58 protein-coding genes and 3 pseudogenes (2 of these 61 only partly in view) are annotated in these 54301 nt (G+C 73.4%); 31 read left to right on the top strand and 30 right to left on the bottom strand.

What is annotated here, in order from left to right; all coding sequences use genetic code 11:
* On the bottom strand, positions 1-625 hold the 5' portion of the coding sequence (locus ACTMS9_RS24435) for a LysR family transcriptional regulator (protein ID WP_441148180.1). The gene continues 356 nt to the left of window position 1, outside the view; only the first 625 of its 981 coding nucleotides appear in the window; it begins with the start codon at positions 623-625; its stop codon lies off the left edge, out of view.
* A 66-nt stretch (positions 626-691) separates the two neighbouring features.
* Positions 692-1309: a hemerythrin domain-containing protein gene (locus ACTMS9_RS24440; protein ID WP_441166114.1), complete on the bottom strand. Its 618-nt coding sequence runs from the start codon at positions 1307-1309 to the stop codon at positions 692-694.
* A gap of 190 nt (positions 1310-1499) precedes the next feature.
* Between ACTMS9_RS24440 and ACTMS9_RS24445 the strand changes: the two genes are divergently transcribed.
* Together ACTMS9_RS24445 and ACTMS9_RS24450 are read left to right on the top strand one after the other, a co-directional pair.
* Positions 1500-2828: a M20/M25/M40 family metallo-hydrolase gene (locus tag ACTMS9_RS24445; RefSeq protein ID WP_357913710.1), complete on the top strand. Its 1329-nt coding sequence runs from the start codon at positions 1500-1502 to the stop codon at positions 2826-2828.
* A gap of 49 nt (positions 2829-2877) precedes the next feature.
* The gene (locus ACTMS9_RS24450) at positions 2878-3537 is read left to right on the top strand and encodes a hypothetical protein (protein ID WP_210779807.1); all 660 of its coding nucleotides are present in this window, start codon (positions 2878-2880) and stop codon (positions 3535-3537) included.
* Positions 3538-3631: 94 nt separating this feature from the next.
* On the opposite strand, the gene ACTMS9_RS24455 is transcribed toward ACTMS9_RS24450, so the two are convergent.
* On the bottom strand, positions 3632-3823 hold the full coding sequence (locus ACTMS9_RS24455; protein ID WP_053655860.1) for a DUF5703 family protein: 192 nt from the start codon (positions 3821-3823) through the stop codon (positions 3632-3634).
* A gap of 402 nt (positions 3824-4225) precedes the next feature.
* Between ACTMS9_RS24455 and ACTMS9_RS24460 the strand changes: the two genes are divergently transcribed.
* Positions 4226-4969 carry a hypothetical protein gene (locus ACTMS9_RS24460; RefSeq protein ID WP_441166115.1) on the top strand — a complete coding sequence of 248 codons (744 nt, stop codon included), beginning with the start codon at positions 4226-4228 and terminating at the stop codon, positions 4967-4969.
* On the opposite strand, the gene ACTMS9_RS24465 is transcribed toward ACTMS9_RS24460, so the two are convergent.
* The 3 genes from ACTMS9_RS24465 to ACTMS9_RS24475 form a co-directional block, all read right to left on the bottom strand.
* On the bottom strand, positions 4947-5324 hold the full coding sequence (locus ACTMS9_RS24465) for a zinc ribbon domain-containing protein (RefSeq protein WP_441166155.1): 378 nt from the start codon (positions 5322-5324) through the stop codon (positions 4947-4949). The genes ACTMS9_RS24460 and ACTMS9_RS24465 overlap by 23 nt on opposite strands.
* Positions 5325-5456: 132 nt before the next feature.
* Positions 5457-6458: an SseB family protein gene (locus ACTMS9_RS24470; protein ID WP_441166116.1), complete on the bottom strand. Its 1002-nt coding sequence runs from the start codon at positions 6456-6458 to the stop codon at positions 5457-5459.
* A complete protein-coding gene (locus ACTMS9_RS24475) occupies positions 6455-6874 on the bottom strand; it encodes a YbaB/EbfC family nucleoid-associated protein (protein ID WP_210779819.1) in 420 nt (139 codons plus the stop codon). The genes ACTMS9_RS24470 and ACTMS9_RS24475 overlap by 4 nt, the downstream gene beginning before the upstream one ends.
* Before the next feature lie 100 nt (positions 6875-6974).
* Between ACTMS9_RS24475 and ACTMS9_RS24480 the strand changes: the two genes are divergently transcribed.
* From ACTMS9_RS24480 to ACTMS9_RS24490, 3 genes are read left to right on the top strand one after another with little or no spacing between them, the layout of a single operon-like run.
* Positions 6975-7307 carry a hypothetical protein gene (locus ACTMS9_RS24480; RefSeq protein ID WP_441166117.1) on the top strand — a complete coding sequence of 111 codons (333 nt, stop codon included), beginning with the start codon at positions 6975-6977 and terminating at the stop codon, positions 7305-7307.
* On the top strand, positions 7304-8368 hold the full coding sequence (locus ACTMS9_RS24485; protein ID WP_357913703.1) for a WXG100 family type VII secretion target: 1065 nt from the start codon (positions 7304-7306) through the stop codon (positions 8366-8368). The genes ACTMS9_RS24480 and ACTMS9_RS24485 overlap by 4 nt, the downstream gene beginning before the upstream one ends.
* Before the next feature lie 22 nt (positions 8369-8390).
* A complete protein-coding gene (locus tag ACTMS9_RS24490; RefSeq protein WP_441166118.1) occupies positions 8391-9308 on the top strand; it encodes a hypothetical protein in 918 nt (305 codons plus the stop codon).
* Between the two features lie 53 nt (positions 9309-9361).
* Here the strand turns inward: ACTMS9_RS24490 and ACTMS9_RS24495 are convergent, their stop codons facing one another.
* Entirely contained in the window at positions 9362-10333 is a 972-nt protein-coding gene (locus ACTMS9_RS24495) for an aldo/keto reductase (RefSeq protein WP_441148174.1), read from the bottom strand.
* Between the two features lie 199 nt (positions 10334-10532).
* Here ACTMS9_RS24495 and ACTMS9_RS24500 point away from each other — a divergent pair, with 199 nt between their 5' ends.
* From ACTMS9_RS24500 to mshC, 6 genes are all read left to right on the top strand, one after another.
* Entirely contained in the window at positions 10533-11585 is a 1053-nt protein-coding gene (locus tag ACTMS9_RS24500; RefSeq protein WP_357614443.1) for an LLM class F420-dependent oxidoreductase, read from the top strand.
* Complete coding sequence (locus tag ACTMS9_RS24505; RefSeq protein WP_179804601.1) at positions 11582-12418, top strand: undecaprenyl-diphosphate phosphatase; 837 nt, start codon at positions 11582-11584, stop codon at positions 12416-12418. Before ACTMS9_RS24500 ends, ACTMS9_RS24505 begins: the two co-directional genes overlap by 4 nt.
* Positions 12419-12506: 88 nt before the next feature.
* The gene (locus ACTMS9_RS24510; RefSeq protein ID WP_441166119.1) at positions 12507-13211 is read left to right on the top strand and encodes an MSMEG_4193 family putative phosphomutase; all 705 of its coding nucleotides are present in this window, start codon (positions 12507-12509) and stop codon (positions 13209-13211) included.
* 111 nt (positions 13212-13322) lie between these two features.
* Positions 13323-13904 carry a DUF3090 domain-containing protein gene (locus ACTMS9_RS24515; protein WP_088962352.1) on the top strand — a complete coding sequence of 194 codons (582 nt, stop codon included), beginning with the start codon at positions 13323-13325 and terminating at the stop codon, positions 13902-13904.
* Positions 13901-14719: an SCO1664 family protein gene (locus tag ACTMS9_RS24520; protein WP_441148172.1), complete on the top strand. Its 819-nt coding sequence runs from the start codon at positions 13901-13903 to the stop codon at positions 14717-14719. Before ACTMS9_RS24515 ends, ACTMS9_RS24520 begins: the two co-directional genes overlap by 4 nt.
* Positions 14720-14786: 67 nt before the next feature.
* Positions 14787-16025: a cysteine--1-D-myo-inosityl 2-amino-2-deoxy-alpha-D-glucopyranoside ligase gene (gene mshC / locus ACTMS9_RS24525; protein WP_441166120.1), complete on the top strand. Its 1239-nt coding sequence runs from the start codon at positions 14787-14789 to the stop codon at positions 16023-16025.
* A gap of 152 nt (positions 16026-16177) precedes the next feature.
* Here mshC and ACTMS9_RS24530 read toward each other — a convergent pair whose 3' ends face one another.
* Positions 16178-16969 carry a GntR family transcriptional regulator gene (locus tag ACTMS9_RS24530; protein ID WP_441166121.1) on the bottom strand — a complete coding sequence of 264 codons (792 nt, stop codon included), beginning with the start codon at positions 16967-16969 and terminating at the stop codon, positions 16178-16180.
* A 125-nt stretch (positions 16970-17094) separates the two neighbouring features.
* Positions 17095-17964 (bottom strand): PAC2 family protein, encoded by an 870-nt coding sequence (locus tag ACTMS9_RS24535; protein WP_441148170.1) that lies wholly within the window; start codon positions 17962-17964, stop codon positions 17095-17097.
* Positions 17965-18224: 260 nt separating this feature from the next.
* Between ACTMS9_RS24535 and metH the strand changes: the two genes are divergently transcribed.
* On the top strand, positions 18225-21740 hold the full coding sequence (gene metH, locus ACTMS9_RS24540; protein WP_441166122.1) for a methionine synthase: 3516 nt from the start codon (positions 18225-18227) through the stop codon (positions 21738-21740).
* A 78-nt stretch (positions 21741-21818) separates the two neighbouring features.
* On the opposite strand, the gene ACTMS9_RS24545 is transcribed toward metH, so the two are convergent.
* Complete coding sequence (locus tag ACTMS9_RS24545; protein WP_441166123.1) at positions 21819-22616, bottom strand: alpha/beta hydrolase; 798 nt, start codon at positions 22614-22616, stop codon at positions 21819-21821.
* 101 nt (positions 22617-22717) lie between these two features.
* On the opposite strand from ACTMS9_RS24545, the gene ACTMS9_RS24550 reads away from it, so the two are divergent.
* A complete protein-coding gene (locus tag ACTMS9_RS24550) occupies positions 22718-23329 on the top strand; it encodes a TetR/AcrR family transcriptional regulator (RefSeq protein WP_441148165.1) in 612 nt (203 codons plus the stop codon).
* A gap of 98 nt (positions 23330-23427) precedes the next feature.
* Here ACTMS9_RS24550 and ACTMS9_RS24555 read toward each other — a convergent pair whose 3' ends face one another.
* Positions 23428-23913 carry a carboxymuconolactone decarboxylase family protein gene (locus tag ACTMS9_RS24555; RefSeq protein WP_441166124.1) on the bottom strand — a complete coding sequence of 162 codons (486 nt, stop codon included), beginning with the start codon at positions 23911-23913 and terminating at the stop codon, positions 23428-23430.
* Between the two features lie 171 nt (positions 23914-24084).
* Here ACTMS9_RS24555 and ACTMS9_RS24560 point away from each other — a divergent pair, with 171 nt between their 5' ends.
* On the top strand, positions 24085-25020 hold the full coding sequence (locus tag ACTMS9_RS24560) for an RNA polymerase sigma-70 factor (protein WP_441148163.1): 936 nt from the start codon (positions 24085-24087) through the stop codon (positions 25018-25020).
* Between the two features lie 33 nt (positions 25021-25053).
* On the opposite strand, the gene ACTMS9_RS24565 is transcribed toward ACTMS9_RS24560, so the two are convergent.
* The 5 genes from ACTMS9_RS24565 to ACTMS9_RS24585 form a co-directional block, all read right to left on the bottom strand.
* The gene (locus ACTMS9_RS24565; RefSeq protein WP_441148162.1) at positions 25054-25695 is read right to left on the bottom strand and encodes a GNAT family N-acetyltransferase; all 642 of its coding nucleotides are present in this window, start codon (positions 25693-25695) and stop codon (positions 25054-25056) included.
* Positions 25696-25838: 143 nt separating this feature from the next.
* Entirely contained in the window at positions 25839-27047 is a 1209-nt protein-coding gene (locus tag ACTMS9_RS24570; RefSeq protein WP_441166125.1) for a low temperature requirement protein A, read from the bottom strand.
* Positions 27048-27415: 368 nt separating this feature from the next.
* Positions 27416-27919: an O-acetyl-ADP-ribose deacetylase gene (locus ACTMS9_RS24575; protein WP_441148160.1), complete on the bottom strand. Its 504-nt coding sequence runs from the start codon at positions 27917-27919 to the stop codon at positions 27416-27418.
* A gap of 54 nt (positions 27920-27973) precedes the next feature.
* On the bottom strand, positions 27974-28267 hold the full coding sequence (locus tag ACTMS9_RS24580; protein ID WP_441148159.1) for a hypothetical protein: 294 nt from the start codon (positions 28265-28267) through the stop codon (positions 27974-27976).
* Between the two features lie 49 nt (positions 28268-28316).
* Positions 28317-29057, bottom strand: a complete 741-nt coding sequence (locus tag ACTMS9_RS24585) for a class I SAM-dependent DNA methyltransferase (RefSeq protein WP_441166126.1) — start codon at positions 29055-29057, stop codon at positions 28317-28319.
* Positions 29058-29210: 153 nt separating this feature from the next.
* Here ACTMS9_RS24585 and ACTMS9_RS24590 point away from each other — a divergent pair, with 153 nt between their 5' ends.
* On the top strand, positions 29211-29789 hold the full coding sequence (locus tag ACTMS9_RS24590; protein ID WP_441148157.1) for a dienelactone hydrolase family protein: 579 nt from the start codon (positions 29211-29213) through the stop codon (positions 29787-29789).
* A gap of 157 nt (positions 29790-29946) precedes the next feature.
* Here ACTMS9_RS24590 and ACTMS9_RS24595 read toward each other — a convergent pair whose 3' ends face one another.
* Positions 29947-31320, bottom strand: a complete 1374-nt coding sequence (locus ACTMS9_RS24595) for a glycosyl hydrolase family 18 protein (RefSeq protein ID WP_441166127.1) — start codon at positions 31318-31320, stop codon at positions 29947-29949.
* Between the two features lie 270 nt (positions 31321-31590).
* A complete protein-coding gene (locus ACTMS9_RS24600; protein WP_441166128.1) occupies positions 31591-32673 on the bottom strand; it encodes a sigma-70 family RNA polymerase sigma factor in 1083 nt (360 codons plus the stop codon).
* Between the two features lie 71 nt (positions 32674-32744).
* On the opposite strand from ACTMS9_RS24600, the gene ACTMS9_RS24605 reads away from it, so the two are divergent.
* The 4 genes and pseudogenes from ACTMS9_RS24605 (at position 32745) to ACTMS9_RS24620 (ending at position 36735) form a co-directional block, all read left to right on the top strand.
* Positions 32745-33578, top strand: coding sequence for an alpha/beta fold hydrolase (locus ACTMS9_RS24605; protein ID WP_441166129.1), 834 nt, complete (start codon positions 32745-32747; stop codon positions 33576-33578).
* Positions 33579-34166: 588 nt separating this feature from the next.
* Positions 34167-35114, top strand: a pseudogene (locus ACTMS9_RS24610) (RNA-guided endonuclease InsQ/TnpB family protein); the annotation flags it as partial.
* Between the two features lie 197 nt (positions 35115-35311).
* Positions 35312-35452: a hypothetical protein gene (locus ACTMS9_RS24615; protein ID WP_441166130.1), complete on the top strand. Its 141-nt coding sequence runs from the start codon at positions 35312-35314 to the stop codon at positions 35450-35452.
* Between the two features lie 119 nt (positions 35453-35571).
* Entirely contained in the window at positions 35572-36735 is a 1164-nt protein-coding gene (locus ACTMS9_RS24620; RefSeq protein ID WP_441166131.1) for a hypothetical protein, read from the top strand.
* Positions 36736-36742: 7 nt separating this feature from the next.
* On the opposite strand, the gene ACTMS9_RS24625 is transcribed toward ACTMS9_RS24620, so the two are convergent.
* The 4 genes and pseudogenes from ACTMS9_RS24625 to ACTMS9_RS24640 all read right to left on the bottom strand — a co-directional run bounded on the left by ACTMS9_RS24625 (position 36743) and on the right by ACTMS9_RS24640 (position 39451).
* On the bottom strand, positions 36743-37984 hold the full coding sequence (locus ACTMS9_RS24625; protein WP_441148149.1) for an RNA polymerase sigma factor: 1242 nt from the start codon (positions 37982-37984) through the stop codon (positions 36743-36745).
* Positions 37984-38379 (bottom strand): YciI family protein, encoded by a 396-nt coding sequence (locus ACTMS9_RS24630; RefSeq protein WP_441148360.1) that lies wholly within the window; start codon positions 38377-38379, stop codon positions 37984-37986. Before ACTMS9_RS24630 ends, ACTMS9_RS24625 begins: the two co-directional genes overlap by 1 nt.
* 90 nt (positions 38380-38469) lie before the next feature.
* Positions 38470-38661, bottom strand: coding sequence for a DUF397 domain-containing protein (locus tag ACTMS9_RS24635; protein ID WP_441148148.1), 192 nt, complete (start codon positions 38659-38661; stop codon positions 38470-38472).
* Positions 38652-39451, bottom strand: a pseudogene (locus tag ACTMS9_RS24640) (helix-turn-helix domain-containing protein). Before ACTMS9_RS24640 ends, ACTMS9_RS24635 begins: the two are co-directional and overlap by 10 nt.
* Positions 39452-39857: 406 nt before the next feature.
* On the opposite strand from ACTMS9_RS24640, the gene ACTMS9_RS24645 reads away from it, so the two are divergent.
* Entirely contained in the window at positions 39858-40076 is a 219-nt protein-coding gene (locus ACTMS9_RS24645) for a hypothetical protein (RefSeq protein WP_441148147.1), read from the top strand.
* Positions 40073-40321 (top strand): flavin reductase, encoded by a 249-nt coding sequence (locus ACTMS9_RS24650; protein ID WP_441148146.1) that lies wholly within the window; start codon positions 40073-40075, stop codon positions 40319-40321. Before ACTMS9_RS24645 ends, ACTMS9_RS24650 begins: the two co-directional genes overlap by 4 nt.
* 10 nt (positions 40322-40331) lie before the next feature.
* Here the strand turns inward: ACTMS9_RS24650 and ACTMS9_RS24655 are convergent, their stop codons facing one another.
* A complete protein-coding gene (locus ACTMS9_RS24655; RefSeq protein ID WP_441148145.1) occupies positions 40332-40559 on the bottom strand; it encodes a hypothetical protein in 228 nt (75 codons plus the stop codon).
* A 32-nt stretch (positions 40560-40591) separates the two neighbouring features.
* Positions 40592-41137, bottom strand: coding sequence for a class I SAM-dependent methyltransferase (locus ACTMS9_RS24660; protein WP_441148144.1), 546 nt, complete (start codon positions 41135-41137; stop codon positions 40592-40594).
* A 38-nt stretch (positions 41138-41175) separates the two neighbouring features.
* Here ACTMS9_RS24660 and ACTMS9_RS24665 point away from each other — a divergent pair, with 38 nt between their 5' ends.
* The 5 genes from ACTMS9_RS24665 (at position 41176) to ACTMS9_RS24685 (ending at position 43858) form a co-directional block, all read left to right on the top strand.
* The gene (locus ACTMS9_RS24665) at positions 41176-41379 is read left to right on the top strand and encodes a hypothetical protein (RefSeq protein ID WP_441166132.1); all 204 of its coding nucleotides are present in this window, start codon (positions 41176-41178) and stop codon (positions 41377-41379) included.
* A gap of 104 nt (positions 41380-41483) precedes the next feature.
* Positions 41484-41690 carry a hypothetical protein gene (locus ACTMS9_RS24670; RefSeq protein WP_441148142.1) on the top strand — a complete coding sequence of 69 codons (207 nt, stop codon included), beginning with the start codon at positions 41484-41486 and terminating at the stop codon, positions 41688-41690.
* A 19-nt stretch (positions 41691-41709) separates the two neighbouring features.
* Positions 41710-42225, top strand: a complete 516-nt coding sequence (locus tag ACTMS9_RS24675) for a hypothetical protein (RefSeq protein ID WP_441166133.1) — start codon at positions 41710-41712, stop codon at positions 42223-42225.
* A gap of 42 nt (positions 42226-42267) precedes the next feature.
* On the top strand, positions 42268-43086 hold the full coding sequence (locus ACTMS9_RS24680) for a neutral zinc metallopeptidase (RefSeq protein WP_441166134.1): 819 nt from the start codon (positions 42268-42270) through the stop codon (positions 43084-43086).
* Positions 43087-43210: 124 nt separating this feature from the next.
* On the top strand, positions 43211-43858 hold the full coding sequence (locus tag ACTMS9_RS24685; RefSeq protein WP_441148140.1) for an HAD family hydrolase: 648 nt from the start codon (positions 43211-43213) through the stop codon (positions 43856-43858).
* A gap of 57 nt (positions 43859-43915) precedes the next feature.
* Here ACTMS9_RS24685 and ACTMS9_RS24690 read toward each other — a convergent pair whose 3' ends face one another.
* The 3 genes and pseudogenes from ACTMS9_RS24690 to ACTMS9_RS24700 all read right to left on the bottom strand — a co-directional run.
* On the bottom strand, positions 43916-46465 hold the full coding sequence (locus ACTMS9_RS24690) for an ABC transporter permease (protein WP_441148139.1): 2550 nt from the start codon (positions 46463-46465) through the stop codon (positions 43916-43918).
* On the bottom strand, positions 46465-47232 hold the full coding sequence (locus tag ACTMS9_RS24695) for an ABC transporter ATP-binding protein (RefSeq protein WP_441148138.1): 768 nt from the start codon (positions 47230-47232) through the stop codon (positions 46465-46467). The genes ACTMS9_RS24690 and ACTMS9_RS24695 overlap by 1 nt, the downstream gene beginning before the upstream one ends.
* A gap of 492 nt (positions 47233-47724) precedes the next feature.
* A pseudogene (locus ACTMS9_RS24700) lies at positions 47725-47982 on the bottom strand (glycogen debranching N-terminal domain-containing protein); the annotation flags it as partial.
* On the opposite strand from ACTMS9_RS24700, the gene ACTMS9_RS24705 reads away from it, so the two are divergent.
* Positions 47867-48271, top strand: a complete 405-nt coding sequence (locus ACTMS9_RS24705) for a hypothetical protein (RefSeq protein ID WP_441166156.1) — start codon at positions 47867-47869, stop codon at positions 48269-48271. The pseudogene ACTMS9_RS24700 and the gene ACTMS9_RS24705 overlap by 116 nt on opposite strands.
* Positions 48272-48278: 7 nt before the next feature.
* Here ACTMS9_RS24705 and ACTMS9_RS24710 read toward each other — a convergent pair whose 3' ends face one another.
* The 3 genes from ACTMS9_RS24710 to ACTMS9_RS24720 form a co-directional block, all read right to left on the bottom strand.
* A complete protein-coding gene (locus ACTMS9_RS24710; protein ID WP_441149404.1) occupies positions 48279-48965 on the bottom strand; it encodes a response regulator in 687 nt (228 codons plus the stop codon).
* A 107-nt stretch (positions 48966-49072) separates the two neighbouring features.
* On the bottom strand, positions 49073-50263 hold the full coding sequence (locus ACTMS9_RS24715; RefSeq protein WP_441149403.1) for a sensor histidine kinase: 1191 nt from the start codon (positions 50261-50263) through the stop codon (positions 49073-49075).
* 222 nt (positions 50264-50485) lie between these two features.
* Entirely contained in the window at positions 50486-51400 is a 915-nt protein-coding gene (locus ACTMS9_RS24720; RefSeq protein ID WP_357619223.1) for a RecB family exonuclease, read from the bottom strand.
* Positions 51401-51481: 81 nt separating this feature from the next.
* On the opposite strand from ACTMS9_RS24720, the gene ACTMS9_RS24725 reads away from it, so the two are divergent.
* The 3 genes from ACTMS9_RS24725 to ACTMS9_RS24735 all read left to right on the top strand — a co-directional run.
* A complete protein-coding gene (locus tag ACTMS9_RS24725) occupies positions 51482-52636 on the top strand; it encodes a site-2 protease family protein (protein WP_441166135.1) in 1155 nt (384 codons plus the stop codon).
* A 65-nt stretch (positions 52637-52701) separates the two neighbouring features.
* Positions 52702-53655 carry a tRNA (adenine-N1)-methyltransferase gene (locus ACTMS9_RS24730; protein WP_247657956.1) on the top strand — a complete coding sequence of 318 codons (954 nt, stop codon included), beginning with the start codon at positions 52702-52704 and terminating at the stop codon, positions 53653-53655.
* An 81-nt stretch (positions 53656-53736) separates the two neighbouring features.
* On the top strand, positions 53737-54301 hold the 5' portion of the coding sequence (locus tag ACTMS9_RS24735) for a hypothetical protein (RefSeq protein ID WP_210776257.1). The gene runs 8 nt beyond the window's last position; only the first 565 of its 573 coding nucleotides appear in the window; the start codon lies at positions 53737-53739; the stop codon falls past the right edge of the window.

Genomic DNA, 54301 nt, shown 5'->3' on the forward strand with positions numbered 1-54301 from the left:
CGCCGAAGCAGCCCTCGCCCGGCGCGGCGACCCACTGTTCGCGGCGCAGCTCGGCCAGGTCGATCTCCTCCCGGCCGGCCATCGGGTGGCTGGCCGGCAGCAGCACCAGCACCGGGTCGACCGCCACCTCCCGCCAGCAGAGCCCGAACTCCGGGGACGGCGTGGCGTCGCCGCAGACCCCGGTGAGCGCGAAGTCGAGCCGCCCGCCGGCCACCAGCCCGGCCAGCTCCGCGGCCGACCAGGAGGCGTACGTGGTGATCTGCGCCTGCGGCTGCTCGGCCACCAGCCGGTGCACCAGCCGGCCGAGGATCGGGCTGTTCACCCCGCCGAAGCGGTACCGGCCCAGGCTGTCGTCCGCCCCGGCCAGCCGGGCCGCCTCGTCCTGGAGCCCCTTCATCGCCGGCAGCAGCACCCGGGCCCGGGCCAGCACCAGCTCGCCCAGCGCGGTGGGCCGGGCGCCGCGCCGGTCGCGTTCGAACAGCGGGCCGCCGAGGGTGCGCTCGATGCGCTGGAGCTGCGCCGTCAGGGCCGGCTGGGCCAGGCCCAGGGTGGACGCGGCCTTGGTCACGCTCCCCGTCTCGGCGATCGCGCAGACGACCCGCAGGTGTCGCAGCTCCAGATTCATAACGTGACGGTAGGACCACGGCAGGGCGGGCGGAAGGGGCTGGGCGGATCGGCGTCGGACGATGGATCAGTCGCGCCCGTCCCGCTTCAGGTCGGCCAGGTACGTCCGCCGCCCGGTGACCGCGTCGCGCACCTTGTCCACCACGCCCAGCGCCGGCTCGACCACCCGGTTCCACGGCGGGGTGGCCGGCGTACCGGGGTGCGGGCGGGTGGGGGCCGCCTCCTCGGCGATCTCCCACCGGTTGCCCAGCCGGATCAGCTCCGCGTCGGTGGCCACCTCGCGCAGCGGGGTGATCAGCGCCGACACCGCCTCGACGTGCCGGCGGACCCGCGCGGCGACGTCCGCCAGCGCCGGGTCGTCCGGCCCGCCGAGCGACTTGAGCGCGGCCAGCAGCGCCGCGTGGGCCGCCAGTTCCCGGTCGACCCGCTCGGCGCTCTCGGGCAGCGCCGCCCGCGCGGCGGGCAGCAGGTACTGCTCCTCGGCGGAGAGGTGCCGCGAGATCGCCGCGGTCAGCACCTCGGCCACCTCGCGGCGCCGCTCGGGGCTCAGCCGCTGGTCGGTCACCTGGTCGGCCAGGCCGAGCAGTTGCCGGTGCTCGGTGTCGGCGATGTCGGCCATGCTGCGCCCGCCGGGCCGGTAGGCGTCGTCGGCGGTGGGCGGCAGGGGCGGCAGCGGGACGGTCATGAGGCCCTCCTCGACGGGCGGCCGGAGCCTGGGGACGGCCGGCGCGACGGGCGGTGCGGGGTCGCCGACTGCGGTACCCGTACCGCAAGATCGTGAAACGGGGACGGCCCGGGAGTGCCGCGCGGACCCCGACGCGCGCGAGCGCCGGCCGGGCCGCCGCGACAGCTGGCCCGACTGGTAGAAAGAGGCGATGACGAGCGACCCCGCCTCCGCCCGACCCGACCCCACCGACGAGGTCGTGGAACTCTGCCGCGACCTGCTGCGCATCGACACCACCAACACCGGTGACAACGCCACCAGCGCGGGGGAGCGGCTGGCCGCGGAGTACGTCGCGGAGAAGCTGGCCGAGGTCGGCGTCGAGTCGCAGATCCACGAGTCGGCGCCCGGCCGGGCCAACCTCGTCGCCCGGATCCCCGGCACCGACCCGGGCCGGGACGCCCTGCTGGTGCACGGCCACCTGGACGTGGTGCCCGCGGACGCCGACGAGTGGTCGGTGCACCCGTTCTCCGGGGAGATCCGCGACGGCTACCTGTGGGGCCGGGGCGCGATCGACATGAAGGACTTCGACGCCATGGTGCTGGCCGTGGTGCGGCACTGGCAGCGCACCGGCGTGCGCCCGCCGCGCGACATCGTGCTGGCCTACACCGCCGACGAGGAGGCGGGCAGCGACTACGGCGCGCACTTCCTGGTGCAGCGGCACCGGGAGCTCTTCGACGGCTGCACCGAGGCGATCGGCGAGGTCGGTGGCTTCTCCTACGCCATCGACGACGCGTCCCGGCTCTATCTGATCGAGACGGCGGAGAAGGGGCTGGACTGGCTGCGGCTGCACGCCAAGGGCCGGCCCGGGCACGGCTCGTTCATCCACGACGACAACGCGGTCACCGCGCTCGCCGAGGCGGTCGCCCGGGTCGGGCGGCACCGCTTCCCGGTCACCGTCACCCCGACCGTGCGGGCCTTCCTCGAAGAGGTCTCCGACGTGCTCGGCGTCGAGCTGGACCCGGACGACCCGGAGGCGGCGATCGCCAAGCTCGGCCCGATCGCCAACATCATCGGGGCGACCATCCGCAGTACCGCCAACCCGACCCGGCTGGCCGCCGGCTACAAGGACAACGTCATCCCCGGTCGGGCCACCGCCACCATCGACTGCCGCAGCCTGCCCGGGCAGTCGGAGATGCTGGAGCGTCAGCTGCGCGAGCTGGTCGGACCGGACATCGACATCGAGTACATCCAGCGCCAGCCGGCCCTGGAGACCACCTTCGACGGTGACCTGGTCGAGGCGATGTCGGCGGCGCTGCGCGCGGAGGACCCGGGCGCCCGCCCGGTGCCGTACATGCTCTCCGGCGGCACCGACGCCAAGGCGTTCTCCCAGCTCGGCATCCGCTGCTTCGGGTTCGCGCCGCTGCGACTGCCGGCCGACCTCAACTTCTCCGCCCTGTTCCACGGCATCGACGAGCGGGTACCGGTCGACGGACTACAGTTCGGCGTGCGGGTCCTCGACCGGTTCCTGCGCACCTGCTGACCGGGTCCGTCGCCGGACCGCATCCTCCCCATCGCGAAGGGACTCCCTCATGACCGACCAGCACGGTGAGCTGGACGCTGCTCTGGAGCGCGTGATCGACGCCGCCCGAGCCCACCTGACGGCCGTGCGCGCCGCCCAGGGCCGGATCGACGACGACGGCGTCTGGCAGGCGTACGTGGCGTTGAACAACGCCTCGTACGCCTACGACGAGCAGCTGCTCGACGCGTTCGGCGAGGTCACCCCGTGGGACGTCGAGTCGATCGACCCCGACGAGGCCGACGAGCGGTTCGGCGGCGCCGAGGGTGTCGAGGCCAGCGACCCGCACCCGGCGGTGATCTCGGTGCGGCAGCGCCGCGACTACCGGGTGCCGAGCGTGTCCGCGCTGATCCGGGTCGCCGAGGCGGCCCGCCGTGAGGGCACGCCGGAGGAGGACGAGCCGGCGCCCGTCGAGGGGGTCGGCGAGGCGGTGCTGGAGCTGCTGCAGAGCGGGGACGGCTCGCTGAGCGCGCTGGACGTGCCGGAGCTGGAACCGCTCGACGGCGTGGTGATGGTCAGCGAGGTGGGCACCCCGGTCGACCTGGAGTCCTTCGACGACGACGACCCGGTGGGCCCGTTCCAGCCGGCCGCCGACGACCGTCTCGTCGGGCGGCTCGACGAGCACCCGTTCCTCGACGAGGACGAGCACGACCACGCCGGGCACGGCCACTAGGCCCTGGGCCGCGACGCCCCCGGGGCCCGACCGTGCGGTCCGGCCCCGGGCGCGTGGGCAGCCGACCCGGGTACGCCGGGCGGCGTGCCCGCCGTCAGTAGGACAGACCCGGCTGCGGCTGGTTGACCCGCCGACGGCGCAGCACGACCTGCCGCGTGCCGTCCCGGAACAGCCGCACCCGGGCCAACTCCCAACCGGAGAACTCCGCCTGGATCGCCAGCTGCGCCGCGGCGGTCAACCGGTCGACGTTCGGCGGCAGCCGCAGCGGCGCGTATTCGTAGTCCATGGACCTATGCTGCCCAGCCCGCAGGCCGTTCGCCACCCCCTCCCGCGTGACCCGCGCCGCTGGCCGGCCGCCCCGGCACCGCCACGGCCCCGGACGGCACCGCTCGCCCGGTTTCCCCAGCTATGCGTGCGGCGTCCCTCGGGGTACCCGCCCGCGCCGCCGCACCCCTGTGGTGCGTTTCGTGGCGACCATCCGGCTCGAGCCGGGCACCTGGTCGCAGGAAAACGCGACGGCCCTGACGGCGGGCCCGACGAGCCCGCCGTGGTGGGTCGAGGCCGCCCGGTGGCGGCGTCGTGGTCCAGCGTCGCAGCGGTGCCGTGCCGGCGAACGGCGCGGCCGGCCGCCGCCGGCCGGTACCGACGGGGGGTCTTCGCCCCGCCGCGCCCCGCGTACCATGCGCCGGTGCCGCTCACCATGATCGTGACCCCACCCCGCACTGGCCGCGCCGCTCCGCTGCTCGCGCAAGTCGTCGCCGGGCTGGTGGCTACGTTGCTCCTCGCCGGCTGCGGCCTCGTCGTCCGGCCCCGCCCCGCCGCCGCGCTGCGGTTCGAGTTCGCCCCCACCACCGGGGACGGGTACATGAACCAGGTGCTCACGATCGTCAACGAGGGCACCCAGGTGCTCGCGCCGACGCTGGAGTTCACCGCGCTGGACGCCGCCGGGCGCGAGCTGCCCAGCGTGCGGGTCGCCACGGTCTTCGGCAGCGACCGGGGCCGGCTGGTCGTCCCGCCAGGCGCCGGCGTCGACGTGCTGACCTTCACCGGTGCCGGAGCCCGGGCGGCCGAGGACGTGACCGTCTCGGTGCGCACCGCGGAGCCGGTGGACGCCCCGGCCGTCGACGTCGAACCGGTGGTGACCCCGGTGGACGACGGCGGCCGCGTGCTGGACCGCAACAGCCGGTTCACGGCCGTGTCGGTGCGCAACGACGACAGCGAGCAGATGAGTGTCCGGCTCGTGTACATCATCTGGACCGACCCGCCGGCCGACCAGCGGCAGCAGGCCGAGCGGGTGGTGCCGGTCGGCGACCTGATCGTCCTACCGCCCAAGCACACCACCCTGGTGCCGGTGACCGGGGAGGCGCGGGCCGCCGTGGCGGATGCGGCGGGCCGTGTCCCGACCAGCATCAAGGCGTACCTGTCCCGTTGACGTTCTCCCCGCCCTGAAGGACGGGGGGTCCCTTCGTGCTGCGCGTGGAACAGCGCGCAGCGGGCGGGTGGATTCCTGCTTCCTCGCGCGGTGCCGGCACGGGTGCCGGGCTTACCTGCGCTCCACAGGCGTTCAGGCTCTCGGCGCGTCCCGCCGCGAGCACGTTGATGGCCGCGTTGACGTCCCGGTCGTGGACCGCTCCGCGGGGGCAGGTCCACGACCGGATGTTCAGCGGTTTGGGTCCGTCGAGCCGGCTGCACACCGAGCACGTCTGCGACGTGGGCGCGAACCGGTCGATCTTTGCGAAGGTGCGCCCGTGTTTCAGCACGGGCCATGACCGGGCTCGGCCGGCCACGGCGGGAGCGCCGCCGGTCGGGGTGCCGACGGTGGGGTCACCCCGGTCGGGCGCCGACGACGCGACCAACGCGAGCGGCCGGTAAGGCGACCGCGCCGATCCGGCGTGACCCAGGTGCGGCGGGGACGCCGGTCAGCGGGAGGTGGTGCCCGGTTCCTCCACGGTGGCCGGAGCGAGGGGTCCCGGCGGATCGGTCGGGTCGTTCGCGGCGAGCAGCGCGGCCAGCGCCGGGGCGGTCAGCGTCAGGCCGTGGGCGGCGCCCGGGTCGACGGCGAGGCCCCAGCCCGGGTCCGGCCAGTCCGCCAGCAGGTCGGCGGCGGACAGCGCGACGAACGGCACCCCGACCCCGGCGAAGGCGGTCAGCGCGTCCGCCGAGGTGAAGACCGGCAGCAGCGGCCCGCGGTCCGCCCCGACGACGACCGTCCACGGAAAGTCCCGGTCGGGCGACGGTTCGCCGGCCAGCGGTACGCAGACCGGGCCGGCGGCGAGCACCCCCAGGTAGCGGGGCAGGTCGTGCGCGGCCGCCGCCCGGGCGAGCAGTTCGGCCGGCTCCGGCTCGGCCGGGCGCGACCCGCCGTCGTCCGCGACCGTATCCCCGGGGGAGACGGCGTCGGCGGCCGACGCGTCGGCCCCGGCGCCGCCCTCGAGCGGCGAGGGAACGCCGGCGCCGGCCTCGATCGGCACGGCGACGCCGACGGCCGCTGGCACGGCGACGCCGACGCCGGCCGGTGCGGGCGCGCCGACACCGGACCCGGCTCTGTCGGTCACCTCGACGCGGGTTGCCGTCGGCGGTTCCGCCCCGCCGTCGAGCGGGAGCACCCGACAGGAGAGCGCGGCCGGGTCGGCGGTCAGCGCGACGGCGGCGGTCCGGGCGGCGAAGCCGCTCCACCAGTGCAGGCCCTCGGCGGTACGCGGGGTGGCGTACCACCAGTCGCCGTCGTCGCCGGGCCGCCAGCCCAGCTCGGCCAGCCGCTGCCCCTCGTACCCGGGGCAGTGGCCCTCGACGGTGTCGCGGCGCACGGACAGCCGGATCCGGCGCGATCCGGCGCTGAGTTCCAGGTCGGTGTCCCGGTCGCAGGCGACGAGCGTGCGGTGCAGCCGGGCCACGATCTCCGGCCAGCCGGTCGCGGTCACGCCGGCGGCCTCGGCAGCCGGGCGTCCAGGGCGCCGAGTCGGGCGACGGCCTCCTCCAGACGGCCCAACGCCGCGAAGTCGCCCGGCTTGCCGAACAGCTCGGTCAGGCCCGCCCCGAGCGTCGCGTCGAGACCCTCGGTGCGCTCGTCGAGCTGGGCGGTCGCCGCCGCCCGGGCCCGCCGGTACGCCTCCAGCACCATCCTCGCCAGGTCGGCGCTGCCGGAGCGCAGCGCCGCCGGCTCGAAGGTCAGGTCGGTGAGCCCTCCGGTGGCGTCCACGGTGGCCGACACCAGGCCCGTGTCGTCGGTGGCGGTGCCGTCGACGTCGTCGAGGCCGGCGTGCAGCCCGGCGAAACGGCGTTCGATGTCGGCGAGCCGGCCGGCGAGCGCGTCCAGACCGGACAGCGGATCAGTCATGCGGGCTTCCTCCCCCTTGGTTCCTCCTCGGGCCGGGGTGGCGGCCGGAGGCCGGGGAATCGTATCTTCGACCCGCGTCGGATGCGGGGGAGGAACGGCGATGGCAGCTGACATCGAAGTGGACGTGACGGCCGTGAAACGGCTGGAGGCGGCCGCCACCGGAGTGGCCAACGCGCTGGGCGCGCTGGAGAGCCGGGTGGTGGCCGCGGGTGACCTGCCCGACGGCGCCTTCGGTCACCTGCCGTTCGCCAGCGACATGCTGCGCGCCAAGTACGCCGAGCAGGTCGCCGACGGCACGACGCTGTTCCGGGCCGGTCAGGACGCGTTCACCCGCGTCGGGGCGGCGCTGGGATCCACCGTCGAGTCGTACGAGCGCAACGAGCAGGACATCGACTCCGGCTTCCGGGCGATGCGCGAGGGGATGGGCCGGTGAGCGGACCCGCCGGTAGCGCCGTCCAGCTCTGGAACGGCATCGACAACGCGCTGTCCGGTGTGGAGGACGTGGTCGACAGCGTCTGCCGCACCCTCGCCTGGCCGCTCATCCAGCTGGTCGACATGGTCGACGGCGAGCCGGAGGCGCTGCGCGCCCGGGCCGGTGACTGGGACGCCCTCGCCGCCCAGGTGCGCGAGCTGGCGCTGAGCCACCGCGGCGTGCGCGAGGCCGAGCAGCCCGGCTGGCGGTCGCCGGCGGGGGAGGCGTACGGCAAGCGCCTCGCCGAGGTCGAGCAGCAGCTGCTGGACGTGGCGGGGCAGTTCACCGCCACCGCCGAGTACCTGCGCGGGGTCGCCGAGGCCCTGCAGATCGTGCACGAGGTGCTGGTCGACCTCTGCGTCGAGTTCGTCAACTGGATGCTGGTCACCCTGGTGACCGCCCTGCTCATGGCGCCGTTCACCGCCGGGGCGTCGTGGGCGGCCGGCCTGGCGGTCACCGTGACCCGCGGCATGATCGTGCTCACCCGGTCGCTGAAGATCATCCGTCCGCTCGCCACCCACCTGCAGAAGGTCATCCGGCTGCTCCAGCGGGTCATGCTCTACCTGCGCAAGCTGCGCAACCACCTGGACAAGCTGGTGGACAAGCAGAAGGCGCTGCGGATGGGGCAGAAGGCGATCGACAAGCGGCGCGCCGCCGGCAAGGCCGACAAGTGGTTCCACAAGATCACCGACCCGGCGCAGGGCACCTTCAAGCTCGGCAAGTCCGGGTCGCCGTTCGACATGGGGATGCTGGAGCGGGCCGGCGCCCTGCGCGCGCACGGCCTGGCCGACGGCGGCCGGATGATCGCCCAGAACTGGGCCACCAACCTGCCCTGGAACGTGCCGAACTCGGTCGTGCACGGGGCGGTGTGGGGCGGCACCGCCCTGGTCAGTGGCCTGTCGGTACCCGGCTCCGACCTGGTCAAGGACGAGATCGGCGACGTGGTGCAGGGCGGCGCCGACTGGATCGACCAGAATGTCTTCGGGCAGCCACCCGCCGAGCAGCAGCCGGCGGGCCGCTGACCGGCGACGGAGGAGGTACGGCGTGACGGGTGCGTGGGGACGGCTCGGGCGGCTCGGCGACGCGGTGCGCGACGGCGCGCGGGTGGCCCGCGACCGGGCCCGCGCGCTGCGGGACGAGTTCCGCACCTCCGACGAGCCGGAGCGGGCCCTGGTCGCCCCCCTGGTGACCGGGCAGGAGCTGCGCTACGTCGGCCTGGCCCCGGTGCGGGCGCACGAGACGCACCGCGCCGGCAGCCAGTTCGTCGACCACGTCGGCACCGAGGTCGCCGAGGCGCTCGATCCTCGGGCGCTGTTCGGGCTGCTGAACATCGTCAACCCGGTGGCCTGGGTGGAGGCGGTGCTGACCCCGGTCCGGATCGTGGCCGGGGTGCTGCTGCTGCCCGGCAAGGCGGCCGCGCTCGCGGCGGGGCTGCCCGAGGCGGCCGGTCGGGAGGTGGCCGTCGAGCCCACCCCGGCGGTTCCGCAACCCCGGCCGGTGCTGCCGCTCACCGCTGAGCAGGAGGCGTTCCGGGCGCTGTTCCGGCTCAGCCAGCACCGCCCGCTCGCCGACCAGCTCGCCGAGATCGCCTACCGCCGCCGGTACGTCTTCAGCGGCGACCTGGCCACCCTCGCCGGCAGCCTGCTGCTGTTCCTGGAGCGCTACACCGGCACCCCGCTCGCGGTCACCGACACCCACCTGCACCTGCTGCGGATGGGGCGCCGCCCGGACGAGGGCCGGCCGGACCGGCGCGAGCCGCGGCTGCTGTGGAGCGTGGAGCGGCGGCGGATCACCCGGATCGACTGCGAACACGGGTCGGCGCGGCTGATGCAGTTCCCGGCGACTCTGCACTTCGACGACGGCTCGTGGATCCGGATCGTCAACCCGGCCACCCGCGACGACCAGGCCCGCTTCCTGGCGGCCGTCCGGGAGATCCCCGGCGACCGGCCCACCCTCGACTGATCGGCCCACCGGCGCGCACCGGCCGGCCTGCCCGCCGGCCCCGGACCGGTGCCTCAGCCGTCGCGTTCCGGGTAGCCCACCGGCACCGCCGAGACGTCGTCCAGCGCCGTGGTGATCTCCGCCGGCAGGGTCATCCGCTCCACCTGGAGCGCGCCGAGGAGCTGCCCCACCGTCCGGGCGCCCAGGATCGGCGCGGTGACGCCCGGCCGGTCCCGGATCCAGGCCAGCGCCACCTCCGTCGGCGACACGCCCAGCCCGCCGGCGGCGGTGGCCACCGCCTCCACGATGCTGGAGCAGCGCGGCTCCAGGTAGGTGGCGACGAACCGTTCGAAGTGCGGCGAGGCGGCCCGCGAGTCGGCCGGCCGGCCGTGCCGGTACTTGCCGGTGAGCACCCCACGGCCCAGCGGGGACCAGGGCAGCACGCCCAGCCCGAGCGCGCCGCAGGCCGGCAGCACCTCCCGTTCGACGCCCCGCTCCAGCAGCGAGTACTCCACCTGCGCGGCGATCACCGGGGCGCGCCCCGGCCAGGCCGCCTGCCACGCGGCGGCGCGGGCGGTCTGCCAGCCGGAGAAGTTCGACACGCCGACGTAGCGGACCCGGCCGCTGGCGACCGCGTGGTCCAGCGCCGCCAGGGTCTCCTCCAGCGGCGTGTCCGGGTCGTACCCGTGGACCTGCCACAGGTCGACGTGGTCGGTGCCCAGGCGGCGCAGCGAGGCGTCCAGGGTGCGCAGCAGGTGCCCGCGCGAGCCGTCCCGGCGCCGGCCGCTGCCCGGCCGCAGCCCCGCCTTGGTGGCGATGAGCAGCTCGTCCCGGGGGACCAGGGCGCCCAGCAGCGAGCCGAGCACCGACTCCGCGTCACCGTCGCCGAAGACATCCGCGGTGTCGACGAGGTTGCCGCCCGCGTCGAGGTAACTCTTCAGCTGGGCGGCCGCGTCGTCGGCGTCGGTGTCCCGGCCCCACGTCATGGTGCCGAGCGCGAGCCGGGAAACCGCCAGCCCGCTTCGGCCGAGCGGTCGCTGTTGCATGGGTGAACCTTATTTCGAACCTGGCGTCACGGATATCCTCGCTCCCGTCATCTCTGCCCGCCACGTCGCCGATCCGACCGTGGCCGGGCCCCGCGCTGGTCGCCGGGCACCCCGGCGGGCCCGGGTGAGCCGGTGATCGGGTCCACCGCCGCCATTGCGTACCCTGGTGCGACCTGTGGTGCGGATGGGGGAGGATCCAGTGCGACTCGGGCTCAGCCTCGGATACCAGACGGCGTGGAGCACGCCCGCCGACCACCTGGCACTTGCCCAGGAGGCGGACCGGCTCGGTTACTCGGTGGTGTGGGCGGCGGAGGCCTACGGCTCCGACTCGCCCAGCATGCTGGCCTGGATGGCCGGCCAGACCCAGCGGATCGACGTGGGCAGCGCGGTGATGCAGATTCCCGCCCGGACCCCGGCCATGACCGCGATGACCGCGGCCACCATCGACGCGCTCTCCGGCGGCCGGTTCCGGCTCGGCCTGGGCGTCTCGGGGCCGCAGGTCTCGGAGGGCTGGCACGGCGTGCGGTTCGCCAAGCCGCTGGCCCGCACCCGCGAGTATGTCGACATCGTGAAGCTCGCGGTGGCCCGCAAGGAGGTGGCCTACGACGGCGAGCACTACACGCTGCCGCTGCCCGACGGTCCCGGCAAGGCGCTGCGGCTGGGCTTCCACCCGCCCCGCGAGCACATCCCGATCTACCTGGCCGCCGTCGGCCCGAAGAACCTGGAGCTGGCCGGCGAGATCGCCGACGGCTGGCTGGCCGTCTTCTACGCCCCGGAGTTCGCCGAGGAGCAGCTCGCGTCGGTGCGCGCCGGCCGGGCGAGGGCCGGCAAGGAACTGGCCGGCTTCGACGTGGTCCCCTCCGTGCCGGTGGTGGTCGGCGACGACATCGCCACCTGCGCCGAGCTGGTCCGCTGGTACGCCGCGCTCTACGTCGGCGGGATGGGCAGCCGCCAGCAGAACTTCTACAACCAGCTCGCCACCCGGATGGGCTACGGCGACGCCGCCCGCGAGGTGCAGGACCTCTACCTGGCCAAGCGCCAGCGCGACGCGGCCGCCGCGGTGCCGATGGAGTTCATCGACCGCACGTCGCTGCTCGGCCCCAAGGAGCGCATCGCCGAGCGGCTGCGCGAGTACGCGGCGGCGGGCGTGACCACTCTCTCGGTGACCCTCTTCGTCGCCGACCGGGACAGCGGCGTGCAGACCCTGCGTACCGTCGCCGAGGCGCTGGAGCTGTCCGGGGTCGGCGAGTGACCTGGGTCGAAGCCATCGTCCTGGGCATCGTCCAGGGACTCACCGAGTTCCTGCCGGTCAGCTCGTCCGGACACCTGCGGATCACCTCCGCGATCTTCTTCGACCGGGACGCCGGCGCCTCCTTCACCGCGGTGACCCAGCTGGGCACCGAGGCGGCGGTGCTGATCTACTTCGCCAAGGACATCTGGCGGATCACCCGCACCTGGCTGCTCGGCCTGCGGGACCGCTCGGTACGCGCCAGCCTCGACTACCGGATGGGCTGGTACGTGATCGTCGGCTCGATCCCGATCGGGCTGTTCGGCTTTGTGTTCAAGGACCAGATCCGCACCGCCGGCCGCAACCTGTGGGTGGTCGCCACCACCCTGATCGTGTTCGCCTTCGTGCTCGCCTTCGCCGAGTACTGGGGGCGGCAGACCCGCACCCTGGAGAACTTCCGGATGCGCGACGGCGTGGTGATGGGTTTCGCCCAGGCGATGGCGCTGATCCCCGGGGTGTCCCGCTCCGGCGGCACGCTCACCGCCGGCCTGCTGCTCAACCTCACCCGGGAGGCGGCGGCGCGGTACTCGTTCCTGCTGGCCATCCCGGCGGTGGTGATGTCCGGGATCTTCAGCGTCGGTGACGTGTTCGAGCCGGCCGCGCCGGGCACCTCGGTGCCGAGCGTGGCGCAGATGGTGGTGGCCACCGCGATCGCCTTCGCCATCGGCTACGCCGCGATCGCCTGGCTGCTGCGCTACGTGGCCCACCACACCCTGTACGTCTTCGTGCTCTACCGGGTGGCGCTCGGCACGTTGGTGCTCGCGCTGCTGCTCACCGGCACGATCAGCGCCACCTGAGGCGTACCGGCGACGACCGCCGGCGACGGCCCCCGACACCTCGGTGCCGGGGGCCGTCGCGTGCGCGGCCTGCGCCTAGGGTGGTGTCGTGGCGACCCTTCTGCTTCTGCGACACGGCCGGACGACGGCGAACGCCGACGGCGGGCTGGCCGGCCGCCAGCCGGTCGAGCTGGACGACACCGGCCGGGCCCAGGCCACCGCGGTCGGCGAGCGGCTGCGCGCCCTGCCCCTGGCCACCGTGGTGACCAGCCCGCTGATCCGCTGCCGGCAGACCCTGGAGCTGGCGTTGCCGCAGGTGCAGCCGGTGGTCGAGGAGGGCCTGATCGAGTGCGGCTACGGCGCCTGGGAGGGGCAGCCGCTGAAGAAGCTGGCCAGGGAGCCGCTCTGGCCGGTGGTGCAGCAGCACCCGAGCGCGGTGGTCTTCCCCGAGGGCGAGTCGATGGCGGCGATGGCGGCGCGGGCGGTCGCCGCGGTGCGCACCTGGGACGCCGCGGTCACCGCCGAGCACGGGCCCGAGGCGGTCTGGCTGGCGTGCAGCCACGGCGATGTGATCAAGGCCATCGTGGCGGACGCGCTCGGCGTACACCTGGATCTCTTCCAGCGCATCGTCGCGGACCCGGCGTCGGTCACCGCGATCCGCTACACGCCGCTGCGGCCCTTCCTGGTCCGGCTCAACGACACCGGCGGTGACCTCGGCGGGCTGGTGCCGCCGCCGCGCAAGCGGCGCCGGCGGGCCACCCGGCCCACCGACTCGGACGCCGCGGTCGGCGGCGGTGCGGGGGCGACCGGGTGAGGCGGCCCGCCACGCCCGGCGCGGCGCGAGCGGCTGCGGGCGTTTCGCCCTCGGCTGAACCACCCTCGGTGCGGTGCGCGACGCCTCCGTGTGCCGGATAGGGTCGTGGGTATGACCCACCAGGTGCACGCCTTCGAGCCGCCGGAGCGGTTCGTCGCCGGGACCGTCGGGCCGCCGGGAGAGCGGACGTTCTTCCTCCAGGCGCGCGGCGGTGGCCGGCTGGTCAGCGTCGCGCTGGAGAAGGTGCAGGTGTCCCTGCTCGCCGAGAAGCTGGAGGAGCTGCTCGCCGAGGCCCAGCGCCGGTTCGGCGTCGACCTGCCCGAGGCCGCGCCCACCCTCGTCGGCGACAACGACCCGCTGGACACCCCGGTCGACGAGGAGTTCCGGGTCGGCACCCTCGGGCTGGCCTTCGACGTCGACAGCGCGACCGTGGTGATCGAGGCGATCGCCGCCGGCGAGGCGGAGGTCGAGGTCGAGCTGGGCGACGAGGAGGACGACGACGAGGACGACGTCGAGGAACCGGACGAGGATCTCGACCGGCTCCGGGTGCGGCTGACCCCCGAGGCGACCCGCGAGTTCATCGAGCGGGCCCGCCGGGTGGTCAACGCCGGCCGCCCGCCCTGCCCGCTCTGTGGCCAGCCGCTGGACCCCGCCGGGCACCTCTGCCCGCGGCACAACGGTTACCACCGGTGACGTCGTCGGAGTTGCAGCCCCGCCAGGACGGCAGCGCGGCGCTCCGGCTGCTGCGCGACGGTGAGCTCGCCCTGGAGGGGCGGCTGGTCGACGCCTCCAACACCACCCTGCGCGGAATCCTGACCCTGGGCGGGCGGACGGCCCGCTGCGTCTACAAGCCGGTGCGCGGCGAGCGGCCGCTCTGGGACTTCCCCGACGGCACCCTGGCCGGCCGGGAGGTCGCCGCCTACCTGGTCTCCCGGGCCACCGGCTGGGATCTGGTGCCGCCGACCGTGCTCCGCGACGGCCCGTTCGGCCCCGGTTCCTGCCAGCTCTGGATCGACGAGCCGGACGACGCGGAGCCGCTGGTCGGCTTCGTACCCGCCGAGGCGGTGCCGCCGCGCTGGTTCCCGGTCGCCGCGGCCCGCGACGACGACGGCGCCGCGTACGCCCTGGCGCACGCCGACGACCCGCGGCTGGCCCGGCTGGCGGTGCTCGACGCGGTGCTGAACAACGCCGACCGCAAGGGCGGCCACGTGCTGGTGGGCCCGGACGACAGCCTCTACGGCGTCGACCACGGCGTCTGCTTCCACGTGGAGGAGAAGCTGCGCACGGTGCTCTGGGGCTGGGCCGGCCGGCAACTCCCGCCGGACGCGGTGGAGATGCTCGACGTCCTGGCCGGTCAGGTCGCCGGTGAGCTGGGCGAGGAGCTGTCCGACCACCTGACGCTCGGGGAGATCGCCGAGCTGGCGGCGCGGATCGACCGGCTGCGCGAGACGGGGTGCTACCCGCAGCCCCCGCAGGACTGGCCGGCGATGCCCTGGCCCCCCATGTGAGTCGCTGTCACGTTGATCACCCGTGGGGTGCCTGCCCGCCGCCTGACGGCTCGTTAGGCTGACGGTCATGGAGTCTTGGGCGGGACACGAGGTGCCACGGCTGCCGGGCGGCGGCGGGCCACTGGGCTTGTACGACTCGGCGCGGCGCGGCCTCCACCCCAGCCGCCCCGACGGCGCGGCCACCATGTACGTCTGCGGCATCACCCCGTACGACGCCACCCACCTCGGCCACGCCGCCACCATGATCACGTTCGACCTGGTGCAGCGGATGTGGCGCGACGCGGGCCTGACCGTGCGGTACGTGCAGAACGTCACCGACATCGACGACCCGCTGCTGGAGCGCGCGGCGCGCGACGGCGAGGACTGGAAGGTCCTGGCCATGCGGGAGACCGCGCTGTTCCGGGAGGACATGGAGGCGCTGCGGATCATCCCGCCGGCGCACTACGTCGGCGCGGTGGAGTCGATCCCCGACATCGCCGAGAAGGTTCTCGTCCTGCTCAAGGACGGCGCGGCGTACCGGCTCGACGACGGCACCGGCGACATCTACTTCGACGTCAGCGCCGCCCCGGAGTTCGGCTACGAGTCGAACCTGACCCGCGAGCAGATGCTGGAGATCTTCCCGGAGCGCGGCGGCGACCCCGACCGGGCCGGTAAGCGCGACCCGCTCGACCCGCTGCTGTGGCGCGGCGCCCGGGAGGGCGAGCCGTCCTGGCCCGGCGGTGAGCTGGGCGCCGGCCGCCCCGGCTGGCACATCGAGTGCGCGGTGATCGCGCTGAACCTGCTCGGCGACCGGATCGACGTGCAGGGCGGCGGCAACGACCTGCTCTTCCCGCACCACGAGTGCTCCGCCGCGCACGCCGAGCGGCTCACCGGCGAGGCGCCCTTCGCCGCCCACTACGTGCACGCCGGCATGATCGGCCTGGACGGCGAGAAGATGTCGAAGTCGAAGGGCAACCTGGTCTTCGTCTCCCGGCTGCGCGCCGACAAGGTCGACCCGATGGCGGTGCGGCTGGGCCTGATGTCCGGGCACTACCGCGCCGACCGCGCCTGGTCCGACGACCTGCTCACCACCGCGCAGGCGCGCCTGGACCGCTGGCGGCGGGCCGCCGCCGCGCCCGCCGGGCCGTCCGGGGCGGACTTCCTGGCCGGGGTACGCGCCCGGCTCGCCGACGACCTCGACACCCCCGGCGCCCTGGCGCTGGCCGACGACTGGGCCGACCGCGCCCTGGCCGGTACCGGCGACGACCCGCAGGGACCGGCACTCTTTGCCGACACCGTCGACGCCCTCCTCGGCATCCGCCTCTGAGCCTCGGCCGGCGGCGGCCGCCCCGGCGGTTGCCGCCCCGGGTCGCAGCCCCATGATCCAGTCGCATCCACCGACACGACACGCCGTCGGCGGTGTCGGTGAATGCGACTGGATCATGAGGGTCACCGGGCCGTCACCGGGTGCGGAAGGGGTCAGCCGAGCACCAGGCCGGGGTCCGGGTCCTGGTCCGGGGTGGGGGCGGGGATCCGGTACTCCTCGGTGAGGGTGGTCATCGGGCCGGGCCAGGTGGCCTGGGCGACCTCGATCGGCTTGCGCTTCTCGTCGTAGGCGACGTGCAGCAGGTGCAGCACCGGGGTGTCCGGCCGGATCTGCAGGGTCTCCGACTCCTCCCGGCTGGGCTGGCGGGCGCTGATCGTGTCGGTGGCCGAGACGTATCGGCGGCCGGTGGCCTCCTCGGCCTCCTGGTAAAGCGGGCGGCCGAACGCCTCGGCCCGCTCCAGCGAGGTGCCCGCGGTGTCGGCCGGGAGGAACCAGGAAGCGCCCACCTCCACCGGCGAGTCCTCGGTGCGGACCAGGTGCCGGCGGCAGAGCAGCTCGGTGCCGTCGGGCACCCCGAAGGCGTCGGCGACCTCCGGCGGGGCGGGGGAGCGGCCGACGGAGACCAACTGCTGCCGGTACCGGGCGGCCAGGTCGGTGTGGTAGCCGCGGAAGCCGCCGTAGCGGCCCCGGGAGAGCCGGTTGAGCCGGCGCCGGGTGCCCCGCACGTACGTACCCGAGCCGGGCTTGGTGATCAGGATGCCCTCGACCCGCAGCTGGTCGACGGCGCGCTGCACGGTCTGCTTCGCCACGCCGAACATCTCGGCGATGGCCGGGATGGACGGCAGCCGCTCGCCCGGTGCCCAGTCGCCGCGGCGCACCTGGGTCTTGAGCTGCGCGGCGATCTGCCGGTGCGGGAACTCGGCGGCCCCCGGGTTGATCTGCACACCCGCCTCCTCATACCACTAGGTTCCTAGGATGCCCTACGCGGCGTGACCCGCGCCACCCCGGACACGCGCAGAACGGCCCCGGACGCAAACGTCCGGGGCCGGTGACTCGGTGGGGGAGGTTGTTACCAGGAACCGGCCGTGGGGCCGGCGGAACCGCCCCGGCGGCGCAGGTACTTCTCGAACTCCTGGGCGATCTCGTCCCCGGTCAACGGGGTGATGCCGGCGTCGCCGACCCGCTCCTCCAGCTCGCGGACGTACTCACCGAGTTCGGCGTCCTGCTCGGCGGCACCGCGCACCCGCTGCTCCCACTCGGCGGCCTCCTCGGCCAGGTCGGCCATCGGCACCGGCAGGTCGAGCACGTCCTCGACCCGGTGCAGCAGGGCCAGGGTGGCCTTCGGGCAGGGCGGGTTGTTGGCGTAGTGCGGCACGTGCACCCAGAACGACACCGCGTCGACCTCGGCCCGGGTGCAGGCGTCCTGCAACACCCCGACGATGCCGGTCGGCCCGTCGTAGCGGGTGGGGGTGAGCTGGTAGCGCTGGGCGGCCTCGGCGTCGGAGGCGCTGCCGCTGATCGGCAGGGGACGGGTGTACGGCACGTCGGCCAGCAGCGCGCCGAGCAGCACCACCCGCTCGACCTCCAGGCTGTGGCAGATCTCCAGCACCTGCTCACAGAAGGTGCGCCAGCGCATGCTGGGCTCGATGCCCCGGATCAGGACCACGTCCCGCTCGGTGCCCTCCGGGCTGGCCACCATGAACTTCGTGGTGGGCCACTCGACCCGCCGGGTCTCACCGTCAGCCATCGTGATGGTCGGGCGGCTGACCTGGAAGTCGTAGAAGTCCTCCGGGTCCAGCTCGGTGACCGGGCGGGCCTGCCAGACCTGCTCCAGGTGCTCCACGGCGGCGGTGGAGGCGTCCGCGGCGTCGTTCCAGCCCTCGAAGGCGGCGATCGCCACCGGGGACCGCAGCACCGGCAGCCCGTCGAACTCGGTCACGCCGTCACCTCACCCTGCTCGTCGCCGACGGCGCCGGGCGCCGACCCGGTCGTCCGCCCGCCGTGCACGGTGGCGTCCCTGATGTCCTTCACGTCCGCCAGCCTACGTGGCGGCGCCAGGTGCGGCCCGTCGGCCGCGCCGGTCCGCCGCGCCGGCGAGCCGCCCAAAGGGTACGAAAGGGATGGGCGTTCCCGCTGGCAGAATGTGGGACCGGCTACGGCTGTGGACCGACGGGCGCATCGTCGCATTAACCTGAACCCGTGCGGACTTCGTTGCTGGATGTGCTGGCCGACCGGATCCTCGTCGCCGACGGGGCGATGGGGACGATGTTGCATGCCGCTGACCTGACCCTCGACGACTTCGAGGGCCTGGAAGGGTGCAACGAGATCCTCAACATCACCCGCCCCGACGTGGTGCGTGGCGTGCACGAGGCGTACCTGGCCGCCGGGGCCGACTGCGTGGAGACCAACACCTTCGGCGCCAACCTCGCCAACCTCGCCGAGTACGACATCCCGGAGCGGATCCGGGAGCTCTCCGCGGCCGGCGCGCGTCTCGCCCGGGAGGCCGCCGACGCGTACGCCACCCCGGAGCGACCCCGGTTCGTGCTCGGGTCGATCGGGCCGGGCACCAAGCTGCCCACCCTCGGGCACACCGCGTACGCGACGCTGCGCGACGCGTACCAGGAGAACGCCGCCGGCCTGATCGAGGGCGGCTCGGACGCGCTGATCGTGGAGACCTGCCAGGACCTGCTCCAGGTCAAGGCGGCGGTGGTCGGCTGCCACCGGGCGATGGCCGAGCTGGGCCGGAAGGTGCCGATCATCTGCCACGTGGCGGTGGAGACCACCGGCACCATGCTGGTGGGCAGCGAGATCGGGGCGGCGCTGGCGGCCATCGAGCCGCTGGGCGTGGACCTGATCGGGCTGAACTGCTCGACCGGCCCGGCCGAGATGGGCGAGCACCTGCGCTACCTGTCCCAGCACTCGCGCACCCCGCTGTCGGTGATGCCGAACGCCGGCCTGCCGGTGCTGACGGCGGACGGGGCGTACTTCCCGCTGACCCCGGTGGAGCTGGCCGACGCGCTGGAGCGGTTCGTCGCCGAGTACGGCGTGGCGCTGGTCGGCGGCTGCTGCGGCACCACGCCGGAGCACATCCGGGTGCTGGCCGAGCGGCTGCACGGCACGACCCCGGTGCCGCGCCAGCCGCGGCACGAGGCCGGCGTCTCCTCGATCTACCACCCGGTGCCGTTCGCGCAGGACGCCTCGGTGCTGATGGTGGGGGAGCGGACCAACGCCAACGGTTCCAAGGCGTTCCGCGATGCGATGCTCGCCGCCGACTGGCAGGCCTGTGTGGAGATCGCCCGCAGCCAGGCCCGGGACGGCTCGCACCTGCTGGACCTCTGCGTCGACTACGTCGGCCGGGACGGCACCCAGGACATGCGCGAGCTGGCCGCACGTTTCGCCACCGCCTCCACGCTGCCGATCATGCTGGACTCCACCGAGCCGGCGGTGATCGAGGCGGGGCTGGAGATGCTCGGCGGCCGGTGCGTGGTCAACTCGGTGAACTTCGAGGACGGTGACGGGCCGGAGTCCCGCTACGCCCGGGTGATGCCGGTCGTCAAGGAGCACGGCGCCGCCGTGGTGGCGCTGCTGATCGACGAGGAGGGGCAGGCGCGGACCGCCGAGTGGAAGGTCCGGGTCGCGGGCCGCCTGATCGAGGACCTCACCGGACGGTGGGGGATGGACCGCTCCGACATCCTGATCGACGCGCTGACCTTCCCGATCGCCACCGGGCAGGAGGAGACCCGGCGCGACGGCATCGAGACGATCGAGGCGATCCGGGAGATCTCCCGCCGCTACCCCGGCGTCAACTTCACCCTCGGCATCTCCAACGTCTCGTTCGGGCTCAACCCGGCGGCCCGGCAGGTGCTCAACTCGGTGTTCCTGCACGAGTGCCAGCAGGCCGGCCTGACCAGCGCCATCGTGCACGCCAGCAAGATCCTGCCGATCAGCCGGATCCCCGACGAGCAGCGGGAGGTGGCGCTGGACCTGATCTACGACCGGCGCCGCGAGGGGTACGACCCGGTGCAGCGGTTCATCGAGGCGTTCGAGGGTGTCGACGCGGCGTCGGCGCGGGCCGGGCGGGCCGAGGAGCTGGCCGCGCTGCCGCTGGACGAGCGACTCAAGCGGCGGATCATCGACGGCGAGCGCAACGGCCTGGAGGCCGACCTGGACGCGGCGATGGCCGGCGGCCGCTCGCCGCTGTCGATCATCAACGACCTGCTGCTCGACGGCATGAAGGTCGTCGGCGAGCTGTTCGGCTCGGGGCAGATGCAGCTGCCGTTCGTGTTGCAGTCCGCCGAGGTGATGAAGACCGCGGTGGCCTACCTGGAGCCGCACATGGAGACGGCCGAGGACGGCGGCAAGGGCCGCATCGTCCTCGCCACCGTCCGGGGCGACGTCCACGACATCGGCAAGAACCTGGTCGACATCATCCTGTCCAACAACGGCTACGAGGTCGTCAACATCGGCATCAAGCAGCCGATCAGCGCGATCCTGGACGCCGCCGAGGAGCACCGGGCCGACGCGATCGGGATGTCCGGCCTGCTGGTCAAGAGCACCGTCATCATGAAGGAGAACCTGGCCGAGATGGCCTCCCGAGGGGTGGCCGAACGCTGGCCGGTGCTGCTCGGCGGGGCCGCGCTCACCCGCGCGTACGTCGAGGACGACCTGCGGTCGATGTTCCCCGGCCAGGTGCACTACGCCCGCGACGCCTTCGAGGGGCTGTCCCTGATGGACCGGGTGATGACCGCCAAGCGCGGTGGCGCGCCGGTCGTCGACCCGGAGCGGGAGGCCGCCCTGGCCGCCCGGCGGGCCCGCCGGGAGCGGCAGCGCACCATGGTCACCGAGGCGCTGCCCGAGCTGCACGACGCCTCGGTCCGCTCCGACGTGGCCACCGACGTGGAGGTGCCCACCCCGCCGTTCTTCGGCACCCGGGTGGTCAAGGGGGTGCCGCTGGCCGACTACGCGGCGCTGCTCGACGAGCGGGCCACCTTCCTCGGGCAGTGGGGGCTGCGCGGCGCCCGGGGCGGCCAGGGCCCGTCGTACGAGGAGCTGGTGGAGACCGAGGGTCGGCCCCGGCTGCGCTACTGGCTGGACCGGCTGATCGCCGACAAGGTCCTCGAGGCGGCGGTGGTGTACGGCTACTTCCCCGCGTACGCCGAGGGCAACGACCTGGTGGTGCTCGACGAGAACGGCAGCGTCGAGCGGGCCCGGTTCTCCTTCCCCCGGCAGCGGCAGGAGCGCCGGCTCTGCCTGGCCGACTTCTTCCGCCCGAAGGGCGACCAGCTGGACGTGGTGGCGTTGCAGCTGGTCACCGTCGGGCAGCCGATCAGCGAGTACACCGCGAAGATGTTCGCCGGCAACGAGTACCGCGACTACCTGGAGGTGCACGGGCTGTCCGTGCAGCTCACCGAGGCGCTCGCCGAGTACTGGCACCGGCGGGTGCGCGCGGAGCTGACCCTGCCCGGCGGCCGTACCGTCGCCGACGACGACCCGGCCGACCTGGCCGGCCTGCTGCGCACCGACTACCGCGGCTGCCGGTACGCGTTCGGCTACCCGGCCTGCCCGGACCTGGAGGACCGGGCGAAGATCGTGGACCTGCTGGGCGCGGAGCGGATCGGGGTGCAGCTGTCCGAGGAGTTCCAGCTGGTGCCGGAGCAGGCGACGGACGCGATCGTGGTGCACCACCCGGAGGCGAACTACTTCAACGCCAAGTAGTCGGTGCGGGCGGGCAGGCCGTTGTCGTGACCGGGCCGGGGTGGGCGCCGGCCGCGCCGCCCACCCCGTTCCAACCGGTCAGAGCCCCTGCCGGTGCAGCCAGTCGAGGCTGGTCTGCGCGACCTCGCGCCAACCGTGGTCGATGGTCAGCGTGTGTCCACGGTCGGGGAACCGGACCACGTCGGTCACCGCCGGGGACTTCCGGTACAACCGGGCCGTCCCCTCGACGATGGCCGGCGGTACGGTGCGGTCCCGGCCGCCGGCGGTCAGCAGCAGCGGACCTCGCCCCTGGTCGGCCGTGTCGATCCTGGTCGCGGTGCCCACGAGGTTGGCCAGGGCGGCCTCGAAGAGCGGGCGGCCCGGGGTGGGGATGGTCCACCTCTCGTAGAGTTCGGCCGACTCGCGCTCGGTGAGCGCGTTGCCGAAGCCGTACCGGAACTGGGCGGGAGTCAGGGCCACCGCCCGCCGCCGGTTGGCCGGGTTGCGCACCGCCACCGACGCCACCCGCAGCGCCGAGAGCGGCAGCGCGAGGACGCCCTTGGCCGGGGCGGGGTCGAGGGCGATGGCGGCGCGGGCCAGGCCCCGCCCCAGCAACTGCTGGGCGATCAGGCCGCCGAACGAGTGACCGATCACCACGGGCTTGCTGGGCAGACCTCGGATGATCTCCGCGAAGTGGTCGGTGACGTCGGTGACGCCGTGGTCGCCGTAGCGCTCGGGTACGGCGCGCGCCTCGGCCACGGTGTCCGGGATGCCCGGCCACTCGGGCGCGACGGGGGCGTAGCCGGCCTCGCGGAACAGATCGACCCACGGTTGCCAACTGGTCGAGTGCAACCAGAGGCCGTGGACGAAGACGACGGGAACAGCGGTGCCGCTCATGCCTGCTCACTCCTCGTGACGCATCAAGTAGAAGGAACGTTCTATCTGCTAGGCTGGGAACGTACACCGAGCTTCGAACGACCGGCAAGGAGGAGCAGCGGATGGGTGACGCAGCCGACTCTCGGGCCACCAGCCGGGCGTCCGGCGGCAGGCCGTCGGCCGCCCGCGAGCGCATCCTGGCCGCCGCTGACCGGCTCTTCTACCAGGAGGGCATCCGCGCGGTGGGGGTGGAGCGGGTGATCGCCGAGGCGCAGGTCACCCGGGTCACCTTCTACCGGCACTTCCCCGCCAAGGACGACCTGATCGCCACGTACCTGTCCGTCCGCTCACAGCGCGAGCGGGAGGCGCTGGCCGAGGCGCGCAGGGCACTGCCCGGCGATCCCCGGGCGGTGCTGAGCGCCATCGTCGACGCCCTCATCGCGGAGGGCCGATCGCCCGGCTTCCGGGGCTGCCCCTACGTCAACGCCGCCGCCGAGTACGCCGACCCCGACCACCCGGTCCGGCACGTCGTCGCCGAGCAGCGGGCGTGGTTCACCGGCCAGATGGCCGAGCTGCTGACCGAGCTGCACCATCCGGATCCGGAGCTGGCCGCCCAGCAGCTGATGATGCTGCGCGACGGTGCAATGACCGCGGCGTACCTCGACGACCGGCAGCGCGTCGCCGCCGCGCTGCTCGGTGCCGGCCGGGCGATCGTCGGCTACCGGGAGGGGTGACCGGATCGGCGCTCAGCCGGCGGTGAGGTCACCCAGGGCGATGCACGGGCCCGGCCCAGGATCGAATGATCCCGGGCCGGGCCGGATTCGTCCGCCGATCAGTTGAAGACGGCCGCGAACATGCCGGGCTCGTAGGAACCCCCCTGCTGGTGCACGATCACCGCGAGCCGGTTGGCCGCGTTGATCACGGCGACCAGGGAGACCAGCGCGGCGATCTGGTCGTCGTCGTAGTGCTTGCGCACCTGTGCCCAGGTCTCGTCGGACACGCCGTGGTGGGCGTCGGCGAGCCGGGTGCCCTCCTCGGCGAGCGCCAGCGCGGCCCGCTCGGCCTCGGTGAATACGGTGGACTCGCGCCAGGCGGCGACCAGGTGGAGTCGGACCGGGGTCTCACCGGCGGCCGAGGCCTCCTTGGTGTGCATGTCGATGCACCAGCCGCAGCCGTTGATCTGGCTGGCGCGCAGCGACACCAGCTTCTGCGTGGACTTCGGCAGCGGCGACTGATGGATCACCAGGCTGGCGTTGGCGAACCGCTTGAAGAATTTGACGGCGATCTCGTTGTCGAGCATGTTGAATCGAGCGTCCATGATTCCGCCCTTCCTCGTGGTGTGGCACTGGACGAACACGAGATGCCGGCGATCAGATCCCTGTGACAGGTGTGGTTACGTGACGCCCACCACAACGAGGTCTCGGTGTCACACGACGGCGGGGCCCGGCATCTGGTGGGTGACACAGTCGCGAGTGAACAGGAGTCACCCATGGTCGGCACGTCGCAGAACGCACCCGACGATCGTGACAGCGGTCGCGACGAGCGCCCGGACCTCGCCACCGAGGCGTTCCTCGCCCACCGCAACCTGCTCTTCACCGTCGCCTACGAGATGCTCGGCTCGGCCGCCGACGCGGAGGACGTGCTGCAGGAGACCTGGTTGCGGTGGGCGGGCGTCGATCTGGGCGCGGTGCGGGATCAGCGTGCCTACCTGGTCCGGATCACCACCCGCCAGGCGCTCGCCCGGCTGCGTGCGCTCGGCCGCCGCAGGGAGTCCTACGTCGGTTCCTGGCTCCCCGAGCCGCTGCTCACCACGCCCGACGTGGCCGAGGACGTCGAGTTGGCCGACAGCGTCTCGATGGCGATGCTGCTGGTGCTGGAGACGCTCACGCCGACCGAGCGGGCGGTGTTCGTGCTGCGCGAGGTGTTCGACGTCGGGTACGACGAGATCGCCGAAGCCGTCGACAGGAGCCAGGCCGCGGTCCGCCAGATCGCGCACCGGGCACGGGCACACGTCGCGGCGCGCCGGCCGCGCGGGGCCGTTTCCGCGGCCGAGACCCGAGACGCGCTCGAGGCGTTCCGGCGGGCGGCCGAGACGGGCGATCTGCAGAGCCTGCTCGACATCCTCGCACCGGATGTCGTACTCGTGGGTGACGGTGGCGGAGTCAAGCAGGCCGTCCCGCGGCCCGTGGTGGGGGCCGACAAGGTGGCCCGCCTGCTGGTTGCCGGGCTGGGCAGGCTTGCCGACACCGCGTCGCTGCGGCCGGCACAGGTCAACGGCTACCCGGCGCTGATTTTCTGGCAGGCCGGCGAGCTCGACACCGTCGTGGCGGTCCGTATCGACGACGGCCTCATCACCGGGCTCTACGCCGTGCGCAATCCCGAGAAGTTGTCGCACATGCTGCGGGAGACCGCCCTGCGCCGCTGAGGCGTGCCGTCGGCGGCAGATCCGGCTGCCGGATCAGAGGCCGAACGAGGCTCGGCAGGCGTCCATGCCGTCCACCGTCACGGCCGGCAGCTTGTGCTGGCGCCACCGCTGCAGGGTCAGCCGCAGGCGGTCGGAGACGACAGCCTCACCGTCGCGCGCATCGACCGAGATCCCGTCGTGCTCGTAGCCGAGTTTGCGCGATACACCCTGCGAGGAGTGGTTGTCCTGGAACACCTCGGTCAGTGCGGCGGTGGCGCCGAGATGATCGAAAGCAAGGGTGAGCAGTCCGGCTCTCGCTTCCGTTCCATAGCCTCTGCCCTGATGATCCATGCCGAGCCAGGCCGAGGTCGTCACCTGTCTGACGACCGGGAAGTCCCGTGCGCGAAGCGTGACCTTTCCGATCGGCTGGCCCGCCCGGAAGACGCCCATCCCGAGCTGCCACGCTGCCACGTCCCAGGAGGCAAGCTGGTCCCAGTGTCCCTGCAGGACGAACCGCGCCCGGTCCGCATAGCTGCCGTCGGTCCATGGGGTCAGGAACGGCCGCTCGCCGGGACGATGCACGCCCTGGCCGGCGAGATCGGCGAGCTCAGCCAGTTCCTCCTCGCGTGGCAGGCGCAGCTGCAGGTGCGGTGTGACGATGGTGAGACCGTAGAGTGGCCACAGGTCGGCGAGCATATTCCGCATCCTGTCGGTCAAGATTCGTCCGGGCAACCGAGATACATCGACGCACTGGCCCCGGCAGAAAGCGGATGGCCGGCTCGCTCGGCCGCCCCAGAGCAGAGCGCGGTCAGCGAGCCAGGGGATAACGTCCACCGACGTCAGGGTCGGTCCTCCGGGCGGTATGGCCGGCGTTCGCCCTCATCCGTGGCCGCAGACCCGTCCGAGCGCTGCCGTCGAACGAACTCCACCGCCGCGACTCCCAGCAGGACGATGATGGCGCCGAAGCCCAGGACCAGGTTCGACAGGTGCGGAGCGGCCGGCGCGAGGGCGACGGCGACGACGACACCGACCACGTGCGAGAGCGGGATGCGTCCGAGGACCTTGTGGTCGAGGGTGGCCCGCCCGACCAGGAACAGCGCCGTGCCGCCCAGGATGAGCGCGGTCATGGTGTCGTGCGGCCGCTCCGTGGGATGGTCGATGATCCGCATGAATCCGGCGGCGATGCCGACCACGCCCACCACCATGAGCCAGTGGACGTACGGGTTGGTCTGGACGAGCCTTTCCCGGTGCGGGGACCGCTCGATGGCGGTACTCAGCCTGGCGCCGGCTCCCCGGGCGTAGCTCCACCACAGCAGTACCGCCGCGACGAACGCGGTGGCGAACGCGGTGATCCGGTCGACGCTGAACGGCCTGTCGCTCAGGGTGAGGACGGTGACCAGGATGAGCTCGCCCAGGGTGAGGACGTAGATCTGCTGGTACCGCTCGGCCAGGTGCTCCGGCACCACGTCGTACCTGGGCAGTGGCGGTCGGCCGGGGATCGGGAACCGCAGGCCGAAACCGAGGTAGTCCACGGTCAACGCGGCCAGCCACACGGCGAGACGGATACCGGGGGAGGCGACCAGGCCGCCGATGATCCACAGGGTCCCGGACACCGTGGTCCAGAGCAGGACCCGCTTCGAGCGTTGCTGCTCCGGCCGGCCCCGCAGCGACGGGATGACCACCAACGCCCGACCCCAGTTGATCCCGGCCCAGGTGGCGCCGAACACCAGGCCGTGGTTGTCGAACGCGGTCGGCAGGGCGGCGGACATCAGCATGCCGCCGAACATGATGCCCAGGATCACGAGCTGGACGGCTCGCGCCTGCGGGCTGTAGAGGTCGGTGAACGACGTGGTGGTCACCCAGACCGCCCAGAGCGTCGACAGGGCGAGCAGTGCCTGGGCGATGGCCGTCCAGCTCTGCTCGGTCGCCATCTTCTCCGAGGTCAGGATCAGGGTGGCGATGGCCGCGAGGTCGAAGAAGAGCTCCAGCAGATCGGTCCGCTGGGCCCCGCCCGGCACCCGGGTTATCAGCCGGCGTCCGCCATCCATCACTTCGGCCTTCTCGATCTCGCGACGCCGGGCCGCCCTCTCGGATCTCGGACTGATCCCCGGGTGTCGCCGACCCTCGGCGCCGGGACAACTGACAGCCGCGTCGCGCAGCTCGGGCGCCGGAGGGAACGTCCAGGTCCGTTGGCCGACCTGGCCCTCCCGGGTACGCGACAGGGCAGGGGCGGGTGCTTTCGCGTGGCTTCACACCGTCCCGCTCAACGCTAGTCGGCGCGAGGTCGGGCGACCGGCGATTGTCGAACTGCGTACGCGAGGCCCGCAGCACTCAGCGAGCCCGGACGGCCTCGTCACGACGACGCGCCGTTTCTCAGCGGACCGACGTGACCGCCGGCCTCATCGCCGGTCGCGGTTCACGCCCGCGCCGCCGTGTTCAACAGCTGGTACGTCGCTTCGTCGAAGGCGACCAGGCGGACGCACTCGACCTGGGTCGGCGTGGCCCGGATGGTCGAGATCGCGATCGTCGCCGCCTGCTCGGGCGGGAACCCGTACACGCCGGTGGCGATGGCGGGGAAGGCGACGCTGCCGGCGCCGACCTCGTCGGCGACGGCGAGGCTGCGCCGGTAGCACGAGGCCAGGGTGTCGGCCTCGCCGTGGCCGCCGCCCTCCCACACCGGGCCGACGGTGTGGATGACGTGGCGCACCGGTGGGTCGAGGTCGAACGCCGGTGTGGCGACCGCGTCGCCGGCGTCGCAGGGCGCCAGCGCGGCACCCGCCCGGGCCAGTCGCGGTCCGGCCGCGCGGTGGATCGCCCCGTCCACACCGCCGCCGCCCAGCAGCGATTCGTTGGCCGCGGTGACGATGGCGTCGACGTCCTCGGCGGTGATGTCACCGAGCACCACTTCGATCGCGGGCATGCCCCATCATGTCACCGCCGACGGCATGCGGCAGGCGGTCCGACGTCGTCCAGCTCAGACGCGCCGGATGTCCAACGCTCGCGACGGTGCCGCCCAGGTCTGCCAGTAGGCGCGGACCGGGCACGACACCTCCAGCGCCACCGTCTCGTCGTCACCCACCCCGACGGTCAGCGCCTCGCTGCGCGTCCAGTCCAGGCTCGCCTGGACGACGTGCTGACCGGGCTGCACGGTCACGCTCGCCGAGCGGCCCGGCCGGAGCCCGGCAACCCGGCGTCCGTCCACCGTCACCCGGATCCGCCGCAGCAGGGCCGAGTCGTACGGCGGTCGGCCGAGGATCAGGGTCGCCATCAGATCTCCGCTCTCACCCGGACAGGTGTCCGTCAGGATCGCACAGCGCTCAGTCGGCGGGCTTCTCCCAGACCGAGACGTGCTGGCGGCTCTCGCTGGTGAACGGCGCCCGGTTCCATCCGTCCCAGCGGTCCCGCAGCCGCAGCCCGGCGAGCTGGGCCATCAGGTCGAGTTCCGCCGGCCACACGTACCGGAAGGGGATCGACCGGTACTCCCCGCGACCGTCCACGATGCGAACGTAGTTGGAGCTGGTCGCCTGGGTGGCGACGTCGTAGACGTCGTACGACCATTCGGTCGGGGAGACGTGGAAGGGCACCACGTTCTGGCCGGCCGGGAGCCGGCGCAACTCGGGGACCAGTACCTCGATCACGAAGCAGCCACCGGGGGCCAGGTGCACGGCAGCGTTGCGGAAGCAGGCCACCTGGGCCTCCTGGCTGGTCAGGTTCATGATCGTGTTGAAGACCAGGTACGCCACGGAGAAGGTCCCGTCCACCCGGGTGGTGGCGAAGTCGCCGATCGTCAGGCCGATCGCGTCGCCGCCGGGCTTGGCGCGCAGCCGGTCGACCATCGCCCGGGACAGGTCGATGCCGTGTACCGGCACGCCGCGGGCGGCCAGCGGCAGCGCGACGCGTCCGGTCCCGATGCCCAGCTCCAGGGCCCGGCCGGCACCGGCGAGGTCGGCCAGCACGTCGACCGTGCTAGCCACGACCGGCGGGTCGAACTCCTCCGTCGTCGGGTCGTCGTAGGTCGCCGCCACCGCTTCGCCGAAGTACCCGTCCGCGTCGTCCATTGCCGGACCGTACCGCCGAGGTCCGCGCGGAGGCCTGCCATTTACCGGTCACGCGGTCCAGGTGCGCCATCAGCCCGCTCGCGAGAATGTCGGGCGTGCCGGGCATCATCCTGCACGTCGCGTACGAGGAGATTCCACAGAGAGGGACGTGGCATGGCTGAGGTGCTGTTGTTCCATCACGCGCAGGGGCTGACACCGGGCGTCCACGATTTCGCCGACCGGCTGAGGGGGGACGGGCACACCGTGCACACCCCGGACCTCTACGACGGGAAGACCTTCGAGACCCTGGAGCAGGGTCTGGATTACGGCCGGCAGGTCGGCTTCGACGTCATCCTGGAGCGCGGCCGGCTCGCCGCCGAGGGGCTGCCCGCCGGGCTGGTGTACGCGGGGTTCTCGCTCGGGGTCATGCCGGCGCAACTGCTGGCCCAGACCCGACCGGGCGTGAAGGGCGCACTGCTGTTCCACAGCTGCATCCCGACCTCCGAGTTCGGCGGGGAGTGGCCGGCCGGGGTGCCGGTGCAGGTGCACGGGATGGACGCCGACGAGTTCTTCGTCGACGAGGGCGACCTCGACGCCGCCCAGGCCCTCGTCGCGGCGGCCCCGGACGCCGAGCTGTTCCTCTACCCGGGCCCGCAGCACCTGTTCGCCGACCGCAGCCTCTCCTCCTACGACGAGCCGGCCGCCGCGCTGCTCACCGAACGGGTGCTGGCCTTCCTCGGCCGCGTGGGGTAGGCCCGCGCTGCCTGCGGGACGCCGCGTCCGCGCCGCCCCGGTCACCGGCTAGTTGGTTTCTGAGTGCTTCGTAATGCATGCCGTCGGGTCTGGTCCTGCCGGCGAGTGCGCGGCCGTCGTCCGCGCCAGGCAGGCACGAACGGCGGCCGCCGGTGGGTCAGGCCGGCAGGCGCCAGACCTGGTTGGCGCCGCCGAAGCAGTCCCAGATCTGCAGCCGGGTGCCGTTGGCGGAGCTGTTGTCGCTGGCATCCAGGCACTTGTTCGATTGCGGATTGCGCAGCGTGCCGTTGGCCTGTGCCTGCCAGATCTGGGCGCCGGTGCCGTTGCAGTCCCACAGCTGGACCTTGGCTCCGTTGGCGGTGGAGCCGCTGGTCACGTCGGCGCACTTGCCCAGGGCTTGAAGCGTGCCGTTGGTGGCCACCGTCCAGGTCTGCGCGGCGGTGCCGTTGCAGGTGTAGAGCTGGATGGGGGTGCCGTTGGCCGTGTTGGCCGCGGCGACGTCGACGCACTTGCCGCCGATGCCGGTGATCGGGCCGGTCGGTCCGCTCGGGGTGGTGCCGCCCATGACGGTGTCGTAGATTGCGCTGACCAGCGAGGTCGAGCCGGTGGTGTCCTGGGAAAGTTCCCAGTTCATCATTCCGCCGGCGTTGGCCAGTGCCCACTGGGTCTTGCGCTTGATTGTCGGGATGCCGTTGTAGCACTCCTGCACACCTGCGACGGTCGTGCAGTCCCGATTGGCGTTGGCCGGGTCCATGCTGACCAGCGCGGAATAGGTGTAGTAGCCGGGCCGGCTGTAGAACGGCACCCCGAGCACCGCCTTGCTGGCGGGCAGGCCGCGCGACTTCCACAGGTTCATGCTGCTGATCGACCAGTTGTAGTTGGCGTGAGGGCTGCCGCCGTCGTACGCCATGATGTTCAGCCAGTCGACGTAGCCGAACACCGCGGTCGGTACGCCGTCGACGTAGTAGCCTTCCGCGACCACGGCGGCGGTGAGGAGCTTCCCGCGGCTGTGCAGTGCGCTGCTGAGCTGCTGCATCAGCAGGGAGTAGTTGGTGGCCGAGGCGCCCGGGTCGGGGTACTCCCAGTCCACGTCGACGCCGTCGAGGTTGTACTGGTTGACGAAGCTGATGACGTTGCTGACGAATGCGTTGCGGGTGCCGGAGTTGGCGGCGAGCGCCTCGAACGCGGAGTCGTTGCCGTCGTTCCAACCACCGATGGCGATCGACACCTTGACGTTGTTGGCGTGGCCGAGCGACACGAGCGAGGAGAGCTTGCTGGGGTTCTCCACCGGGCGCAGGCTGCCGTCGTTGTTGGGCAGCACGAATGCGTAGTTGATGTGGGTGAGCTTGCTGTACTGGACCGTGTTGACGTTGCCGGCCCAGGACGGCATGTAGCCGACGCTCTTGAAATTGTTGGGCAGGACCGCGGCTTCGGCCGCGACCGGGGCCACGGTGAGGGCCGCGCCGCCAGTGATCAGCGCGAGCAGTCCGGCGGCCATGGCGAAGCGACGGCGGGGACGTGGTGAGGACATCGAGGGCCTCCCGGTGGGCGGGTTGGACATCCTGCCGCCCCGGCCGGCGCTGCGTGGGACAGCCGCCGGGACGGGCGTACGGCAGGACAGGGACGGGCTCCTCGAGGCAGGCAAATCCTAAGGACTATTAACTAAAAGCGTCAACATGCTCGTCGATGAGTGGATCCTCGGACGCTGCTCACCGAGCGGCTGCTCGGCTTCCTCAACCCCATCGAGTAGGCGCGGACTTGCAAGTGCGCGAGGACGCGGTGGTGACAGATACCCCGCTCGTCAGCAGCGCGCTGACCTGGGGGCAAGATGATCGCCGCTGACCGGTGGCAGCGCGTCGGGCAGCCCGAACCCGGGGAAGTGTTGGGCTCCCAGGAAGGACGTGATCCCGGCGATCCGCCCGTCGCGCAGCGTCAGCACGTTGACCGACCAGGGAAGGTACGCCCCGGCGTCCTCGGCGCGCAGGTACGACGCCACCGCCGGCTGCCCGTTCGCGCTGGTCGTCCGGTGACGCCAGCTCCCGCACCGGGTCATCGGCAGCTCGCGGGCGAAGTCGCTGACCGCCGCCAGCCCCCGGTACCACTGCGGCAGCGGCGGCATCGACCAGGTGACGTCCTCGGTCAGCAGCGCGACCAGCGCGTCGGTGTCGCCGTTCTCCAGGGCGGTCGCGTAGCCGGTGACGATCTCCCGCAGCCGGGTGTCGTCGACTCGGCGCAGGGTCCGCTGCTGGCTGACCGGCGGCACCCGGTCGGCCACCAGCCGCCGGGCGCGCGCCAGCGCGGAGTTCACCGAGGTGACCGAGGTGCGCATCATGGTGGCGATCTCGGCGGCGGAGAAGCCCAGCACCTCGAAGAGCAGCAGCGCCGCCCGTTGGTTGCCCGGCAGGTGCTGCAGGGCCGCGACGAAGGCCAGCTCGACGGCCTCGCGCTGCTCGTAGCGTACGTCGGGGGTGGCCGGACCGTCGGCGAGCCCGGCGTCGGGGTAGGGGCCCAGCCACGCGACGTGGCCTGCCGGGGCGCTGTCCAGCACCGCCCGTTCGCTGGCCGGGCCGAGGTCCACCGGGAGCGCCCGGCGGGCGCGACCGGCCGCCGCGTCCAGGCAAGTGCGGGTGGCCACCGTGTACAGCCACGAGCGCAGCGAGCTGCGTCCCTCGAAGCGCGGCAGTCCGCGCCACGCCCGCAGGAGTGCCTCCTGCAGGGCGTCGTCGGCGTCGTGGGCGGAGCCGAGCATCCGGTAGCAGTGCGCGTGCAGCTCCCGGCGCAGCGGCGCCACCAGGTCGTCGAACGCGGCCCGGTCGCCCTCGCGCGCCCGGTCCAGCCCGGCGTCGCGGGCGTCGTCGGCGGCGCGCGGAGAAACAGCCCTCACGAGCGACGATTCTGCCGTACGACGGAAGTCTGCACTCTGAACGCGCGCACGCCACGATCCGGGAGGACTCGATGAGCAGCACATCCACCGCACCTGTCAGCACCGCGACCCTGGAGGTCCCCGACGGGCGACTGCACTACGAGGTACGCGGACGGGGGCCGCTGGTGGCGCTGGTCGCCGCCCCGATGGACGCCGGGGCGTTCGCGCCGCTGGCCGACCTGCTGGCCACCGATCACACGGTGCTCACCACCGACCCGCGTGGCATCAATCGCAGTCTGTTGCACGACCCGCACCAGGACTCGACCCCGCAACTGCGCGCCGACGACGTCGCCCGGCTGATCGCCCACCTCGACGCCGGCCCGGCCGCCGTGCTCGGCTCCAGCGGCGGCGCGGTGACCGTCCTCGCCCTCGCCCAGGCCCACCCGGAGCGGGCGCACACCGTCATCGTGCACGAGCCGCCGCTGCTCGGCCTGCTCGACGACCGCGAGGACCGCTTCGCCCGGGAGGACGCCATGATCGCGACGTACCTGGCCGGGGATCGGCTGGGCGCGGGGCGCCAGTTCCTCGCCAACGCGAACATCGAGCTGCCCGAGCCGGTGGTCCAGGGCATGTTCGGCGGCGAACCCGACCCGCAGGCCGCCGCCGACGAGCACTTCCAGTACGTCCACATGATCCGCGGGACAACCCGGTTCCAGCCGGACGTCACCGCGCTGCGGGCGGGCCCGACCCGCGTCGTCGTCGGGCTGGGCGAGGAGTCGGCCGGCCAGGTCTGCGACCTCACCTCCCGGGCGTTGGCCGAGGCGCTCGGCACCGCGCCGACGATGTTCCCCGGTGGTCACATCGGCTTCGTGGAGGACCCGAAGCGGTTCGCCGCTCGCCTGCGGGAGGTCCTCGCCGAGGGCTGACGGCGGCTACGGTCGGCCGGTCGGTCCTCGGCCGGCTCACCGACCGGCCACCCGGCCGCCTCACCCGTCCAGGCGCTCGGCGGCCGCGGCCCGCACCTCGGCCGTCTCGATCGGGTCGTCGCGCAGGTAGCGCAACCGTTCCCGGGCCGTGCCGTCGAGCACCGCCCGCCGGGCCGACAGCAGCCGCACGTCCGCCTCGCAGTCCCACAGGCCTTCGGCGAAGCGCCGGTGCACCCCGGCCGGGTCCAGCGCCGCGTGCGCCCGCAGGTAGGCTGCACGTTCATAGGAGTGCGGGCTGAACCAGAGCCGGCGCAGCCGGGGCAGGACCTCCCGCGCCCGCGCCCCGCCGATCCGGGCCAGCCCCTCGACGAGTTGGTCGTAGCCGCACCGGTCGTCGTGCGTGTCCAACCAGTCCAGCCCGGACAGCAGCGCCGGGACGTCGCCGGCGTCCCCGTGGGCGGCGAGCAGTTGCAGGGCCGGCCAGGTCAGCGGGTGGGCGTCGGCGCGTACCCACGCACGGGCGGCCGGCAGGGCCGGCGGGCCGACGGCCAGCAGCGGTCGGCTCAGCGGACCGGGTGCGCGCGGGTGGTGTTCAACGACGGGCTGCGCGCACGGCAGGAAGCCCGCGAGCAGGGTCTGCCGTACCTGTCGGACGCCGAGCTGTCCAAGCGGGTCACCGCGGCCAAGGGGACCCCGGAACGGGCATGGCTGGGCGAGGTCTCGTCGGTCGTGCTGCAACAGGCGCTGGCCGATCTGAACGTGGCGTACCGCAACTTCTTCGCCTCGATTACCGGCAAGCGCAAGGGCCGCAAGGTGGCACCGCCGCGGTTCCGCTCCCGCAAGGACAACCGGCAGGCGATCCGGTTCACCGCCAACGCCCGATTCAAGGTGCTGGACAACGGCCGGCTGCGCCTGCCGAAGATCGGCGACGTGGAGGTGCGCTGGTCGCGGGGTCTGCCGTCCGAGCCCAGCTCGGTCACGGTGATCCGGGATGCGGCGGGCCGGTACTTCGCCTCGTTCGTCGTGCAGACCGCAGACGAGCCGTTGTCGCCGGTGGAGTCGGAGGGCGGTATCGACCTGGGCCTGACCCACTTCGCGGTCCTCTCGGACGGTACGAAGGTGGCGGCCCCGAAGTTCCTGCGCCGCGCGGCCCGCAAGCTCAAGCGGTTGCAGCAAGACCTCTCCCGCAAGACCAAGGGGTCGAACAACCGCAAGAAGGCCGTCGTGAAGGTCGCTCGGGCGCATGCCCAGGTGGCCGACACTCGGCGGGACTGGCAGCACAAGCTGTCCACGGCGATCATCCGCGACAATCAAGCGGTGTACGTCGAGGACCTGTGCGTCGTCGGTCTCGGCCGGACCCGGCTGGCGAAGTCCGTGCACGACGCCGGTTGGGCGTCGTTCACGGGCATGTTGGAGTACAAGGCCGCCCGGTACGGGCGTACCTTCGCCCGGGTGGATCGGTTCTTCCCGTCCACCCGGATGTGTTCGGACTGCGGCCGGATCAACGACAAGATGGCGCTCGACGTCCGAGCGTGGGACTGCCCCTGCGGCAGCACCCACGACCGGGACGTCAACGCGGCCATGAACGTGCTCGCGGCGGGACGCGCCGAGAGCCTAAACGCCTGTGGAGCGCAGGTAAGACCGGCACTCGTGCCGGCGCCGCGCGAGGAAGCAGGAATCCTCCCGGACGCCGCGTGTTCCACGCGCAGCGTGGAGGGAATCTCCGTCCTTCAGTGCGGAGAGATCGTCAACTCCACCTGGCCCCCGGCGCCCGGCCGCACCTGCCGGTCGACCGGCGCGCCCCGCTGGCGGAGTTCGAGGCGGTCGCCGACCGGTACCCGGTGTTCCGGGTGGAACCCGCTCCGCGACCCTGACCGGTCTCGATCAGGTCGACATCGTGCGTCGGATCGCAACCTTGCGTTGACGGCGCCGCCGGCCTCGGCTTCGCTGTGCCCGAGGCGGTCGGCGACCGCCCGGAACGAGGGAGACGGGGATGGAATCCACGGTGGAGGAACCGACACCGCACCGGGGACGCGGGCGCGGGTGGCTCGCGGTGCTCATGGCCGGGGTGCTCGCCGGCGGCGCGGCCGGGGTGCTGAGCCTGCGACCGAGCACCGACGGCCCGTCGGCGGAGGCCACCGCTCCCGCCGTGGCGCCCCGGGACCTGCTGGCCGGCCTGCCGGCGCGGGTGGTTCCGCCGCCCGTCCTGGCGGACCTCCCGACCGACCGCGCGGTCGGTCCGGCCGCCTTCCTGTACCACGTCGAGCTGCCGGGCGGCTTCGACGAGGCCACCGGCACCTCCCGCCAGCACGACATCCACCTGGTCACCCGCAGGGGCCAGCAGTTCCGGGTCGGGCACACCCCGGCCACCATTGGCCCGGTGAACCAGTCGCTGTCCCCGGACGGCCGGTGGCTGGCCGAACGCCGGAGCGGGCAGTGGTGGATCCGGGACCTGACCGACACGACGGAGCGGGCGGTGCCGACCGGGTACGAGCTGTGGCGTTGGTCCACGGATTCGGGTGCGGTCGTGCTCGCCGAGCTGTCGCAGTCCAGCCGCGCCTTCGCGGTGCTGTCGATGCGCGACGGGTCGTTGCGCCGGCTCGACGTGGCGGCCACCCCGCTGACCGACGCGGTCACCCTCGTCGACGGCCGGCACCTCGTCCTGGTCGAGCTGACCCCAGCTGCCCCGGGCGGCAGGGCCCGGCCGGAGCTGGCCGTCACGGTGCGGGACATCGACACCGCTGCCACCCGGACCGTGCCGGTGCTGCGGCCCGGGCAGCTGGGTTCCGGCGAGTCCTTCACCGCGATCGTGCCGCTGCTGGACGGCGGCGGAACGCCGGCCCGGGTCTGGGTGCAGCTTGGCCGGCCGGACCTGCAACCGACCGACCTGCCCGAGGGCCTGCCGGCGATCCCGGCGAACTCACTGATCGGGGTCGACGTTCGTTCCGGTCAGCCGGCCGGGCGGATCGACCTGTCCCCGGCCGGGACGGACTCCGCCGAGGTGTACGAGGGCATCGTCGGCGCCGATGTCGTGCTGACCCGACGGACCCGGGAGCGGACCGAGCTGGTCGCCGTCGAGCCGGGCGCCGGGAGTCGCCGGGTGCTGACCACGCTGCCCGACGCCACCAGGGTGCTGGTGCCCGGCCGGCAGTGGTGAGACCGGCTCACTCGGCGTCGGCCAGGCGGGCGGCGCGGACGTACAGGTAGCGCTGCTGCGGCAGGTTCATCGACCGCCGCGCCGCCTCCTCGTACGCCGCCCGCGCCGCGCCGAGGTCGCCCGTGCGTTCCAGCAGGTGCGCGCGGGCGGCGGGCAGCCGGGGGTCGGCGGCGAGCCGGGGGTCGGCCGCCAGCCCGGCGAGCAGGTCGAGCCCGGCGGGGGCGCCCCGGGCCATGGCCACCGCGACCGCGTGGTTCAGCGCCACCACCGGGTTGTCGGACAGGCCGGTCAGCACCGCGTAGAGCGCCTCGATCTGCGGCCAGTCGGTCTCCTCGGCGCTCGGGGCCTCGTCGTGCAGCGCCGCGATCGCCGCCTGCACCTGGTACGGCCCGACCTCACCGCGTGGCAGCACCGCGCTGACCAGCGCGACGCCCTCGGCGATCTGGTCGGCGCGCCAACGGCTGCGGTCCTGCTCGGCCATTGGGACCAGCTCGCCGTTCGGCCCGACCCGGGCCGGCCCCCGCGCGTCGGTGAGCAGCATCAACGCCAGCAGCCCGGTCACCTCGGCGTCGTCGGGGAGCAGCCGGTGCAGCATCCGGGTGAGCCGGATCGCCTCAGTGGACAGGTCCACCCGGCGCAGCAGCGGGCCGGCCGTGCTGGCGTACCCCTCGTTGAAGATCAGATAGAGCACGTGCCGGACGGCGGCCAGGCGGGCCTCCCGGTCCGGGCCGGCAGGCAGGCCGAACGGCACGCCGCTGTCCCGGATGCGCTGCTTGGCGCGAGTGATCCGGCGGGTCATCGTGCCCTCCGGGACCAGGAACGCCCGGGCCACCTCGGCGGTGCTCAGGCCGCCGACGGCCCGCAGCGTCAGTGCGATCTGCGCGGCCGGGGGCAGCTCCGGGTGGCAGCAGAGGAAGAGCAGCACCAGGCTGTCGTCCTCCGGCGACCGGCGGTCCGCCGGGGGAGCGAGCCACTGCTCGGGCGGCAACCGCCGGGCGACGTCGTCCTCGCGTCGCCGTCGGGCCTGCTCGCTGCGGAGCAGGTCGGTCAGGCGACGCGCCGCGACGGTGATCAGCCAGGCGCGCGGGTCATCGGGTACGCCGTCGACCGGCCACCGGGTCGCGGCCGCGAGCAGCGCCTCCTGGGTGGCCTCCTCGGCGGTGTCGAAGTGCCCGTAGCGGCGCACCACCGCGCCGAGGACCTGCGGCGTCAGGCGGCGCAGCAGGTCCTCGACGGGCTCGGCGGTCATCAGCCGTTCAGGTCCTCGATGCCCTCGGCGACCGGCCGCACGTCCACGTACTCGCCCTCGGCGTCCGGGTTCACGAACCGCGCGGCGATCTGCGTGGCCCGGTCGAAGCTGTCGCACTCCACGATCGTGAAGCCGGCCAGCACCTCCTGCGTCTCCGGGTAGGGGCCGTCGGTCACCACGGGCGCACCCCCGCGCAGTCGGACCCGCCGGGCGTGCACCGGGGCGGTGAGTCCCCGGCCGTCGACCAGCTCGCCCGACTCCGCGATCTCCTTGTGCACCGCCTCCATGTGGGCGTGCATCGCCGCGACCTGCTCGGGCGACATCGGCGGCCGGTCGTCGGCGGGACGGCCCGCCATCGCGTCGTAGTCCCGCTGCGAGCCGTACAGCATGATCATGTACTTCACGTTGTCACTCCTCTCGGCCGGCCCGGGTGGGCCGTCACCGGGAACGTCGGAGCCGCCGGGTCGACGCGGACAGCGAGGCGGTCAGGGCCGCGCGGCGATGTGGGCGACAAACGCGTGCCAGGCGGTGGGAGTGAAGGCGAGGGCCGGTCCGGTCGAGTCCTTGGAGTCGCGGACGGCCACCACGCCGGGGAGGTTGTCAGCAACCTCGACACAGTTGCCGCCGCTGGTACCGCTACGAGTGGACTTCCTCCACTGTGCACTGGTTAGGTCCATTGATTCGCTGCTTCCTTGATCAGGTCCAGTGACTGCCGCCGCGACAGTGCCTCGTTGCGGACGCTCTCCCACCGCTGGAAGAGCGTATCCAGGTCCGACGGCCGGTCTACGACATCGCCGCCGAGCTGGCTTTCCAGGTGGCCGACCCAGCTTCCGTCGGCCAGGTGTGCCAACGACAGCGGGCCGGACAGGCCCGCGTGAAGGCCGACCTCCGGTGAATGACGTGAATGCTGACGCTGGGACGCTCGGCGCAGGCTACAAGCTTCAACATCTGCTCACCCATTAATTTCTCGCAGCCGTCCCCGACGCGTCGGACAGCCGCCTCGTCGACGACCACGACGAGTTGAGGCGGCGCCTCCCGGCCCAGAATCGTCTGCCGCTCGATGCGCGCGGTCACCCGGCGTTCGACCTCGTCGTCGGTGAGGCGTGGATCCAGCCGTAACACGGCGCGGGCGTACGCCTCGGTCTGCAGAAGACCCGGGATCAGGTTCGGCTCGAAGTACCGAAGCTGCGTCGCCCCGCGCTCGGCGTCGAGCCACGGCAGGAACCACGACGGTGCACCCAGCTTGGACACCAGGCGCTCGAACAGGCCACCGCTGGTCAGCGCGCGGTCGGCGCCCTTGATGAAGTCCATCGTCAGGGCGCGAGTGCCGCCTTCGACGGCGCTGACGTGTGACGCGCTGAAACCCGCAGCCCGGCCGAATGCCTCCTGTGTCAAGCCGCCGGCCCCGCGGGCCCGGCGGATCTCGCTCACGATGAACGCGGCGAGCGGACTGGGAACATCTGCCATTCAAGGTGCCCCAAACTGGTGATCAACTAATCATGCCGCCACAGGTCTGACGCTCGGTCCGCCAGCTCAGCCCGGACCGGCGAGACGCCTTCCGAGCGTAGTGCCCTCCACAGCAGAGTGTCACCAGCGTTACCGCTGGCGCAGTCCGAGCCGCCAGCGGAACTTGCTCGGGGCCGCCCCCGCGATGAAGCGGGGCCGTCCCTCCCGATATCCCGAGGAGGCCCGCTGTGCTGTTCCGTTTCCGACGCCGCAAGGCCGAGACCCCGATCCCGATTACCTGCTTGATGCCGGACAACGCGCGACCCAGGCGGGCGAAGCCGTCGAGCGCCCTGTTCCCGACTGCGGACCAGACCCGGGCCGGCAACCAGACCCCGGCAAGCCGCTGGCGGGCGAACGGAGGCCGCTGGTGACCGTCGGCGACCTGATCACCGTCCACGAAGGCTTCTACCGCTTCGGCACCGGCCCGCTGCTCATGCGGATCACGGCCGTGCTCAACCGGCGGATGGTCGAGGGTGCGCTGTGGGTGGAGCTGAGCGGCCAGGACGTACGCCCTGACGGCTCGACCGACTTACGGCAGCGCTTTGCGCTCGTCCGCGCCGATCGGACAGTGGTGGTGGGAAGGTGAGCGGGCCATCGCGACCCCACCTGCCGATGCGCCCCCTGTGGCGGTGTCGGGCCTGCGGCGCGGAGTGGCCCTGCCAGCCGGCGCGGCTGGCGCTGCTGGTGGAGTACCGCGAGGACCGGGTCGCGCTGCTGGTCTACCTGAGCACCCTGATGGCGGAGGCCGGCGCGCAGCTCTCCCAGCTCAACGGGCACGCGGTGCCGGAGAACCTCACCCAGCGCTTCCTGACGTGGGCCCGAGCCCGTTAGTCGGCACGGGTCAGCTCACCACACCGGCGGCGAGCAGCGCGGCGGTGGGCAGGGCGAGCAGGCCGTCGGCATCCCGGTAGCGGGCGGAAAGTTGCAGGTAGCGGCGGCGCAGCGCCTCGCGGGTCGCCGGCGGCTGCCGCTCCGGCAGCAGCCCCGGAATGCCGAGGCCGCTGGCCGGGCCGGTCCACCACTCGTCCGGGTCGGCCCGGTGCGTCCAGGTCAGCGTGCGGCACCGCACGTCGTCCAGCCCCGCCCCGGCGAGCAGCCCGGTCAGCCCCTCCTCGGTGCGCGGGAAGTCCCGCTCCGCCGCGAGTTTCGGCAGCTCCCACCGTCCACCTCGGCGAACACCTCACCCCAGAGCCGTTGCAGGGGCGGCTGCGGCCAGGGCCAGACGGTGACGGCGATCGGGCCGCCGGGGCGTACCGTGCGGCCCAGCCCGGCCACCGCGGCGGCTGGGTCGCCGACGTGGTTCAGCACGAAGTTGGCCACGGCGGCGTCCACTGCGCCGGTGATCAGCGGCAGGTGCGGCAGCGCGGCGCGGACCAGCCGGGCGTCGGGCACGGCCCGCCGGGCGCTGGCCAGCATCGACGCCTCGGCGTCCACCGCGACCACCGTCGCGCCGCGCCCGGCCGCCAGCGCCGCGACCGTGCCGGTCCCGGTGCCCACGTCGAGCACCCGCATGCCGGCCCCGGCGCCCGCCGCGTCCAGCAGCGCGTCCGCCGGGTACGCGCAGAGCCGGGCGAAAGTGCGCTCGTACGCCGTCGCGCGTCCCGCCCAGCGCTCCCGTTCGTGATCGTCGAAACTGGTCCCCGTCATCGGTGCGCAGCCTCGCGACTCAGGTCTACCGTGGATGCATGACGACGGCATGGGTGCTGCTCGGGGCGTTCGGCGCGGTCGTGGCGTCAGCGGTCGCCTGGGTCGCCTGGCGCGACCGGCAGCGGACGGCCTCGGCGGAGGACCCGGGCGCCCGGCAAGCGGCGGTGGTGGAGCAGCAGTGCTACGAGCAAGGCCGGCACGTCACGCAGAACGACTGGATCCATGGCGGCGGCCTGGGCTGATGATGATCGCGGCGGCGCGTCCCGCCCAGCGTTCCCGCTCGTGATCGCCAAAGTGGTCCCCGTCATCGGTGCGCAGCCTCGCGATCCAGGTCTACCGTGGATGCATGACGACGACCTGGGTGATACTCGGGGTGTTCGGTGCGGTCATGGCGGCGGCAGTCGGGTGGGTCGCCTGGCGCGACCGGCAGCGCACGGCCTCGGCGGAGGACCCGGGCGCCCGGCGGGCGGCGGTGGTGCAGCAGCAGCGCTACGAGCAGAACCGGCACGCCTCGCAGAGCGACGTCATCCGTCGAGGCGACGGACGCTCCTGATGATCGTTATCCTCCGCGGGTGACGAGATGGACGCGTCGGGTGCCGTGGCTGCTGGCCGCCGTCCCGGCCCTGGCGCTGCTGGCTGCCTGCGGTGGCGTCGCCTGGCTGGTCGGCGGGGAGGTCGCCGCCGACCGGACCTGTCCCGACCAGTTGGCCGCGGACACGGCCGAAATCCGCACCGATCGCGGCTTCCCCGCAGAGAACGTGCCCGGCCTGGGCGACTTCCTCGACGTGCACTGGCAGGTCGACACCGAGGCGAACCCGTGCTCGCGGGGACCGGGGCCCACGGACTGGGTGTACCAGGGGGTGGTGCGGCTGCGTCCGGCCGACGCGCGGGCGCTGGCCGCCGCGTACCCCTGGGAGCCGGCGACCGCGGAGCCGGCGGTGTGGCCCGGGTTGTCCCCGTACCTGCCGGCGGGCGTGCGGTGGCGGCACAGCGCGGCCTACGACGAGAGTGCCGCCGGCAGCCGGCACCTCGAACTCCACCTGGACCCGGACCGGGCGGTGGCGCTGTTCCGCCTCTGGGACAGCTGAGCCCCGGCCGTCCGCCCATGGTCCCGACGGTCGCCGCCCGGCATGATCAATCCACGGTCGGGGTACACCGACCGCATCGGCCGCGACGCCTGGGAGGGCAACTGTGACGGCACGCTCGGGATCGCAGTCGCGCGGCTCGCTCGCCGCGGCCGTGGTGGCGCTGGTGGTGGCGGCCGGTTGCGCCGTCGGCGGGGTGGGGAGAGCGGCCCGCAGGAGCCGCGCGAACCGGCGCCGGGCCAGTCCCGGCAGGCCGCCTCGCCGGGCCCGCAGACCACCCGGGCCGACGGCACCACCAGCGTCGAGGAGTTCAAGACCGACATCGGCGACGCGGTGAACATCGCCGAGGACTACTGGGGCGCTCAGTTCAAGGCCTCCGGCCAGCAGTTCCGCCCGATCCGCCGGATCGTTCCGTACCAGCGCGAGGGGGAGGTCGCCTGCGGCGGCCAGGCGCTGCCGCGCAACAACGCCGTCTACTGCTCCCAGGGCGACTTCATCGCCTACGACGTCAACTGGTCGGTGGCCGCGTTCCGCCAGGTCGGCGACGCGTTCGTGTTCTACCTGCTCGGCCACGAGTACGCCCACGGCATCCAGGCACGCCTCGGCATCCGCTCCAACTTCACGATCCAGCAGGAGTTGCAGGCCGACTGCATGGCCGGGGCGTACCTGGGTGACTCGGTCCGCTCGGGCGTGCTGAAGCTGGACACGGGCGACCTCGACGAGTTCCGCGAGGGGCTGCTCGCCGTCGGCGACGACCCCGACCAGCCGTGGTTCGCGGAGGGCTCGCACGGCACCGCCGAGCAGCGCACCGACTCGTTCTTCCGCGGCTACGAGAGCTCCCTGGACGCCTGCGACCTCGGCTGAGCGGGATCGCCCACATCACCTTCGGCGGGGAGGGCGGCGGGCCGCCCGGGTCGGGCTGAGAGGATCGCCCCGACACCACCCCGGCCGGAGGAGGCCCCCGCTGAGCAGCCCACATCCCGCCGCCGTGCTCTTCGACATGGACGGCACCCTGGTCGACAGCGAGAAGCTGTGGGACGTCGCGCTGCGCGAGCTGGCGGCCGAGTACGGCGGCACGCTCTCCGACGCCGCGCGGCGCGCGGTGATCGGCACGAGCATGGCCGAGTCGATGCGGATCGTGCACGACGACCTCGGCCAGCCGGAGCGCGATCCGCAGGTCAGCATCGACTGGATCAACGCCCGGATCCTGGAGCTGTTCCGCACCGGGCTGCGCTGGCGGCCCGGCGCGCTGACCCTGCTGCGGGCCGTACGCGCCGCCGGCATCCGCACCGCGCTGGTCACCTCCAGCGGGCGGCCGCTGGTCGAGGTGGCCCTGGACACCCTCGGGCGGGACAGCTTCGACGCGGTGGTCTGCGGTGACGAGGTGGACCTGGCCAAGCCGCACCCGGAGCCGTACCTGACGGCGGCGCGGCTGCTGGGCGTGCCGATCGGCCGGTGCGTGGCGATCGAGGACTCGCCGACCGGGGTGGCCAGCGCGCTCGCCGCCGGTGCGGCGGTGCTGGCGGTGCCCGCGGAGGTGCCGATCGCGCCGATCGACGGCGTACACCAGGTGGAGAGCCTGACCGCGGCGGACCTGGAGCTGCTGGCCGCGCTGCTCGGCGAGCCGCCGGCCTGACCACGCGAAGGGGGCCCCGCCGACCGGCGGGGCCCCCTTCGTCGTCCCTGCTGAGGATCAGTCGTGCGCGATGGCGCCCAGCACGTTGATCCGCGCGGCGCGCACCGCGGGCAGCACCGCGGCGACCACCCCGATGATCGCGGCCAGCCCGAGGAAGAGCCCCATCTGGCCCCAGGGCAGGACCAGGTCGGTGATGCCCTCGTCCTTGAGCGCCTCGACCACCGCCGCGCCGAGGCCGGTGCCGACCACCACGCCGAGCAGCGCGCCGAAGACCGAGATCACCACCGCCTCGACGGTGATCATCCGCATGGTCTGCGCCCGGCGCAGCCCGATCGCCCGCAGCAGGCCCAGCTCGCGGGTCCGCTCCAGCACCGACAGGGCCAGGGTGTTGATGATGCCCAGCACCGCGATCACGATGGCCAGCGCCAGCAGGATCTGGATCATCCGCAGCGGGGTGTCCAGCTGGCTGGTCTGCTGCTTGATGAAGGCGGCCCGGTCGGCCACCGACACCTCGGGGCTGTCGGCGAGCAGCGTCTCGACCTGCGGCTGGACGTCGGCGACCCGGGTGCCGGGGGCGAGCTGCAGGAAGCCCTGGATCGGCTGCGGGATGGCGAAGTCCCGCGCCGCCTGCGGCGGCAGCACCACCGGGTTGGTCAGCTGCGAGCTCTCGTAGATGCCGCTGACCGTGTACGTGCGGGCCTCGCCCCGGGACAGCTGGACGCTGACCGTCGAGCCGACCGACACGTTGCGGGACTTCGCGGTGTCCGAGCTGAACAGCATCTGATCCGGTGCCAGCCTGCTGATGTCACCGGCGGTGGCCTTCGCCCCGAAGATCCGCTCCAGCGCCGCGACGTTGCTCGACGCCGCCACCCAGGTGCGCTCGCCGTTGACCACGGCCATGTCGCCGTACTCGCCGTCGACCATCTGGACGCCCGGGATGGCGGCGGCCTTCTCCAGCACCGCCGGGTCGAAGCTCGGCGGGCGGGGACCGCCCTGCACCCCGGCGATCACCAGCTCGGCCTTGATCTGGTCCTCGGCCAGCGCGCTGATGCTGCCCTTGGCCGAGTCGAGGATCACCGTCACACCGGTGACCAGCGCGATGCCGACCATCAGCGCCGCCGCGGTGATCGCGGTGCGGCGCGGGTTACGACCCGAGTTGAGCCGGCCGAGCTTGCCCGGCACCGACCAGGCGAACAGCGCCCCGAGCAGGGACACCACCGGCCGGCTGATCAGCGGGGTCAGCAGCGCCACCCCGATGAAGGCGAACAGCACGCCGCCGAGGATGGTGGCCAGGGTGTTGTCCCCGGCGTTGCCGCTGAGCCCCAGGAAGAGCAGCGTGCCCCCGATCCCGGTGACGATCGCGCCGGCCACCGTCACCTTGGTCAGCGGGCGGTCCGGGGTGGCCACGTCCTGCATCGCCGCGATCGGCGGGATCCGCGACGCCCGCAGCGCCGGCAGCAGCGCCGCCACCACGGTGATCACCAGACCCACCGAGAACGCGCCGATCACCGCGGCCGCCGGCACGCCGATGCCGGCCAGCGCCAGCCCGCCCGCCAGCTTGCCGAACAGGTACGCCAGCAGCGCGCCGACACCGATGCCGGCGCCCAGGCCGAGTACGGAGGCGATCAGGCCCACCGCAATGGCCTCCAGCACCACCGAGCCGATGATCTGCCGACCGCTGGCCCCGATGGCCCGCATCAGGGCCAACTCCCGGGTGCGCTGCGCCACGATGATCGAGAAGGTGTTGAGGATGAGGAAGGTGCCGACCAGCAGCGCCACCGCGGCGAAGCCGAGCAGGATCTTGTTGAAGAAGGAGAGCCCCTCCTTCAGCCCCGCCGAGGCGTCGGCGGAGAGCTGCTCGCCGGTCTTGACCTCGTAGTCGCCGCCGACCGCGGCGGCGATGTCGTCGCGCAGCGCGGCCTCGCCGACCCCGTCGGCGGCCTTCACGCTGATGTTGGTGAACACGTCCGGCTCGCCGAGCATCAGCCGCTGCGCCACCGGGGTGGTGAAGGCGATCTCGTTGGCCCCGCCGAGGGAGTCCCGGTCACCGCTGTAACCGAAGACGCCCACCACGGTGAACTCCTTCTTCGGCTCCAGGGTCAGCACGCCGACCCGGTCGCCGACCTTCACCTTCGCGGCCTGCGCCAGCGCCCCGTTGACCACGATCTCGTCGTCGGCGCGCGGCTCGCGGCCCTCGCGCAGCTTGACCAGGTCGCTCTCACCCACCCAGTTCTCGCCGAGCTGCGGCGGACCGAACGAGGTGACCACCTTGCCGTTGCTGCCGATCAGGCGGGCGCCGTCCGCGGCGACGATCCCGGTGGCCTCGGCCACCCCGCCGACCGTGCGGACCTTCTCCAGCGTCGCGGCCGGCATCGCCGCGGGCACCTGCTCACCCTCGGTCTCGCTGAGGGCGATCTTCGGCTTGGCGGAGACGTTGACGTCGACACCCTCGTACGCGTCGGCGAAGACGGCGTCGAACGAGCGGCCGAGCGTGTCGGTCAGCACGAACGCGCCGGAGACGAACATGACGCCCAGCACCACGGCCAGGCCGGAGAGGATGAGGCGCACCTTGCGCGCCAGCAGGCTCTTCCACGTCGCGCGGAACATCAGCGCGCCACCTCGGCCGGCGTGTCGAGCTTCTTCATGGTGTCCAGCACGGTGTCGGCGGTCGGCTCGATCAGCTCCGAGACGACCTGCCCGTCGGCCAGGAAGATCACCCGGTCGGCGTACGCGGCGGCGGTCGGGTCGTGGGTCACCATCACGATGGTCTGGCCGTGCTGGCGTACCGAGTTGCGCAGGAAGTTCAGCACCTCCGCGCCGGAGCGGGAGTCGAGGTTGCCGGTCGGCTCGTCGGCGAAGATCACCTCGGGTCGGGCGACCAGCGCCCGGGCGCACGCCACCCGCTGCTGCTGACCGCCGGAGAGCTGCGCCGGGCGGTGCCCCAGCCGGTCCCGCAGGCCCACCGTGTCGATCACCGTGTCGTACCAGGCCTGCTCGGGCTTGCGGCCGGCGATGGAGAGCGGCAGCAGGATGTTCTCCTGGGCGGTCAGCGTCGGCAGCAGGTTGAACTGCTGGAAGATGAAACCGACCTTGTCCCGCCGCAGCTTCGTCAGGCCGGCGTCGCCGAGCCCGGTCACCGTCGTGTCGCCGATGTGCACCGTGCCCTTGGTGACCGAGTCCAGCCCCGCCAGGCAGTGCATCAGCGTGGACTTGCCCGAACCGGACGGGCCCATGATCGCCGTGAACCGGCCACGCTCGAACTCGGCGCTCACCCCCCGCAGCGCGGCGACCTGCGCCTCGCCGCTGCCGTACACCTTCCACACGTCGCTGGCCCTGGCCGCGGCCTGCGCCTGCCGGCCTACCGTCGCGGTCACGTCATCTACCTCTTCCGTCTGCTTGCGGTGTCCCCGCCGCCCCCGCTGGTCGGTGGGGCTGGTCCCATCCTCCGTGCCGTACCCGCCGGATCCGTCCGCCCAGGGGCGGACGCGGCGCGGATTTCCCGCTGCGGGTCGGCCCGGAGCCCGGCTCAGGGTTGCCCCTGAGCCGGCGCCGATCGAACGTGTTTCCACCCGCCGGGACGGCGGCGGAACCGACGCTAGGACCTGACGCCACGTCATGGTCAACCGCGCCGCGCCGTCTCTCGTCACGGTAGGTGACGACGGCAACAGCGCCGTCACCCCGCCGGCGACTCCTCGCGTACGCTCCGCGACGTAGCCGCCGGCCACCCGCCCGGGTGGGGCCGGCCATCGCGAGCGAAGCCGACGTCGGCAGCGGTGTTCGTGGTGGGGCGGGGCTGCCGCGGAGCCGGCATGTCGGCTCCTCGTGCGGTCCGGACGGCCGCACGTCCGGTTGCCACCGCGCAGCGGTCAGCGCCGCTCGCGGCGGGCGCGTCCCAGGGCGCCGGCCCGGCCCCACCGGCCGGGAATGCCGAGCAGCTCGATCCGGCCCATGCCCGGGGGCACGGCCGGCCTGGTCACCAGGTGGTCCCCACGGGGTTCCATGCCGAGCATGGTCCGCAGCAACAACAGGGGGGCGCCCGTGGACCACGCCTGCGGACTGCACGCCGTGGGGTACAGCACGGGATACCGGGTCAGCGTCCGGTCGTATCCGCCGAAGGCCTCCGGCGGCTTCCACCGCGGGTTGACCCGGGGCCCCGTCCCGTACCCGACGGCCAACAGTCCGCAGTCCGAAGCGACCGGAGCACCCCTGCTGCTGGTGCGCACGCTGCTCGGCCTCGAGCCGTACGGGGACGATCTGGTGGTCGAGCCGGCGCTGCCCGAGCGGTTCGGGCGCATCGAACTGCTCGACATCCCGGGGCGGTGGGGCCGGGTCGACGCCATCGGCAGCGTGGATCGGCGCGGCGAGGAGACGGACCGGCAGACCAGCCTGGCCACCTCGCCGCGCGAAGCCTGACGAGCGATCACCGTTGCGGGCGGACCAGGCCCGTCTCGTAGGCCAGCACCACCGCCTGGACCCGGTCGCGCAGCCCCAACTTGGTCAGCACGTGCCCGACGTGGGTCTTGATCGTGGTCTCGCTGACCGACAGCGCCGCGGCGATCTCGGCGTTGGACAGCCCGCGGGCCACCTGCACCAGCACCTCCCGCTCCCGTTCGGTGAGCGAGTTGAGCGCCTTCGGCGGGGTGGCCGCCGGGTCGGGCAGCACGTCGGCGAAGCGGTCCAGCAGCCGCCGGAGGATGCGAGGCGCGACCACCGCCTCCCCGGCGGCGACCGTGCGGATCGCGGTCACCAGGTCCTCCGCCGGCACGTCCTTGGCCAGGAAGCCGCTCGCCCCGGCGCGCAGCGCCCCCACCACGTACTCGTCCAGGTCGAACGTGGTGAGGATGAGCACCCGCACCGGCAGCCGGGCGTCGACGATGGCCCGGGTGGCCGCCACCCCGTCCATCCGGGGCATCCGGATGTCCATCAGCACCACGTCCGGCAGCAGCCGCCGGGACAGCTCCACCGCCTCCTGGCCGTCGCCGGCCTCGGCCACGATGTCCAGGTCCTCCTCGGTGCCCAGCACCATCCGGAAGCCGGTACGCAGCAGCGGCTGGTCGTCGGCGAGCAGGATCCGCACCGGCCGTGCCGCCGCCGTACCGTCGCTCATGAGCTCTCCCTGTCCTGCTGGTGGTGCGGTCGGTCGCCCGTGCGGTGGTGGCCCGGTCGCCCGCTCCGGCGCGGCCCGGCCGGCGGTGCCCGCCCGGCGCTCCCGGGTCACGCCGCGGCCCCGACCGAGTCCACCGGAATCCGCGCCGACACCCGGAAGCCGCCGCCCGGCCGTGGACCGGTCCGCAGGGTCCCACCGTAGAGGCCGACCCGCTCCCGCATGCCGACCAGGCCGTGCCCGATCCGGTCGGGTCCCGGTCCCGGCCCGCGCCCGGTGTCGGTGACCTCCACCGTCAGGCAGCCGTCGGCGACGGTGAGCCGCACCTGCGCGGTGGCCTCTCCGGCGTGCTTGAGCGCGTTGGTCAACGCCTCCTGCACGATCCGGTAGACCGTCAGTGACACGCCCTCCTCCACCGGCCCGGGCGTGCCCTCGACGTGCAGGGTCACCGGCAGGCCCGCCTCCCGTACCTGCTCGACCAGCGCCTCGATCCCCGCCAGGCCGGGCTGTGGGGTCAGGTCCGCCGCCGGCTCCGCGTCCGTGCGCAGCACGTCCAGCAGGCGGCGCATCTCGCGCAGGGTGACCCGGCTGGTGTCCTCGATGGTGGCGATGGCCTCGTCGGCGGCGTCCGGGTCGCGGCGCAGCACCCGGCGGGCCCCGGTGGCCAGCACCCCCATCACGCTCACGTGGTGGGCGACCACGTCGTGCAGCTCCCGGGCGATCCGGCGCCGCTCGTCCGCGACCGCCTGCTCGGCCAGGGAACGCTGGTTCTCCTCGGCCACCCGGGCCCGCTCCCGCAGCGCCCGCACCGACGTGCGCCGCGCCTGCACCGCCCGCCCCACCGCGTACGACAGCAGGGCGATGAGCAGGTTGTTGAGCAGCAGGTAGCCGGGGCTCACCGCCAGCACCCCCTCCGGCGGGGCGACCAGGTTGGCCACCCCCACCGGCACCCAGAGCAGCACCGCGGCCAGCACCGCCTGCCGCGCCGGCCGGCGCGCGGCCATCGTGTACGTCAGGACCATGAACGCCAGGCCCTGCGTGCCGGGCGCGAGCTTGAGCAGCACCGGCAGCATCAGGGTGGCCACGGCCAGACCCACCGCCGTCCACGGAGCGACCCGGCGCAACGCCACCGGGGCGGCCGCGAGCAGGCTCCACGCCAGCGCGCCCGGCATCCGCCCGGGCCAGAACTCCGGCGGGGTGAGCAGCAGGAAAGCGACCTCCAGCAGCACCAGGGCGGCGGCGAAGAGCGCGTCACCGGCGAGCGGTCGGCGCTGCCACCATCGCGCGGGTCCGTCGGTCATACCGCGACGCTAACCGCCGCCCGGCGCGCCAGGTCGTCGCCGACGGTGAACCCGCCGTCCTCCTCAGGGAGGAGACGGCCTCCGCCCGGGGGTGGTGCGGAGCTGGTCGGCGGCCGGTCACTGCCGGTATCGGGGCCGGCCGAACGGGGTGCCGAGCCGCCGATCACCGGTCGGCGCCGACGGGCGGTCGGGCCGGGTGTCGGGCGGCGCAGGGAAGGAAGGTCACTCGTCGGCGCCGGGGGCGGCCGGGCCGGAGCGGGCGTCGCGCAGCGGGTCGGCGGCCGCCGACCGGTCCGGGAACGGCGGCGGGGTGCCCCCGAAGGTCGGGCAGTGCGCCTGGTGGCTGCACCAGTCGCAGAGCCGGCTCGGCCGGGGCCGGAAATCCTGCCGCTCGGTGGCCTGCTCGATGGCCTGCCAGAGCGCCACCACCGTGCGCTCGAAGCGCAGCAGCTCCTCGGCGTCGGGGGAGTAGTCGCAGACCTCCGCGTCCTTGAGGTAGAGCAGGCGAAGCACCCGCGGCACCACCCCCCGGGTGCGCCACAGCACCAGCGCGTAGAACTTCAGCTGGAACAGCGCGCGCGCCTCGAACGCCTCCCGGGGCGCGCCGCCGGTCTTGTAGTCGACCACCCGCAGCGCGCCGTCCGGCGCGACGTCGAGGCGGTCCAGGTAGCCCCGGATGAGCAGCTGCTCGTCGACCACCGCCGAGATCAGGCTCTCCCGCTCGGCCGGCTCCAGCCGGCGCGGGTCCTCCACCGCGAAGTAGCCCTCCAGCAGCCCCGCCGCCGAGCGCAGGAACTCGGCGGTGCCCGCCTCGTCGCCCGGGTCGAACAGGCCGGCCAGCTCGGGCTGCTCGGTGACCAGCCGGTCCCACTGCGGGGCCACCAGACCACCGGCGGCGTCCGGCGTACGCCCGCCGGCCGGCAGGTCGAACAGCCGCTCCAGCACCGCGTGCACCAGGGTGCCCCGGGCCTGCTCCACCGTCGGGCGCTCGGGCAGCCGGTCGATGCTGCGGAACCGGTAGAGCAGCGGGCAGGTCTTGAAATCCGCCGCCCGCGACGGCGACAACGACGCCCGGATGGTGGCCGGCAGCGCCGCCGCCGGAGTGGCCTGCTCGTCGATCACCGGTTCCGCCGTCATGCCCCGAAGGTTAGGGCACCGGTGTGACAGGGCCGTGATCGGCGCACCGGAGCATGATCCGCGCGGCGTAGCATCGGGGCGGTGAAACCCCGCAGCCGAGCGCCACGCCGGTCCGGCCGACGCACCGGCCTGACCGTGGGCCGGGTCTTCGGGGTGCCGCTGCACGTCAACGTGTCGATGCTGCTGCTGACCCTGCTGATCACCGTGACGTACGCCGAGTTCGCCCGCGACCGGCTCGACCTCGACCCGCTCGGCGGCTACCTGATCGGCCTCGGCTTCGTCGTCTCGCTGCTCGGCTCGGTGCTGCTGCACGAGCTCGGCCACGCGCTGACCGCCCGCCGGTACGGCATCGGTGTGCGCGGGATCACCCTGGAACTGCTCGGCGGCTACACCGAGATGGAGTCCGACGCCCCCACCCCCCGGGTCGACCTGCTGGTCTCCCTGGCCGGTCCGGCGGTCTCCGCCGTGCTCGGCGCGATCGCCGTCGGCGTCACCATGGCCCTGCCCCCGCACACCCTGGCCCACCAGCTCGCGCTGCAGGTGGCGCTGAGCAACGTGATCGTCGCGCTGTTCAACATCCTGCCGGGGCTGCCGCTGGACGGCGGCCGGGCGCTGCGTGCCGCGGTCTGGGCGCTCACCCGGGACCGGCACCGGGCCACCGAGATCGCCGGCTGGGTGGGGCGCGCCGTCGCGGTCGGCACGGCGGTGCTGGTGGTGCTGCTGACCGTCCAGCGGCTGCTGATACCGCTGGCCCTGCCGCTGATGCTGCTGGTCGCCGTCACCCTCTGGCGCGGCGCCGGCCAGTCGATCCGGTACGCCCGGATCAGCCGCCGGGTCCCGCTGATCGACCTGGCCCGGCTGGCCCGGCCGGTCTTCGGCGTGCCCACCGGCACCCCGCTGGCCGAGGCGCAGCGCCGGCACGCCGCGCAGGCGCCGGCCGGGGCGGCGGTCACCGTGGTCGACGGCACCGGCCGGCCGGTCGCCCTGGTGGACCCGGCCGCGGCGGACGCCGTACCCCCGGAACGCCGGCCCTGGGTGGCGGTGGACGCGGTGGCCCGGCCGCTGGACCGGCTGCCCGCGCTGCCGGCCGGGGTGGCCGGCGACCGGGTGATGGAGACGGTGCAGCGCCACCCGGCCGCACAGTACGTGGTGACGGCAGGCGAAGATGTGGTCGGCGTTCTGCACATCGGGGATCTCGCCCAGGTCCTCGAACCCACACGGAAGATGAACAGGTGACCGCAGCACATCCCCCCGCCCTCCCGGCCGAGAACGGCACACCGGCGCCCGTCGCCGTCGGAGACCTGCCCCCGGTGCACCGGGGGCCGTTCCGCCCCGGCGACCGGGTCCAGCTGACCGACCCGAAGGGGCGGATGCACACGGTCGTCCTGGAGCCCGGCAAGGCGTTCCACACCCACCGCGGCATCCTGGAGCACGACGCGCTGATCGGGCAGCCCGACGGCAGCGTGGTGACCACCTCCGGCGGCGGCACCGCGTTCCTCGCGCTGCGCCCGCTGCTGTCGGACTACGTGCTGTCGATGCCGCGCGGCGCGCAGGTGATCTACCCGAAGGACTCGGCGCAGATCGTCGCGATGGGCGACATCTTCCCCGGCGCGAAGGTGCTGGAGGCGGGCGCCGGCTCCGGGGCGCTGACCTGTTCGCTGCTGCGCGCCGTCGGCACCGGCGGCGAACTGCACTCGTACGAGCTGCGCGACGACTTCGCCCAGATCGCCCGGCGCAACGTCGAGTCCTTCTTCGGCGCCCCGCACCCGGCCTGGAAGCTGCACGTCGGCGACGTCGCCGACTGCCCGGAGACCGGTTTCGACCGGATCATCCTGGACATGCTCACCCCGTGGGAGACCCTCGACATGGTCGAGCGGGCGCTGCTGCCCGGCGGCGTGTTCATCGGCTACGTCGCCACCACCCCGCAGCTGTCCGAGCTGGTGGAGGCGCTGCGCGAGCGCGGCGGCTGGACCGAGCCGCGGGCCTGGGAGTCGCTGGTGCGCGACTGGCACGCCGAGGGGCTGGCCGTCCGCCCGGACCACCGGATGATCGCGCACACCGCGTTCCTGGTCTCCGCGCGTAAGCTCGCCCCGGGCGTCACCGCCCCGCCGCGGCGTCGCAAGCCCAGCAAGGGCGCCGAGGCGTACGCCGAGCGCAAGCAGGCGCTGCGCGAGGCGGCCGCGGCCCGACAGGCGGCGGCCGCCCAGGCCGCCGGGGTGGAACCGGCCGCGACGGGCGAGGCGGACGCGTCGTGACGGCGGAGCGGGGCGGCTGGGAGTGAGCGGGCGGATTCCGCCGGCCGGTGCGGGTCGGCGGCGCGACCTGGGGGAGGTGGCATGAGTCGGCCGGGCTTCGGCGGTGGGGATCTGCCGGCGGTGTTCCCGGACTGGTCGCCCTACCAGGACCTCGAATCGGCGGCGCGGGCCTACCTTCGGGACCCGGACATCGCCCTGGAGGCGCTCGGTGGGGTGCTGCGCGGTGCGTCCGTGCTCGGCTTCACCCTGGAACGCTTCGTCAACGAGGTCAACGGGGTGTGGCAGGAGGTCGTCGTCTGCGACGGCAGCCGCCTGGTGCTCTGGCACGGCGAGGACGTGCCGCCGGGGGAGGGGCCGCCCGGGTCGATGACCTCGTCGCTGCGGGTGGTGCCGGTCTCCACCGTCACCGAGGTCGGCTGCCGGCGGCGGCTGACCCGCGCCGACAGCGGCGAGGTCCGGGTCGACAGCATCGACGTGTACCTGCTGCTGACCTCGCTGGACGAGGCGCCGCCCGGCGACGAGATCGCCGGCGCGCCCCGGCACGACGCGCTGCGCTTCGGCAAGACGCTCGACGACGGCGGCGCCGGCCAGATCGCCCGGCTGGAGGAGTTCGCCCGGCTGGTCGCCTCCGTGGTGGGCCGTCCGG

Origin of the sequence: Micromonospora sp. L31 (genome assembly GCF_052068075.1) — a bacterium.
In the GTDB taxonomy this organism is placed as follows: Bacteria; Actinomycetota; Actinomycetes; order Mycobacteriales; family Micromonosporaceae; genus Micromonospora; species Micromonospora purpureochromogenes.

Bases quoted from the DNA above. Each gene is read 5' to 3' on its own strand.
- ACTMS9_RS24440 (WP_441166114.1), bottom strand. From the start codon at position 1,309: ATGACCGTCCCGCTGCCGCCCCTGCCGCCCACCGCCGACGACGCCTAC.
- ACTMS9_RS24445 (WP_357913710.1), top strand. From the start codon at position 1,500: ATGACGAGCGACCCCGCCTCCGCCCGACCCGACCCCACCGACGAGGTC.
- ACTMS9_RS24450 (WP_210779807.1), top strand. From the start codon at position 2,878: ATGACCGACCAGCACGGTGAGCTGGACGCTGCTCTGGAGCGCGTGATC.
- ACTMS9_RS24455 (WP_053655860.1), bottom strand. From the start codon at position 3,823: ATGGACTACGAATACGCGCCGCTGCGGCTGCCGCCGAACGTCGACCGG.
- ACTMS9_RS24475 (WP_210779819.1), bottom strand. From the start codon at position 6,874: ATGACTGATCCGCTGTCCGGTCTGGACGCGCTCGCCGGCCGGCTCGCC.
- ACTMS9_RS24480 (WP_441166117.1), top strand. From the start codon at position 6,975: ATGGCAGCTGACATCGAAGTGGACGTGACGGCCGTGAAACGGCTGGAG.
- ACTMS9_RS24495 (WP_441148174.1), bottom strand. From the start codon at position 10,333: ATGCAACAGCGACCGCTCGGCCGAAGCGGGCTGGCGGTTTCCCGGCTC.
- ACTMS9_RS24515 (WP_088962352.1), top strand. From the start codon at position 13,323: ATGACCCACCAGGTGCACGCCTTCGAGCCGCCGGAGCGGTTCGTCGCC.
- mshC (WP_441166120.1), top strand. From the start codon at position 14,787: ATGGAGTCTTGGGCGGGACACGAGGTGCCACGGCTGCCGGGCGGCGGC.
- ACTMS9_RS24545 (WP_441166123.1), bottom strand. From the start codon at position 22,616: ATGAGCGGCACCGCTGTTCCCGTCGTCTTCGTCCACGGCCTCTGGTTG.
- ACTMS9_RS24550 (WP_441148165.1), top strand. From the start codon at position 22,718: ATGGGTGACGCAGCCGACTCTCGGGCCACCAGCCGGGCGTCCGGCGGC.
- ACTMS9_RS24555 (WP_441166124.1), bottom strand. From the start codon at position 23,913: ATGGACGCTCGATTCAACATGCTCGACAACGAGATCGCCGTCAAATTC.
- ACTMS9_RS24560 (WP_441148163.1), top strand. From the start codon at position 24,085: ATGGTCGGCACGTCGCAGAACGCACCCGACGATCGTGACAGCGGTCGC.
- ACTMS9_RS24565 (WP_441148162.1), bottom strand. From the start codon at position 25,695: ATGCTCGCCGACCTGTGGCCACTCTACGGTCTCACCATCGTCACACCG.
- ACTMS9_RS24570 (WP_441166125.1), bottom strand. From the start codon at position 27,047: ATGGATGGCGGACGCCGGCTGATAACCCGGGTGCCGGGCGGGGCCCAG.
- ACTMS9_RS24575 (WP_441148160.1), bottom strand. From the start codon at position 27,919: ATGCCCGCGATCGAAGTGGTGCTCGGTGACATCACCGCCGAGGACGTC.
- ACTMS9_RS24580 (WP_441148159.1), bottom strand. From the start codon at position 28,267: ATGGCGACCCTGATCCTCGGCCGACCGCCGTACGACTCGGCCCTGCTG.
- ACTMS9_RS24585 (WP_441166126.1), bottom strand. From the start codon at position 29,057: ATGGACGACGCGGACGGGTACTTCGGCGAAGCGGTGGCGGCGACCTAC.
- ACTMS9_RS24590 (WP_441148157.1), top strand. From the start codon at position 29,211: ATGGCTGAGGTGCTGTTGTTCCATCACGCGCAGGGGCTGACACCGGGC.
- ACTMS9_RS24595 (WP_441166127.1), bottom strand. From the start codon at position 31,320: ATGTCCTCACCACGTCCCCGCCGTCGCTTCGCCATGGCCGCCGGACTG.
- ACTMS9_RS24605 (WP_441166129.1), top strand. From the start codon at position 32,745: ATGAGCAGCACATCCACCGCACCTGTCAGCACCGCGACCCTGGAGGTC.
- ACTMS9_RS24620 (WP_441166131.1), top strand. From the start codon at position 35,572: ATGGAATCCACGGTGGAGGAACCGACACCGCACCGGGGACGCGGGCGC.
- ACTMS9_RS24625 (WP_441148149.1), bottom strand. From the start codon at position 37,984: ATGACCGCCGAGCCCGTCGAGGACCTGCTGCGCCGCCTGACGCCGCAG.
- ACTMS9_RS24630 (WP_441148360.1), bottom strand. From the start codon at position 38,379: ATGATCATGCTGTACGGCTCGCAGCGGGACTACGACGCGATGGCGGGC.
- ACTMS9_RS24635 (WP_441148148.1), bottom strand. From the start codon at position 38,661: ATGGACCTAACCAGTGCACAGTGGAGGAAGTCCACTCGTAGCGGTACC.
- ACTMS9_RS24660 (WP_441148144.1), bottom strand. From the start codon at position 41,137: ATGACGGGGACCAGTTTCGACGATCACGAACGGGAGCGCTGGGCGGGA.
- ACTMS9_RS24665 (WP_441166132.1), top strand. From the start codon at position 41,176: ATGACGACGGCATGGGTGCTGCTCGGGGCGTTCGGCGCGGTCGTGGCG.
- ACTMS9_RS24670 (WP_441148142.1), top strand. From the start codon at position 41,484: ATGACGACGACCTGGGTGATACTCGGGGTGTTCGGTGCGGTCATGGCG.
- ACTMS9_RS24680 (WP_441166134.1), top strand. From the start codon at position 42,268: ATGATCAATCCACGGTCGGGGTACACCGACCGCATCGGCCGCGACGCC.
- ACTMS9_RS24690 (WP_441148139.1), bottom strand. From the start codon at position 46,465: ATGTTCCGCGCGACGTGGAAGAGCCTGCTGGCGCGCAAGGTGCGCCTC.
- ACTMS9_RS24705 (WP_441166156.1), top strand. From the start codon at position 47,867: ATGGTCCGCAGCAACAACAGGGGGGCGCCCGTGGACCACGCCTGCGGA.
- ACTMS9_RS24710 (WP_441149404.1), bottom strand. From the start codon at position 48,965: ATGAGCGACGGTACGGCGGCGGCACGGCCGGTGCGGATCCTGCTCGCC.
- ACTMS9_RS24715 (WP_441149403.1), bottom strand. From the start codon at position 50,263: ATGACCGACGGACCCGCGCGATGGTGGCAGCGCCGACCGCTCGCCGGT.
- ACTMS9_RS24720 (WP_357619223.1), bottom strand. From the start codon at position 51,400: ATGACGGCGGAACCGGTGATCGACGAGCAGGCCACTCCGGCGGCGGCG.